This is a genomic window from Pedobacter psychrotolerans, from assembly GCF_004340665.1.
GTDB lineage: Bacteria > Bacteroidota > Bacteroidia > Sphingobacteriales > Sphingobacteriaceae > Pedobacter > Pedobacter psychrotolerans.
On the sequence record NZ_SLWO01000005.1, the window covers coordinates 403,412 to 461,082 of the forward strand.

Consider the following 57,671-nt stretch of genomic DNA (forward strand, 5'->3'; position numbering starts at 1 on the left):
CTCCTCTTTTGAGGCAGCCGGTTCTAAGGTATGCCCATTGGCAATGGTAAAATAATCCAACTCTACACCTTCTATATTTTTATAAAAGTCTTTTGCTTTTGCTTCCAGTTCTAAAATTGAGTATTCATTAAAATGATCCATTACAAATTGAAGAGACTTACTTAATACCAATGAATGTTTACGATCATCCGCAGATAAATGGATATTCCGGCTACTCATGGCTAAACCGTCATCCTCACGAATAATTGGGCAAGTAACAATCTGAATAGGAAGATCGAAATACTTTACCATATTTCCAATCATCAGCACCTGCTGAAAATCTTTCTGACCGAACATCGCCACGTCAGGTTCTACAGCATCAAAAAGCTTCTTTACAATCTGCGTAACACCTTGATAATGGCCTTTTCTAAATTCACCTTCTAATAAAAATTCTGCTTTACCTAGGTCAATGTGCCATTGATCATTTTCTTCAGCCGGATACATTTCCTCTACAGTTGGCATCAACACACCAGTACAACCAGCACTTTGAAGCATCGCCAAATCGTGTTCAATGGGACGGGGGTACTTCTCCAGATCTTTCGGGTCTGTGAATTGAGTTGGATTTACAAAAATGCTACAGATAATAATGTCAGCGTATTGCTGAGCAAGTTTAATTAAAGAAATGTGGCCATTATGCAGGGCCCCCATGGTAGGTACAAGAGCGATTTTTTTACCAGATTCTTTTAACGGTTTTAAAAAGGCCTTAAGCTTTGCCTTGGTTTTAAATATTTCCAATTTGGTCTATCTAAATTAAAACCGTAAAGGTGTAAATTAATCTAAATGAAACCAAACAAATGCTTGCCATATTGATAAATAGTATTATTATGCTTACCTTTGCAGCTCATTATCTTTTATTTAACTTAATATTTTCTTATCATATGGAGATGGCAAAAACGAAGCTGCTGATTGTTACACACGAGATGTCGCCTTTCCTCGAGCTTACTAAAATTTCTGAAATCACTCGTCAACTACCACAGGCCATGCAAGAAAAAGGATTCGAAATCCGCATCTTGATGCCAAAGTTCGGCAACATCAACGAAAGAAGAAATCGTTTACACGAAGTAATCCGCTTATCTGGAATGAACATCATTATTGATGACAATGACAATCCTTTAATTATTAAAGTAGCATCCATCCCAGCTGCACGTATGCAGGTTTATTTTCTAGACAACGAAGAATATTTTCAACGTAAGCAAGTCTTCAGAGATGCAAGTGGAAAATTCTTTGATGACAATGACGAGCGCACTATTTTCTTTTGCAAAGGTGCATTGGAAACAGTTAAAAAATTAGGTTGGGCACCAGATATCGTTCACTGCCATGGTTGGATGAGTGCTTTAGTTCCGGCTTACATTAAAACTACCTATAAAAACGATCCTACATTTAAAAACTCTAAAGTGGTATATTCCATTTATGAAGATGGTTTTACAGAAAACTTAAATACCAAGTTTGCCACGAAAGCTGTAATGGCTAACATGACAGAAGAAGATACTAAAGCTTTCGCCGCTGCAGATTGCAATAGCATGCATATAGGTGCTGTAACACACGCTGATGCAGTGGTTTTAGCGGACGAAAATCTTGATTCTGCTGTGTTAAAATTTGTTAAAGATTCTAATAAACCAACATTAGCTTTTAACTTAACCGATAATTTTGAAAACTTCTATACTTTTTATGAAGAAATTTCAAATGATGAATTGGTTTCAGTTGCTTAATCAGGTATTATTATTTTAAATATGAAATTTACAAAACAAGACTTATTAACCCTGTTGATAAGTCTTTTTCTTTTTGCATCGTGTAAAAACCCAGGTGCTGTTGGCTTAGATGTTGATCCTAATGCGGCTATTGAAGGTACTTTGGTAAATAGTGAGCGGATAACCTCACAAACTATTAAAGAAAACGACATTGCCACCAACACTTTAACTCAACATCCAATAGGCTACATGGTTGATCCAACCTTTGGAAAAACAGAGGCCAGCCTGGCCATGACGGTAAATCCTCCTTCCACGTTAACCCAGGATTTTGGCACCAACTCTACCCTCGACTCTGCGGTTTTGGTTTTAAACATTGGGACGCAGTTTTATGGAGATACCACTACTTCTAAATACAGTATTGATGTTTACCAGCTGACCAATAGAATTACAAACTTCAAAAGTTCTGATGTACAGGCACACAACAGCACTTTATTGGGTAATTTTAACAGTAAGATATTCCCTAAAACACCCATCAAAATTACTGATGTTGTTTCTTCGGGTAAGGATACAGTGAAAACAGTAAAAGCCCAGATCAGAATTCCTTTAAATAAAGCATTTATTCAGAATACTATTCTAGCTCAACCTGCAGCTACCTTTACAACTAATGCAAAATTTGCAGAATACTTTAAAGGTTTATATGCTGAGATCAATAAAACTTCTTCAACTATTGCCGGGGGTGGCGTGGCCTTTATAGATTTCGCTGCATCAAATTCATATGTGCAGATGGTTTATAAAAAACCAAATACTTCCAATGGGATTGATACGGTTTCGGTTAATTTCCCGATTTCAACTGCAAGTTCTGCAGTTACTGCCAATATCAAACATGATTATACGGGTACGGATATTCAAACACAAATAAGCAACCCGGCTACACAATATAATGTAACTTATTTACAGGCATTGGTTGGAGTAAAGACTAAAATATCTTTTCCTGATCTTGCGAACTTCACTAATACTTATGGGAAAGTAGTTGTAAATAAAGCGGAATTAGTAGTAGACTTAAGTACAGGGTCTTTTACAAACCCATTTGCCCCAGCAGAAAAAATAGGTTTATACCGTTGGGATATTGCAGAACAGCCGGCTGATTTACCAGATTATACAAACCTGGTAAGCTCTGGCGGAGAAGCATTATTTGGAGGCGCATTCGATTCAACAAAAAACAGGTATGTATTTAGTGTTACTTCTTATGTACAGGGTTTAATTGATAAAACGATAACTGATTACGGAACGTTTTTAGCACCAACTTCTACAAGCGAATTTCAGATTACGCCATCAGCTACGTCTGCAGGAAGATCTGTTATTGGATCTTTTGGTAACACACCAAATAAAATAAAGCTGAATATTTATTACACGAAAATAAATTAACAGGTTTTAATCTTCTAAAAACCTCAGCACAAAATGCTGAGGTTTTTTTTATGTCAAAAAAATTATTTTGGCACTAAACAATCTTTGTTTAGTATATTCGTCGACTTTAGAAATACCCCAAATTTATGTGTGGAATAGTAGGTTACATCGGTTATAGAGAGGCTTGGCCAATTGTATTGAAAGGCCTGAAAAGATTAGAATACAGAGGTTATGATAGTGCTGGAATAGCATTGATAAATGAGAACGGCCAAAATATTTATAAAAAGGCTGGTAAGGTTGCCGTTTTGGAAGATTTTGCTGCAGACCAAGACCGAACGGGTACCATTGGAATGGGACACACCAGATGGGCAACTCATGGTGTACCATCAGACCGTAATTCCCATCCACATACTTCAGCTAATGAAAAACTATCGATTATTCATAATGGTATCATTGAAAATTATGCTACACTAAAAGAAGAATTAATTGGCCGCGGACACGAATTTAAAAGTGATACGGATACAGAAGTACTGATCCATTTAATTGAAGAAATACAAAAAATTGAAAAAATAGATTTGCTGGAAGCGGTTCGCCTGGCCTTGCATGAGGTAAGCGGGGCTTACGCAATCGTTATTATGGATAAAGATCATCCAGATCGCTTAATTGCAGCGAGAAAAGGCAGTCCGATGGTAATTGGTGTTGGTAAAGGCGAATATTTTATCGCCTCTGATGCTACTCCAATTATTGAATACACTAAAAATGTAATTTATTTAAAAGATGGCGAAATTGCTTTAGTTACCAAAGATGATCTATTAGTAAAGCAATTGGATAATATTGTTCAGACTCCGCTGATTCAGGAACTTGAGCTTAAATTGGAAATGTTGGAAAAAGGTGGTTTCGAACATTTTATGCTAAAAGAAATCTACGAACAACCACGGTCCATTAAAGATTGTATGCGAGGGCGTATTTATCCCGGGGAAGGAAAGGTTCAATTGGGCGGGATTAAAGAGTTTGCGGAGAAACTAAAAAACGTCGATAGAATTATCATTGTAGCCTGCGGAACTTCATGGCATGCGGGTTTAGTTGGCGAATACCTGATTGAAGAATACGCCAGGATACCTGTAGAGGTAGAGTATGCTTCTGAGTTTCGGTACCGAAATCCAATTATTACAGAGAAGGATGTGGTAATTGCCATTTCCCAATCTGGAGAAACAGCCGACACAATGGCGGCTATTGAAATGGCTAAAGAACGTGGCGCAACCATATTTGGAATATGTAATGTGGCTGGTGCATCCATTCCCCGTCTTACACATGCGGGGGTTTATACACATGCAGGTCCGGAAATTGGCGTAGCATCTACAAAGGCATTTACCGCACAGGTTACCGTGTTAACTTTAATGGCCTTTTATATGGCGCAGCAAAAAGGTACCATTACGGCTTCGAAAATGATTGAACTCTTAACCGAGTTGGATCACATTCCTGAAAAAATTCAGAAAGCACTGGAATCAAATGACATCATTAAAGAAGTTGCAGAAAAAATCAAAGATTCACGAAACTGCTTGTTTTTAGGCCGTGGAAGCGGTTTCCCTGTTGCTCTTGAAGGTGCATTGAAGCTAAAGGAAATTTCCTATATCCATGCAGAAGGTTATCCTGCTGCCGAAATGAAGCACGGTCCTATCGCATTAATTGATGAAGAAATGCCAGTGGTTTTTATTGCCACTCAGAATTCATCTTACGAAAAGGTAATCAGCAACATTCAGGAAGTTAAAGCCAGAAAAGGAAAAGTGATTGCCATTGTTACCGAAGGTGACACCGAAGTAAAGAAAATGGCAGATTATTGTATTGAAATTCCTGATGCAAATGAAGCATTTTTACCACTTCTTGCTACCATACCACTACAATTACTATCTTATCATATTGCAGTAATGAGAGGTTGTAACATTGATCAGCCAAGAAATCTGGCAAAATCGGTAACGGTTGAATAATATACTTAAACAAAGAAAGCTACTTGAAAAGTAGCTTTCTTTGTTTAATCAGGATTTTAAAAAGGTAAATCACCATTTTCATCTGATGGTCCGATCGTAAATTCATCATCGATTTTATTTTCAACCGGGCTCTGGTGAACCGGAGCGACAGGACTTTGCTCGAAATCGCTTTTTCTACCTAACATCGTAAAATTTTCAGCAACAATTTCAGTTACATATTTTTTAACTTTTTCTTTATCTTCAAAAGATCTTGTTCTTAATTTTCCTTCAATATAAACAAGCTTGCCTTTCTGTAAATATTTTGAAGCCACTTCAGCAAGCCCCCTCCACAATACAATATTGTGCCATTCTGTTTGTTCTACACGTTTTCCATCTTTGTTGTAGGTCTCTGAAGTTGCAAGCGGAAAACTTGCAACGGTAACGCCACCATCTAAATGACGTACTTCTGGGTCTTTACCCAGATGGCCCACTAAAATCACTTTGTTAATGCCAGACATAAATATTTTTTGGTTAGATTTTTTTAATTTTAAATGATCTTCACAAAATGGTTAGTTAGTCCATCCTTTTTATAAAAGATAATCCGTGATGAAATCATGAATAACTTTTGGCTGTGGCAATTCATCTAATTCTATTAAAGAAACCCACTTAAGTTCCTTTTGTTTACTAAAGTTAAATATATAATTTTTTAAAGAGAAAAAATGCAAATGGATAATTTGGTGCGTTAAAATATGTTTTTTACTCGCAAGAAGAGTAAACTGTGCTTCTTTCCCAAAAGTATCAGAAACTTTTTGGGCGAATGAAGCACTATTTAAAGTTACTTCTTCCAAAGCTTCTATAGAAGGAAAATCAAAAAGGTGTTGCCAAATATCCCCTGCCTGCCGTTCACGGACTAAAACTCCTTGCTCATTTTCACAAATAAAGTAGTTCATATAACGGTGCTTTTGCGCAGCCTTGCGGATTTTAACTGGCAATAAATTCACCTGTTGGTGCATAAAAGCATAGCAAGTTTGGTTAAGGGGGCATATGCTACAATTTGGAGATTTAGGCTTGCATTGAATGGCCCCAAACTCCATAATGGATTGATTATAAGTAGCCGGATCATCTTGATCAAGCAATTCATTCGCTAACTTATAAAATTCCTTTTTACCAACCGGAGAATTGATCGGCGTTGAAATTCCAAAGTACCTTGCTAAAACCCTAAATACATTTCCATCAACAACTGCCCTTGCTTCACCAGATGAAAAAGATGAAATAGCCGCTGCTGTATATTCTCCAATTCCTTTTAACTTGATGAGCTCATCATGGTTCACAGGAAATATTCCATTATAATGATTAACTACAGCCTGAGCAGTTGCATGCATATTTCTTCCCCTTGAATAATAGCCTAACCCCTGCCAAAGCTTAAGCACCTTCGTTTCAGTTGCCGATGCAAAATCACTTACTGTAGGGAAATTTTCTAAGAATTTATTGAAATAGGGCAAGCCTTGTTCTACCCTTGTTTGCTGAAGTATAATCTCTGATAACCAAATGGTATAAGCATCATTCGTGTGCCTCCAGGGCAGATCTCTTTTATTATTTTGATACCAATTTATCAGTTCAGCTTGGAATGTCATTGGTGCAAATTACGGCGTATTTATTGGATTAAAAAAAAACTTGCATTTAGCTGATATCTTAACTGATAAAAAAATCATCTTTTATTTCCCTATCTCATTAAAAAGCAATACTTTTGCAACCCCAAAACAGTTATAATATTAAAACACAATATATATAAAATCAGTAAATATGACTAAGGCAGATATTATTTCAGAAATATCAACAAAAACCGGAATTGAGAAGGTTGACGTACAGGAAACGGTTGAGGCATTTTTCAAAGTTATCAAAACAAGTATGATTGGCGGTGAAAATGTATACGTAAGAGGCTTCGGAAGCTTTGTTGTTAAAAAGAGAGCACAAAAAACTGCTAGAAACATCTCTAAAAACACTGCAATAATTATCCCAGAACACTTTGTACCTAGCTTTAAACCAGCAAAAGTTTTTGTTGATAAAGTTAAAAGTAACTCTAAAAAAATTAGCGTAGAAGCTTAAGTCTTATTACATGAATAGCAGCATCAGATCAAAACAAATCATCATTATTGGAGCAGTTTTATTGCTTGTTGCTTTTTTATTCACAAGAGACATTAAAGGCTTGGTTAAGCCAACAGAAGAGAATGGCAAGATGCCTGAAAAAGGCCAGATGGCTGGAACAGAATCAACACCATCAACTGCAGTACTCAGTATCGAAACTACATCTACAGCTGCAAAAAACGTACTAAACAAAAATCTGGCTACAGATATTACAGCATTAGAAAATAGTTATAAAGGTGCAAAGGGTGCAGAAAAAATTGAATTGGCAAAACAACTGGCTCAGAAATGGGACGATGTGGAGCAAATTACACCTTCAGCACTCTATTTAGAATTAATTGCCCAAGAAGAACCATCATCAAAAACATGGTTAGCCGCAGGTAATCAATTCATGAAAGCGTTTGAAAGTACTCAAGATAGTTTAGCCCAACCTGCATTATTGCAGAAAGCGAATACATCTTACAAAAAAGTATTGGAGAAGGATGCTACAAACATTGAAGCTAAAACAGGATTAGGCGTAACCATAGTAAATGGCTTAGGTGCACCAATGCAAGGTATTGCAATGTTGCTTGAAGTAGTTGCTAAGGAGCCAAAAAATGTAAAAGCAAATATGAATTTAGGAATCTTCTCTATAAAATCAGGTCAGTTTGATAAAGCAATTCCGCGTTTTAACACGGTAATTGCAATAGTACCTACACCTGAAGCTTACTTTTATTTGGGAACAGCCCTTGAAAATTTAGGCAAAAATAAAGAAGCAGTTGATGCTTATTTATCAAGCAAAAAATTAGCAGCTAATCCTACCTTATCTTCATTTATTGATAAGAAGGTTGCGGAGCTAAAGAATAAAAATTAATTAACGGATTAATAAAAACATTTAAAACTTAAAACTATGCCAAGCGGTAAAAAAAGAAAAAGACATAAAATGGCTACCCACAAACGTAAAAAACGTTTAAGAAAAAACAGACATAAGAAAAAATAGATTCTTATTTTGATTAAAGCCTAATAGACCTCATAGTGAAAACTGTGAGGTTTAAAGTATTTATATGATTTTTTTAATTGCATAAGTATTTGGCTATATCAAGTTTTTTTCTCGTTTACTATCCATTTGTTAATAGGCGAAAGCCTTAAATCTGTAGCTGTTGGTAAAAGAATTAATTATCAATTCGACTCCTGCCGGAGTTACCATAGCATTGATTGAAGACAAACAACTTGTTGAGCTTCACAAAGAACAAATCAATAATAACTACGCCGTAGGCGATATTTATTTAGGCCGCATTAAAAAAATTATGCCTGGCCTGAATGCTGCTTTCGTGGATGTAGGTTATGAAAAAGATGCTTTTTTGCATTATTTTGATTTGGGGCCTCAGGTACAATCTTTAATCAAGCTAACTAAAATCAAGCGTAATGGCTCGGTTACAGGCACATTATTAGATCATTTAAAGCTGGAAGCCGATATTAATAAGGCAGGCAAAATATCTGATGTGCTGGCAAAAAACATGCTTCTTCCTGTACAAATTGCTAAAGAACCAATTTCTACAAAAGGACCACGTTTAAGTTCCGACATTTCAATTGCCGGCAGGTATGTGGTACTGGTGCCCTTCTCCAATACCATATCTGTATCAAAAAAGATCAAAAGTAATACCGAACGTAATCGTTTAAAAAAGATTATTGAAAGTATTAAACCTCAAAATTTTGGGGTTATTATCAGAACCGTTTCTGAAGGACGTGGAGTTGCTGAAATGCAAAAAGATTTATTAGATCTGATTGCAAAATGGGAAAACTTCATTAAAAAGGTACCTTCTACCGAACCTTCGAAAAGGGTTTGGGGAGAAATGGACAGATCATCTACGTTAATTCGTGATATTCTGAATCCTGATTTTACAAACGTTTACGTGAGCACGCCAGAGCTGTTCGATGATATTCGTTCTTATGTACATGATATTTCTCCGGAAATGGAAAAAATCGTGAAGCTTTATAAACATAAAGAACCCATCTACGATCACTTCGGAATAGAAAAGCAAATTAAAAATGCTTTCGGAAAAACAGTAAACTTACCAGGTGGTGCTTATTTAGTAGTAGAGCACACCGAAGCACTTCACGTGATAGATGTGAATAGTGGAAACCGTACGGCCAGTAAAGAAAACCAAGAGGAAAATGCTTTACAGGTAAATAAAGAGGCGGCAAAAGAAATTGCCCGACAGTTGCGCTTGCGTGATATGGGCGGCATTGTGGTGATCGATTTTATCGATATGCACAAGCCAACAAACCGTAAAATGCTATTTGATTATTTGCGTGAGCTGATGTTATTGGATAGAGCCAAACACACTATTTTGCCTCCAAGCAAATTTGGTTTGGTACAAATCACCAGACAACGTGTTCGTCCGGAGATGAATATTGTTACGGTAGAAAAATGTCCGGCTTGTGGTGGAACCGGAGAAATTAAAGCAAGTATTGTTTTAATGGATGATATTGAGAATAACCTTAATTATATTTTACGTGAGCAAAATGAAAAAGGTGTAACACTAAGCGTACACCCTTATATTGAAGCTTTCATTACTAAAGGAATCTTTAACTTACAACGCCGCTGGTTTTTTAAATATGGCCAGTGGATTAAAGTTAAGGCACAATCATCATACTATTTAAATGAGTTTCATTTTATCTCATCAAAAGACGAAGAAATAAAATTATAGCTTAAAAAACATTTTTTGAAAAGCCTGGATTGTAAAATTCAGGCTTTTTGCTTTTAAAGGATTAATAGATAGAAGCTATTGGTTAACTATTTTGAAAGTTATTCTCATCCGATATTTTAAAAGAATAGCATTGTTTATATGAAAGACAATTTTTAATTTAGCTCATAAGCAAAATTTAATACCTTTAACAATTATAATGAAAAATTACGCCGCTCAAATTACTGCAATATGTATTTTATTTTTTTCTTGTTCTAAAACAGAAGACGCTCCAAGAACAGTTATCGCGAAAAAAATTGATAGAATATTAATTTCACCTGAATATTTATTACAATCCAAATCCTCTGATGTATATCTAGGTATCCGCTATTTTAAAGATTACACTGATAAGGATAACATTACACTTACCTTAAATGGGCAGACTGGATTACAATTATCAGAAACGTCATCACAAATTGAAGGGAATAACTTATTATTTAAATTTGGTGCGACCAATCAAAATGGTGATTATAAGGTTAGGTGCACAATAAAGAACGATCAAAATTCACTTGAAAAAGACCTTATCTTAAGATTTGTAAATGACTATAGCATCAACACCGTTTGGACCAACTTAGATAAAAATTATACATCGGCATTTGCAAGTTATGCTGATCGACTTAAAACAAGTGGGTATGCATTAAGAACACTTACAAATAACAGTCCCCAGGTACAATTCGGTTCTTATTTTGAAAATTTAGGAAATTTAAATATATATGTAGGAAAATATTTTATCCCTGCTCTTCCTGGCACATATTCTTTGACTTATAATACTCTTGGTCTTCAGGAAATTAGAATACTTAATGCAGACCCACTTGCAGATCAAAGTTTCGTCATTGCTAAATTTTATACAGATTTATCTAATAATTATGGCAATTACATTTCAAGGACTTCAATTGCTAATGGAAAGATAACGATATACAAAAGTGGAGATTACACATTATCTGTAACTGAAACTCCTTCCTTGGTTTCAACAATAATTACAAAATCATAAGTATTAAATTTCATTATCCTTCATAATTTTAATTTAAGATGATAGTCCAGCATCAAGTTGAGATACCATACTATTAGCAACTTAAATGAATAATAATAGGCTAGATCAACCTTTCAACTTTGCTTAGTGTTTTTCAAGATTAACCTCTGAGCACCAAAATCATTTATAGAGAAATTAATAATTTAGCTTTAAATAATAATTTTCCTGCCATTTAAATTCATAATTATCAAAACTATCTCCTTTAACGAATAACTTTCAACTTTTTTCCATTCAACTATTTGATAATAAAAGTTTTCTATCTATCTTTGCAGTCCCAATTTTAATGGGAATAATAAATTGTTTAATAAATTAAATACAAGCAAGTGAATACGTTAAGTTACAAAACTGTCTCGGCCAATGCGAAAACTGTTAACAAACAGTGGATTGTTGTTGATGCGCAAGGCGAGATTTTGGGGCGCTTGTCATCGAAGATCGCTATGATCATCCGTGGTAAAAACAAGCCTGAGTACACCCCACACGTAGATTGCGGAGATAACGTAATTGTTATCAATGCAGACAAGGTTAAATTGACAGGAAACAAATTCAGCGAAAAGCAATATGTTTCTTATACTGGTTATCCAGGTGGTCAACGTTTTATCTCTCCAAAAGAGTTAATGGCGAAACACCCTCAACGTGTAATCGAGAAAGCGGTACGTGGTATGTTACCGAAAACTAAATTGGGTAAAAAATTATACACTAATCTTTTTGTGTATGCAGGTGAAAGCCACCCACATTCAGCTCAATCTCCAAAAACCATTAAACTTTAAGAAATGTCAGTTACTAACACTTCAGGAAGAAGAAAAACAGCTGTTGCACGTATCTACTTAAAAGATGGTGCTGGCGAAATTACCGTTAACGGTAAAGACCACAAAGTATATTTCCCAACTTTACCTTTGCAATATATCGTAAACCAAAGTTTAGAAGTTTCTGAACTTACTGGTCGTTATGATATCACTGTAAATGTTCAAGGTGGTGGAGTAAAAGGACAAGCAGAAGCTGTTCGTTTAGCTATTGCTAAAGCGATTGTTGAACTAGATGCGGAGAAAAAACCTGCATTACGTGCTAAAGGCCTAATGACGCGTGATATGCGTATGGTTGAGCGTAAAAAACCAGGACGTGCAAAAGCCCGTAAGAAATTCCAATTCAGTAAACGTTAATCACAGGAGGCAAAGACAATGGCAAGAACAACTTATCAAGACTTATTGGATGCAGGTGTACACTTTGGTCACCTTACCCGTAAATGGAATCCAAAAATGGCTCCTTACATTTTCATGGAGCGTAATGGAATTCACATTATAGATTTAAATAAAACATTAACTAAAACTGAAGAAGCTGCGGCTGCGATTAAACAAATCGTAAAATCAGGACGTAAAGTTTTATTTGTTTCAACAAAAAAACAAGCAAAAGGAATCGTAGCTGAACAAGCTAAGAAAGTAAATATGCCTTTCGTAACCGAGCGTTGGTTAGGTGGTATGTTAACTAACTTTGCTACTGTTCGTAAGTCAATCAAAAAGATGTCTAACATCGATAAAATGACTAAAGACGGTACTTATTCAATCTTATCTAAGAAAGAGCGTTTGATGATTCAACGTGAGCGTATTAAATTAGAATCACTTTTAGGTGGTATTGCTGATTTAAACCGTTTACCTGCAGCATTATTCTTAATTGATGTTAAGAAAGAACACATTGCAGTTACTGAGGCGTTAAAATTAAACATCCCTACTTTTGCGATGGTTGATACTAACTCTGATCCTTCAAATATCGATTTCCCTATTCCAGCGAATGATGATGCAACTAAATCAATCTCTTTAATTACTGATGTAATTATCAAAGCAATTGAAGAAGGTTTAGATGAACGTAAACGCGAGAAAGATGATGAAGCAGAAAAAGAAGCAGTAGCGGCTAAAGCTGCAGCTGATGCGCCAGAGGTTAAAGAACCAAGACGTAAAAAAACTGCTGAAGCTGAAGTTGAAGCATCTTCATCAGAAGAAACTAAAACAGAAGAATAGTAATATTTTTTAATTGCAGGTTACTGGTTTCAGGTTTTAAGTTGGCTTAACATGAGTTTAACTTAGCACTTGTAACTTGTAACCTGTAATTGTTATAACAAGATTTTAAACTTTAAAAAGGAAATAAAATGTCTACAGTACAAATTACTGCCGCTGATGTAAACAAATTGCGCCAACAAACTGGTGCAGGTATGATGGATTGCAAAAAAGCTTTAGTAGAAGCTAATGGCGATTTTGAAGCAGCTGTTGATTTATTGCGCAAAAAAGGTCAAAAGGTATCTGCCGCTCGTTCTGGTAATGCAACTTCTGAAGGTCTAGTATCAATCAATGTTTCAGCAGACGGCACAAATGGTAAATTAGTTGCTTTAGCTTGTGAAACTGAGCCAGTTTCTAAAGTTGAAGATTTCCGTAATTTAGCCCAAACTGTTTTAGCAGCAGCGGTTGCCAACAATCCTGCTTCTATTGAAGAATTATCAGCGATTACTTTAGAAGATGGTCGTACAGTTGCCGAAACTATAACAGAACTAACCGGTAAAATCGGAGAGAAAATCGTTATTCAAGAGTACGCAAATGTATCTGGTGAAAAAATCGTTTCTTATATCCATTCAAATGGCAAAATGGGTGTTTTAGTAGTATTTGAAGGCGCTAATGGTGCAGATATTACTGAAGCTGGTAAAGATGTTGCAATGCAAATTGCTGCAATGAACCCAGTTGCTGTTGATAAAGACGGTGTTGATCCTGCTACTATTGAACGTGAAATCGAAATTGCTAAAGACGTAATCCGTCAAGAAGGCAAACCAGAAGAAATGGTTGAAAAAATTGCTGCGGGTAAGTTGAACAAATTCTACAAAGACAGTACTTTATTAAACCAGGAGTTTGTTAAAGACAGTTCAGTAGATGTTCGTAAATTCTTAGATAATACGTCTAAAGGTTTAACAGTATCTGCTTTCAAACGTGTTCAGTTAGGTGCATAAGCACTTAAAATAATATATAAAATCCGGTTAGCTACAGCGTTAACCGGATTTTTTTTGCCCAAATTATTCTGGCAACTTAGTACCTTTGACGAGTAAAAACAAAATCTTATGCTTAACATTCCTAATGCTAAATTTTATACGAACGATGGTTTACAAGAAAGAAAAAGCATCACCATTAGCAATGGCAAAATAAACTCGATAGAAAAATCAAATTCAGATGCTCCGGAAGAATTCGTTGTTCCAGGTTTAATTGATCTTCAGATTTATGGTGCAGGTGGAAAATTGTTTTCTGCAGAACCCACTGTAGAATCGCTAAAAATTATAGAAGACGATTTGCTTAAAAAAGGTACGACAGGTTTTCTTGCTTGTATGGCAACCAATTCTCCGGAAGTTTTTAGTGCCTGCATCGCATCCGCAAAAGAATATCGTTCATCTTCCAGAAATTTATTGGGCTTACATTTAGAAGGCCCGTTTTTAAATCCAAAGCGTTTAGGTGCTCATGTTCCCGAGTTTGTTAAAAAAGCCTCCTTAGATGAAATAAAAGCACTTCTGGATTTTGGAGACGGTGTGATTAAAATGATGACCATCGCACCCGAAATACATGATGACGCAGTAATTCAATATCTTTTAGATCACGATGTGGTGGTTTCATTAGGGCACAGTAACGCTACTTTTGCTGAAGCCACTGAAGCATATAACAAAGGTATCCAAACCACGACACACCTTTTCAATGCCATGAGCCCAATTCATCATCGTGAGCCAGGTATTCCAACCGCTTTCTTTAATCATGATCAGGCAATGGCCAGCATTATTGTAGATGGTAAACATTTAGATTTTGAAGTCGTAAAGCTGGCACACAAGCTAGCCGGTGACAGATTGTTTTTAATTACCGATGCCGTTACCTCCTGTACAACGGGCCCTTATCAACACATAGAGAAAGATGATAAATTTGTAATGCCAGATGGAACACTTTCGGGCTCATCCTTAACCATGTTGCAAGCCATTAAAAACTGTGTCAGCTATTGTGGCATCAATCTGGCTGAAGCCATAAAAATGGCCAGTCAATATCCTGCGAAGTTAATGGGAATGGAAAATTTCACGGGAAAGATTGAAGCAGGATGCCATGCTGACTTGCTACTTTTAGATGAGCATTTAAACCTAAAGAATGTAATCTTCAAAGGAGATTTACTCTAAAATCAATTTAAATCCAATAACGATGTTAAAAAAGTGCTGTCTGATTCTAATGCTTTTACTGGTGGTCTCCATCAATTCCTGGTCTCAAACTTTTAAGATCATACCGCTAGGCGTAAAGGGAGGCGATGATGAAAGTAATCTCTCTTCTTACATGCTGGCTCCATATGGCAGTAATCATTTTATTTGCCTGGATGCGGGAACCATTAATGCCGGAATTCAGAAAGCCATAGATAGAAAAACGTTGAAAGGCATTAGTGAAGACATTCAACGCAGACAAATAAAAGGTTATTTAATATCGCATGCACATTTAGATCATGTTGCCGGGCTCATTATAAATTCTCCTGCAGATACGGCAAAGAATATTTATGGAATATCATCCGTTCTAGATATCCTCAGAGATAAATACTTTACCTGGGATGCCTGGGCAAATTTTGGTAACGAAGGCGAAAAACCTCAACTTAAAAAATATACTTATACTACTTTAGAGGAAGAATTTAGCTACCCACTTGCTGAAACTGAAATGAAAGTTCGTGCATTTGAACTCAGCCATGGTAAGCCTTATAAAAGTACCGCATTTTTAATTCAGGCAAAAGATAACTACGTTTTATATCTTGGTGATACTGGTGCAGATGAAATAGAAAAATCTGATAAGCTCTCCGAATTATGGCAAGAGGTGGCTCCTCTTATCAATACTGGCAACCTGAAGGCAATATTTCTGGAAGTGTCATTCCCAAATGAACAACCTGTAAACCAATTATTTGGCCACCTTACACCCCAGCTTTTCTTTAGTGAGCTTGCAAAGCTGCAAAATATAACAACTCCAGAAGCCCTGAAAAAAGTATCTTTTATTGTTACGCATAGGAAACCTCCGGTAAAAAATATGCTTAAAATAAAACAACAGTTACGGGTACTTAATGCGCCTGGATTCAAGTTGATATTCCCCGATCAGGGAAAGCTATTAACAATAAATTAACGTAAGTAACATATTGGATACAGAAAGTGAGTGTACTTTTGTGAAAAAAAATTCATGAAAAAAACCTTACTTTTATTTACTGCATTTATATTTTTAGTCTTTTTAAAGATAGATGCAGTAGCTCAAAATGAAACAACGGCATCTATAAATGGTACCGTAGCTGATTCCAAGGGACCGATAAGCGGCGCAACGGTAATTGCCATTCACGAACCTTCTGGATCTCGCTATGCTACATCTACCCGATCTGATGGTCGTTATAATTTACCTGCCATGCGTATTGGTGGTCCTTATTCTATTACCGTTTCTTTTATCGGCTTTAAAAACCAGGTGCAGCGTATAGAGAAATTAGCACTTGGACAAAGTTCTACCTTAGACATCACTTTAAGTGAAGATGCAAACAATCTATCTGAGGTAATGGTATCTGGTAAACAAAGTAAAATTTTCAACTCTGGCAGAACAGGTGCCTCACAAAACATCTCCAGAACGGCAATTCAAAATTTACCAACTTTAAACAGAAGCTTTACCGATTTTGTTAAGCTTACCCCACAGTTTTCTTTACAATTTGGTAGCCCGAGTATTGCCGGGAGAAGTAATCTTGCTAATAATTTTACCGTAGATGGTGCATTATTTAATAACGCATTTGGTTTACAAGGCACAATTGGCAGCCAGACAGGCTCTCAACCTATAAACATGGACGCATTCGAAGAAATTACGGTGAATATTGCTCCATATGATATTCGCCAGAGTGGATTTACCGGTGCAGCCATAAACGCGGTAACCAGAAGTGGTACTAATGAATTTCAAGGCTCATTAAATACTTATTACAGAAATCAGGATCTGGTAAGTGACTACAACTATGCAAACCTCAAGGTACCGGTAACCAATTTTAACTTAAAAGGTTATGGATTCACTTTTGGTGGTCCGATTATTAAAAACAAATTATTTTTCTTCGCCAGTGGTGAATTGGAAAGAAGATCAGATCCCGGAACAGGCTTTACAGCATCAAGAGGTGGAAGCACGGGACCAAATATATCACAGGCTAAAGGTGAAGATTTGGATAAACTAAGTGCATTTTTGAAAACGCTTGGTTATGATGCTGGCGGATATGAAAACTATGCGTTGAAAACCAGAAGTGATAAATTATCTGCCAAGTTGGATTATAATATTGATGATAAGAATACTTTAAGCTTAAAATATTTTTACTTCAGATCATACAAAGATATTTTACCAAGCAATAGTGGAGCACCAAAAAACAACCGTCAACCGTCACAACTCGGGCTTCCATTTCAATCTGCCGGTTATGGCATCAATAACAACATGGATAATGTTAACCTGGAGTTCAGAACACGTTTCAATAATAAATTCTCTAACCAGTTAACAGTAGGTTATAATAACATGAACGATTTCAGGGAATCTAAAGGGAACAAACCTTTTCCACTGGTTGATATCATGAATCCTGATGGAAGCTCTTACACTGCCTTTGGTTACGAACCCTTTACGGCATTTAACACTTTAAAAACTAAAGTTTATCAGATTACAGATAACTTTAATATTTATGCAGGTCGTCATGAAATTACACTTGGTGCCAATTATGAAGGGTATAGAACCAGTAATGGTTTTGCTCCTAACTACTATGGTACTTACACGTTTAAAAGTTTAGATGATTTTTACAATAGCGCCAATAATGGTGTTTCCAACGCTACACGTTATCAGGTTCAATATTCTGTATTGCCAGATGGATCATTTCCTTATGCAGAAATTCAATCCAATATGTATGGCTTGTATGCACAAGATGCTTTTACGGTTAGTGATCAGTTAAAGTTAACAGCTGGCTTACGTGCAGATTTAACCAATGTTTCTTCTACTTCTTTAATCAGCAATCCAAATGTAGAAAAACTCACTTTTGAAAACGGTGAGAAAATTGATGTTGGCAGATTTCCTAAAAATGCCATACTATGGTCGCCACGTGTGGGCTTTAACTGGAATGTAAACAATACAGGAAAAACCCAGGTTCGAGGTGGAACAGGTTTATTTACAGGTCGCCCTCCTTTGGTTTGGATCTCGAATCAGGCGAGTAATAATGGTGTTCAGTTTGGATCAGAATCGATTGCTAACCCTACAAACAGACCTTTTACGCCTGATGTTGATGCTTACCGGAATTTAAACAAATCTACCGCAGCAAATAATACGGCATACAACCTTGCAGTAGCTGATCAGAATTTTAAATTCATGCAGGTTTGGCGTTCCAATTTAGCCATTGATCAAAAATTACCTGCTGGCTTCACCGGAACACTGGAAGCCTTATATTCAAAAGATATCAACTCTGTTTACTTCCGCAATGCGAATTTAAATACATCAGCATATACGCTTCTTCAGGGTGCAGATAACCGTCCGAGATATACTGCTTCAAGAATTTATGGCTCAGCTACGCCAACACCTGCTAACCCAAATATTTCTGACGCCATTGTGATGACCAATACCAATAAAGGACATAGTTTATCCATTACCGGAACGGTATCAAAAGAATTTGCCGGGGGACTTTTTGCAACGGCAGGTTATACTTATACAGATTCAAGATCGGTTAATGATGGCGGTTCTATCGCCCAATCCATGTGGAGAGATCGTCAGGTTTCAGGCAGCCCAAATACTGATGCACTTTCTTATTCAAGCTACATGGTTAAAAACCGCTTTATTGCCTCTGTTGTCTATAGAAAAGAATATATTAACCATTTAGGAACAACATTTTCTATGTTCTATCAGCTGCAAGATGGCTTCAGGTATTCATACACGTATGGTAATGATTTAAATAATGATGGTTTAAGTGGTAATGATTTGATTTTTGTTCCGGCAAATAAGTCTGACATTGTTTTAGTACCAGAAAATTCTGGAGATACCAGGACTACAGATCAGCTATGGTCACAATTAAACAGTTACATTACTCAGGATAGCTATTTGAATCAAAGAAGAGGCCAATATGCAGAAAGAAATGGTTTAGTTGGCAATGTCATTGGAACACTTGATATCCGTATTGCACAAGACTTATTTGGAAGTTTGAAAGGTAAAAAACATTCCCTCCAGCTTACTTTTGATGTTTTTAACTTCGGAAACATGATCAATAAAACATGGGGTGTTCCAAAGTTTGCAAACAGAGCAAATGGATTGTTAAACTTTAAAGGGATTGATGCAACAGGTAAGCCTACATTCTCTTTCCCATACTTAAATGCAGATAATAATACACCTTTAGTAAATACCTTCTCCAGCAGTGTTGATGAAACTGCACGCTGGCGGATTCAATTTGGATTAAGATACAGGTTTAATCAATAAATTTTTATTATATCATTAATGATTAATGGCTGGGTTATAACATTAACTCAGCCATTTTTATTTTATGAAAAATGGGATAATGCGGTCAGTATAATTTCTCTTACTAAAAATTTACATCAATTAATCTGAAAGCATAGCCAGGTATTAAAAAAATGTTAATATTTTTGAGGTCATGAGATACAAACGCATCCTGCTAAAGCTTAGCGGCGAATCGCTAATGGGCGATAAACAATATGGCATTGATAATGAACGCGTTAAGCAATACGCAGAAGATATCAAAGCGGTTCACGATAAAGGTTTGGAAATCGCAATCGTTATTGGTGGCGGAAATATTTTTAGGGGTTTAAGTGCGGAGAAAAGTGGGATGGACAGGGCGCAAGCCGATTATATGGGGATGCTGGCCACTGTTATTAATTCTATGGCTTTGCAAGATGCATTAGAGAAAGTCGGAATTAAAACCCGTTTGCTTACGGCGATTAAAATGGAACAGATCTGTGAGCCATTTATCCGCAGAAGGGCGGTACGCCACTTAGAAAAAGGCCGTGTGGTTATTTTTGGAGCAGGTACTGGGAATCCTTATTTCACCACTGATTCTGCTGCCGCATTACGTGCGATAGAAATTAAGGCAGATGTTGTTTTAAAAGGAACACGAGTGGATGGTATTTATACTGCCGATCCTGAAAAAGATCCTTCTGCTACCAAATACGAAGAAATCTCATTTAGAGAAGTTTATGATAAAGGATTAAACGTAATGGATATGACGGCTTTTACCCTTTGTGAGGAAAACCAAGTACCTATTATTGTGTTTGACATGAATAAACATGGTAACTTTATGAAAATTGCCAATGGCGAATCTATTGGTACTTTAGTAAAATAAACTATAAAATTATTACATTTTTAGATATACACACATTATGAACGAACTCATACAGTTACAATTGATGGATGCTGAATCTGCTATGGAGAGAGCAATCGATCATTGTGAATCAGAACTAACTAAAATCAGAGCAGGTAAAGCATCAGCAGGAATGCTTGATGGAATTTTTGTAGATTATTACGGTGCTTCTACCGCTTTATCTCAGGTATCTAGCATCAATACGCCTGATGCCAGAACAATCGTAATTCAGCCTTGGGAAAAATCACTTTTGGTACCTATTGAAAAAGCTATTCAAGTGGCTAATATTGGTATCAATCCTCAAAACGATGGTATTGTAATTCGTTTGGTAGTACCTCCTTTAACTGAAGAACGTAGAAGAGACCTGGTAAAAAAGGTAAAAGAAGAAGCTGAACGCGGAAGAATTACCGTACGTAACATTAGAAAAGATGCCAATACCAAAATTCAAAAACTGAAAGGCGATGGCGTTTCTGATGATGAAATTAAAACTGGTGAAGCAGAAGTTCAAAAGTTAACCGATGCCTACATCATTAAAGTTGATAAGCACGCTGAAGTAAAAGAAAAAGATGTGATGACGGTTTAATCAGCAAGATAAGCTATAAAAAAAGGGGATCGATGAATAATCGATCCCCTTTTTTTATGACTAACCTTTTGTACTGGATTCGCGAATGTTAAATACAGTTGGCACTATAACCTCTTTATATTTTTTATCTGTTGTATTTACTTTTAGCCTATCCATTAATATTTTCATGATGTTTTCTGCAATTGCTTCCAGCGGCTGCGCTATTGCTGTTACCGGTGGATCACAAAATTCAAGAATTTCAAAATCATCAAATGATACTACAGCAAGATCTTTCTGAATACGTAAGCCCATTGCTCGGAAAGTTCTTAAACCGTCAAGACTGATGTAGTTGGCGCCGAAAATAACAGCATCAAGATCTTTATTTGAATTAAAAAATTCTGCAATCTCTTTTATGGTTGTTGCAGACGTACTGTAATTTATTTTCTTAACAAATGAATTTAATTTGTACCGGGATATGGTTTCCTCATATCCGGAAAGTCTGTCCAGCATCTGTTGCTGATCAGAATCGATGGTAATAAAGGCTATATTCTTAAATCCGTTGGAAATTAAGTGCTCAGTTGCCTGGGCGGTACTTTGTTTATTATTAATGATTACGTAGTCAGCTTTCACGTCTTGTACATACCGGTCAAATAGTACAACAGGAGCATCCGTTAAAATTAACTTTTTTACTTCGTCTTCCAAGCCTTCAGGCAACGCCATGATATAACCATCTACATGCCTGTCCTTGAAAATCTGAAGTAGTTCAATTGCCTTTTTTGTATCGTTTCGGGTACTGCTAAATAAAATTTTATAGCCCAAATCTGATGCAATTTCATCAATACGTTTTGCAATCCCTGAAAAGAATGGCTCTGAGATATCGTCGACCAAAAACCCAATAATTCGTGTTTTTCCTGTCCGTAAACTCGTTGCGAGAGAGTTAGGCTGATAATTTAGTTCCGCTACAAGATCTAATACTTTCTTTGTTAATGCATCACTAATATTTTTTTCCTTCGCTCGTCCATTAATTACAAAGGAGACAGATGTAATCGAAATATTTAATTGTTTGGCTATATCTTTAATTGAAACTCTTTTCATTATTAGGGACTACAAATATTTGGTGTTATCAACGGGTAATATAGTGATAAGTGCTGTAATATTCAGGGACATGATTAGAAGTTTATAAAAAGAAAAAGAGCAACCTATCCAGGATTGCTCAATTAACTAACTTATTATTCATAAAAAATGCTGTTGGGGAAGGAGTCGAACCTTCAAGGGGTAGTTAGCTACAGTTCAAAAAATTAATTGTGGTCAACCCAATAAACTGCGTTTGTCCCATTATTCCCCACCACCGAGACAAGGAGGCGTGTCTGCCAATTTCACCACCCAACATTTTAGTCCTTAGTCCAAAGTCTGCAGTCGTAAGTCTACTAAAGACTATGGACTCTTGACTTAGGACTAAGCCGCTGTAGGGGAAGGAATCGAACCTCCAAGGAGTGGTTAGCCATTGCTGGTATTCCCATTATTCTCCGCCACCGAGACAAGGAGGTGTGTCTGCCTGTTTCACCACCCTACAGTATGTTTAGCAATTGATTTTAAAGAACGTTCCTTTTTGTTAATTGCTTGATACAAATGTAATGGAACAACCAATACCTTACAAATTTTTTAAACATTTAATTTTATTTTTATAATATTGATAAATATTTGTAAATTCGCTTATCATAATTCAAAAATATGCTTAAAAAAGACAATTCCAATTTAGAAATTGACAACCTCGATATTGATATATTGAAACAACTGATGCAGGATGCTACTAAACCTTATACTGAAATCGCAAAAGATTTGATTGTTTCGGGTGGTACAATACACGTCAGAATGAAGAAACTACAAGAAATGGGGATTATTAAAGGGTCACACTTAATCATCGATCCTCAAAAGGCTGGCTATGATATCTGTGCTTTTTTAGGTATTTATCTAGAGAAGGGTATTCAATATAAAGATGCCGTTGCCCAGCTCAGTAAAATAAAGGAAGTGGTAGAGCTACACTATACTACTGGTGCTTACAGCATGTTTGCGAAAATTATTTGTAGAGATACCAATCACTTGCGCCATGTACTGAATGAAGAAATTCAGGCTGTTAATGGTATTCAACGCACGGAAACTTTAATTTCTTTGGAGGAAAGTATTAAAAGGCAGATTGAGTTGGGGTAGTTTTTTAGTCTGGAGTCTTTAAGCGGAAGTCTCCAGGCCATTGCCTTATCTTGCAGGACGAAAGTTAAAGGTTAAAAGTCGGCGTAACGATGTAAAAAGTCCTGAATTCAATATTATAAGGGAAGTATAGCAAGCAAAATTTGCAAACACTGTTCTCCAATGCCTTGATGCCTGATACTTAATAACTTGAACTACTTCTTCTTTCTACTTCAACAACTGATAGGCAATAAGTGCAGCAAAATAAGCCATGGCTGTCATGTAAACCAGTTGAATTACGGGCCATTTCCAACCTTTAGTTTCCCGGTAAACGATTGCTACGGTGCTCATACATTGCATAGCAAAAGCATAAAATAACATCAATGAAATTCCTGTAGCAAAGGTGTATACGGGTAATCCAGTACGACTATTTACCGATGAAGACATGCGTGTTCTTATCGTTGAAGTATCCTCATCACCACCATCAACACTATAGATAGTAGCCATGGTACCAACGAAAGCCTCTCGTGCAGCAAATGAGGTAATTAAACCAATACCAATCTTCCAATCATAACCCAGCGGGCGAATGGCAGGCTCAATCCAATGGCCTAAGATGCCAACATATGAATTTTCAAGCTTTTCTGTCGCAATAAGTGTTTCAATATGAACGGTGTTTTTTGTAGTATCTGCCAGCGCAGATGCATATTTCTGATCAATTCGATCGAAGCGGTTCCCTGGTCCAAAAGTAGCCATTACCCAAAGAATAATAGAAATGGCAATAATTACTTTACCAGCTTCAAAAACAAAAGTTTTAGATTTTTCATACATGGTGTAAAGCACATTTTTCCACCTTGGCATTCGGTAAATGGGTAATTCCATAATGAAATAAGACCTTTCCTTCGTTTTGATCAAAAACTTCATTACCCAGGCCACCAACACAGCTGCAATTACACCTACTAAATACATCACCATTAAAGCCAAGCCCTGCAGGTTAAAAACACCCAGAATATTTTTCGATGGAATAATTAATGATATAATTAAAATATAAACCGGAAGCCTCGCTGAGCAACTTACCAATGGCGTAACCATAATGGTAATCATTCTATCTTTCCAGTTTTCAATATTTCTTGCTGCCATTATTGAAGGTACTGCACAAGCCAGACCACCAATCATTGGTACAACAGATTTACCATTTAAACCGACTTTACTCATAATTTTATCCATCATAAAAGTAACCCTGGCCATGTAGCCCGTATCTTCCAAAATGGATATAAATGCAAATAAAATAGCTATTTGTGGGATGAAGACGAAAATGCCGCCTAAACCAGCTACAATACCATCTAATACTAGATTAGTGAGCATACCTGCTGGCAGGTATTCATGACCTGCTTCTGTTATAAAACCAAAGCCTGCCTCGATCCATTGCATTGGATAGGATGACCATGCAAAAATGGCATTAAAAATAACGAAGAGTATTAATAAAAAGATGGCAAAGCCCCAGATTTTATGGGTTAAGATGGAATCAAGCTTATCACTAAATGTAAATTTTTTAGCTGCGTCGCTGTCTGTTACTACATCAGATAGTATCAAACTTAAATTTTTATACCGTAAAATGGTTTCAGCTGCCTGAGTTTTTGCTGATTCAAAATGATGCGATTGTTCTATCGCCTCAATTTCATCTTGTTCTCTTTCCGTAAAGAATTTAAGATATTCATGTTGATGCAATACCTGTAAAGCATAGTAATCATTATCAGAATTTAACTTCGACTTGATGGCATTAATTGCTGCTGGTGCCAGACTATTTACATCAACATCCTGAAACTGTGTAGCAATTTTATTCGTGTTAGTAATCGCCAACTTTAATTGGTCAATACCAATATTGTTTCGGGCCGAGATAGATACCACCTGAACACCTAATTTTTCAGCAAGCTTATCCAAATCAATCTGAATTCCCTGTTTTTCTGAAAGATCAATCATATTTAAAGCGAGTACCATCGGAATTCCTAAATCGGCAACCTGCGAATATAAAAGCATATTGCGTTTAAGGTTGGAGGCATCAACAACCAATACAATCACATCAGGATAGCTGTCGTTTTTTGAATCAGCTAAAACTTGAAAAACAATACTTTCATCACTGCTTTTGGGATACAAACTATATGTTCCTGGTAAATCAATAATTTCAGCCCCTTTACCATTGGCAAGCTTCATGAAACCTGTTTTCTTATCAACAGTTATCCCCGGAAAATTCCCGATTTTTTGATTTAATCCTGTTAAACGATTAAAAAGAGTAGACTTACCTGTATTGGGATTACCAACTAACGCAACTTTAATATCCAAATCAGCTTATTTATTGATGATAATGACTTCTGCTTCGCTCTTACGTAAACAAAGCTGATAACCAGCAACACGAATGGCCATTGGATCGCCTAGCGGGGCAAAACGCTCTACTTCCACCACCTCTCCAGGCAAACAACCCATCTCCATTAATTTAACAGAAAGATCAAGATCTGTAAATGAAAGGATGGTTCCTTTTTCTCCAACTTTTAAATTTGAAAGTTTCATCTGTAATTAATTTTATGCTCAGATGGGGCCTTCATGATCAAATAATTATTCAATCTATTCGGGTTCATGTGCTAAATTGCACGCAAGTTAGCCTTTCTTTAGATTTATTCCAAATAGAGATTTTTATCCTAAACAGGTATGACTCATCAATGATTAATTTCTTGCTGTCAATGCGGCTTAATCCTTTTTTTAAAAATTCTATAAGCACAAAAGGCCCGTTTTGCACGAGCCTTTGTTAACATGATTCTATTCTTATTACATCCTGAAACGTTGTCCGCCACCCTGACCTGGCGTTGGCATTTGCATATCACCACTCATATTTTTTCCGCCCATGCGGGTTAATGAATAGGTAAATGATAACATATAATATCTTTTCAATACATTATAGTTTAAATCGGTAATGGTATTATTTGTTGCTGTTCTACTGATTCCCTGGTTCTGATTAAAGGCATCATTCACTGCTATTTTAAAAGTCCCTCTGTTTTTAAAGAACTGACGGCTGATATAAGAATTCACTAAAGTAAACTCCGTATTATAGCCCTCTCCCCTGCCTGTATTTTTGATATAATCAAGATCAACAGCTAAACGAATGTTACCGGGAAAAACATAACTGATATCAAAACTTGGATTTAAAGTATAAAAATTAGTGGTGGCATTGGGTTGAGCGGAATACGTTGCTCTGTTATAGGTTCCAGAAATGCCTCCGGTTAAATCAAACTTATCAAAGTTGGTTACAAAATTATATCGATTGGTAACTCCAATAGTATTGGTCACATTTCTGACTAAATCATTTGGATTATCATTACCGGTTGTAAAATTCACATTTCGGTTATAGTTAGCATTTAATGATGCATTTAAGGTTAGCTTTCTTTCTGGTAAAAGTGGAATACCCATATTTACACTACCATTTCCAGAATATACACCATCCACATTTACGTAGGTTGTTCTGATCTTTCCAAAATCTACATCATTACGGTCAGTAATTAATTGACTGCTATTTCCAATGGCGTTAAATGTCTGACTTAAACTTAAGAAAGCAAAAAACATTCTACCCTTTGCAATATCAAAATTATTATAATTGATATTTAAATTGTTATTAAAAGAAGGTTTTAACGTAGGATTACCAATAAAAACACTTTGTGTATTGGTGTTATCAGGTATTGGCTGGATTTGACTTATACTAGGTTGTTGTGTATTTCCTCTATAGCGAATATTTAACCTTCTTGAGTTACTAAAATTATATCTGAAGTTTGCTGATGGGGTAAGGTTGATGAAATTTTGACTGCGTACTAATCCTGTGGTTAAATTGGTATTCACACGATTAGTTTGTTGTGCCGCTAAACCAATATTCCAATTGTATTTTTTTTCATTGGTGGTGAAACTCACTCCTCCAGCATTCGTTAAAGTCTGATTTTCATAGGTATTGGTATAATCAAAATTAACCAAATCGTATTGGCCACTTGCTGAATTAAAATCTAATACCTGCCGGCCTTGATTATCTTGGCTATAACCATTCTGATAGTTAAATTCCAGGCTTGTGGTTTTAGATAACGGCTCAGTATAAACCAATCTGGAAGTATTGTTGATTGAATTGGTGTTTACCTTGTTCAGCTGATCCGTAACGGTTGATGTTACTGTACTATTGATTGTATTATCTTCAGAGATATAATTATAGTTATCTGCATCATTATTATTAATAGAAGTATTTACGTTTAGGGATAAAGTTCTACCCCGTCTTTTAAACTTCTTCCTCACCAATAGGTTATTGCTAATATTTGGAGTTGAACTATGGGTAAGATAACGTTGCAAACCCGTTGTTTGTGACTGGATTAAATTCCTGTCATAGTTGCTCAGGTTTGTGGCATCACTTTCAGTATATGAAACATTGGGCTGAATTTTAATTGTTGTAGTGGAATCCAGCTTGGTATCAATCATGAAATTAAACCTATGGTTGATGCGATCAGTGTTGTTATCTGCATTATTTGCAACGGTAGTAACACTGTTACCTAATAAATTTTGCGTAAAACTCTGTTGTTGGTTAGATACATCAGATCGATTAAAAAAGTAACTCCCTTGAATTTGGGTTCCATCTTTATAGGTATCTGAAAAGTTTAATCCCCCGGCATTGGTGTTGGTAATCCCACCGCTTCCTGCACCACTTCCACCACCACCAAAGTTACCACGACCGCCACCGCCGAAACCGTTTCCAACACCATTACCCTGTCCAAAATTTTGCTTGTTTACATTATTAAACTGACCGATTACACTAAATTGTTGGTCATTATCAAATTTATTAACATTAATGCTGGCATCATAACGATCCTGAGTACCATATCCCACTGTACTGTTTCCGAAATATCCTTTTTTCATTCCGGCTTTAGTAGTGATGTTTAAAATTTTGGTTCTGGTTCCGTCATCTACACCTGAAAACTGTGATTGCTCAGATAGTTCATCAATCACCTGAATTTTATCTACCATATCAGCCGGTAGATTTTTAGTGGCTAGCAAAGGATCTGTTCCAAAAAACTCTTTTCCATCTACCTTAACCTTCGTAATGGTTTCTCCCTGTGCCTTAATGCTACCATCTTTTGCAACCTCAACACCAGGAAGTTTTTTCAATACATCTTCTACAACGGCATTTTCACGAACTTTGATCGTTTTCGCATCAAATTCTAGCGTATCTGTTTTAACTATCACCGGGATGGTTGCCGTTACATTTACCGTATTTAAATCTACACCATCATCCGTCATGGCAATTTCTCCTGCATCAACAGCTGCTTTAGAAACTTCAACATCTTTAGTTGTTGTTTTCAACCCTAAAAAGGCTGCATAAACTCTATATTTTCCGGGTGCTATGGCTTTAAAGTTGAAAGTTCCATCTGGTGCTGTTTGCCCTGATGCTACCACCACTGAATCTTTAAGATTTCTGACGGCAATAGTTGCAAAATCAACAGGCTTTTTATCTCTGGCATTTATAACCTTTCCGCTGATGGAGCCAGGATTTTGTGCCTGAGCGATGTAACCACAAAAAATAAGAACAATGAAGATTGCCCTTTGAACGTTCCTTTTCATTAAAAAAATTTAGATTATATGTACAAAACTAAGCTATCAGACTGTGCAGATACCTAAAGGTTTGTTGCGAAACAGGAAAAGATTGGTAACATTTTAAATACAGCCGAATATATGAGCTGTAACATCATTTGGAAAATGATAATGTTTAGTATTTGTTTTGTGAGGGATAGCTTTTGTAATAGACTTTCGGACAGTTACAGTCTTTTTTAAAGATACTGCATCCACTTAAGCATAAAGCTGCAATTACAACCATCGAACTAATTATTTTTCTCATCGAAATTCAATTTATGGAGCAATATATAACTGAAAACAGCCATGCAAGCGCCTAACATATCACAACCAAGATCCCACCATTCTGCAGACCTGTAAGTGAAAACTTTCCATTGCAATAATTCGATACTTCCACCAATAATAAAGTTGATTAGAAGAATTTTAAAAATGGTTAGCGTTCTGAAACCGTAACTGTGCTGATATTTTATTTTTCCATAAAACAGAAAAACGGTAAGTACAAAGAAAAATCCAAGATGCGTCATCTTATCAAATCCCGTAAAGAAAAATCCTTCCCCTTCTGTATCTGGTAACTTTATATTACAAAGCACTAAAACGATTAGTGTCCAGAATATGGCCCATTTTTGCTGTTTCAGTGCTTTGTACAAAATATAATAAGATTAAGCGCCTACTAAGGCTTGATAAGCATCTGCAGTTAATAAATCTTCAATTTCAGCAATCTCAGATAATGATACTTTCACCATCCATCCTTTTCCATATGGATCAGAATTTACCAATTCCGGATTATCATTTAACTCTGAATTGATTTCCAATACCGTACCCGTTACAGGCATAAACAAATCAGAAACTGTTTTTACCGCTTCAACAGTACCAAAAACTTCTTCTTTTGCCACTTCATCACCCACTGAGTTAATGTCTACATAAACAATATCACCCAATTCGCGTTGAGCAAAATCTGTAATACCGATGTAAGCTTCATTACCTTCAACCTTTACCCACTCGTGGTCTTTAGTGTATTTTAATTCTGATGGAAAATTCATGTGTTTTTAATTAATTTCAACAAAGTTAAATATTAAGTTGGAATGTTGACGTGATAATTGTGATTCCACCTGCGAAATATTAATTCAGCGTAAACCTTAAACTAAAACCAAAATTACTGAAAGAGGTATTAAACGTTTGCGAAGTATATGGCTTAGTGATGTTCGAATCATAAAACAACTTCACATTAAATTTCTGGTTTAATATATAATCAACACTTGGCCTTAACGTAATATTTTTTGCTCCTGATGAAATTTCAGCTTCTTCTACATCTGCTCTGTAAATAACCGTCTTATTATCACGGATCGCAACATCCAGTTTAAAATCCATATTGTTATCCATTTTTAAACTTTTAAACCAGCCAAACGGAAACCGGAATTTATTTGTTCTATAGCCCATCCCCAGAACGACATTGTTTTCTGACAACTGCGCTAGCTGACTATTGGACAGACTTAAACCTAGCAGGCGAGACCTGTTCAATTCAAATGTAGCACTCAGGTTATTCTTGAATCTAGTATCCACTCCTATTAATGGAGAAAAATATTCTGATATGGTAACTTGTGAAAACTGAAATTCAGGAAGGAAGTTATTATTCGCATCGCGGTTTACAGAGAACCCATTGCTTTCCTGGTACCTCAATAATGAATTAAAGCCGTTGATGTTATAGGCCGATCGATAACCATGTCTGATATCAATAGAAGAAAAACGATCTGCGATGAAGGCAATTTTTGTTAATCCATTATAGGTTAGTGTCCAGTTTGGAAGTGGGATTCGGGGGAAAGCATTCATACTCGTTTTACCCGCATCTTTACCAGAATAAGCCGCCATAAACGCAGAGATAAGAACATCCTGACTTTCTTTACCATAACCATCGGAATAACCACTTGCCTGACCAGATGAGTTTGGATTTTGCGCACCTAACCTTCTTGAAATAATAATCCGATTGGCCATAAACTGATTAAACAGCGAAGAAATTACACTTGAATTTTTCTCTTTAAAGGCAGTGCCGAGCGCAATGTATGAGATGCTATAATCCCCTGTAGTAATTGCGCTTAAATTTTCAAAAGAAGATACACTGACCACATACCTGTAATTGGAAGAGAAGTTTCTGGTCTGTGACTTATTCGCCCTGATGGTGATTCTTAAATCACGAAATGGCTCTATTTGACCAGTAAACTGTAAATCTTCACGAAGCGTATTCACATAAAGCTGGGTTTGCAAGGTATCTGTAGTTAGCCAACCATTATTAAGCGCCATATCTCTGATATCCCTCTGACTGCCGAACACAAAACCTAAACCCGGCGCTCCGGTAACATTATCAACTCCGAAATATTTAGTCGTTGGCAAATACCCTGGCAAAAAGATGCCTTTGGTTTGCACATAATTTGCGCTTACATTTTTAACACTGGTTAATAAGTTGATAAAAAAGTTCTTTAATTTATCTCCGGTTTCTTCACTATTACTGGCATTTCTGATGAAACCAAATTTATTGTATAAGGTTGTCATGTTCAATGCCGGATTAACCTGAATATTTCTGCTGTTTTGAACGGTATTCCCCAGATTGATGTTTGGATCTTGTAAAGTGGATAGCGGTTCAGTTTGCCAGTTAAAGTTTGTACCATACCTTGTTTTTACAGTTACCCAGTTAAAGCCAGGAATTTTATCGATTGGTAAGGTATAGGTAACATTTAAATTGTGATTATAATCTGTTGTGCGACCTAAACGCTTAAGATTTTGCCACACGGTATCACGTTTCATACCATCAATCCGGCCATCGGGTTCATCAATAATAGAATAGTTTGTGGCATTAAAATCCAACTGAAGTGAGCGGGTTAAATTCCAGGCTATTCCATAAATCCGGCTCATTCTAAAGTTTTTATTAAAAGTAGTCCCAAATCCATTCTGATAAATTGGAATGGAATTAGCCGGATCATTATTCCTCAAGGTGTTTTCCGAATAAAGGCGATCTACATCAATTCTAAAGTTAATGGCACTTGGAAAAATACTAAAGTTAAAATCCTTTAACAAGGCCAGCATATTTGATTTGATGATCTTCTCAAAAGGTGCAAATGTTTTAGCTTCTTTCGCATAGCTATATTGCAATGAAGCCCTATAGGTATTTTGAATGCTACTTTGGTTAATAAAATCCCTGTGGTTGTATTGTGTAAAAGCATAACTGGCAGCAAAGTTTTCAATATCCCAAAGCTGAACAGGTTTACTATTGTTTGTTCTTTCTTTACGCACATTGGTAAAATTAATTCCCCTGCGTACTGTATAATCCTGTGCGAAATTTAATATGGAATCCTTTTGTTCTTTGGTCGATTGATCAAGTGCATTTTTCAACTCTATATCCGGTGTGCGGGGATTATACTGTGGCGTAGAAACTTGTTTTGAATAATTTACAAACATTGGAATTTTGACACCTGATTTTTGAGGCAAAAATTTACCCAGCTCAACTGCTGAAGAAACATCCAATAAAACATTATCAGCACGGTTACGTTCACTTACTTTGGAATCAATCGATCCAAAACCTATGGTTGATTTACTTCCAGAAATATTAACATCAGCAAAATCGGCCAGTTTTAAATTTAACCTGGCCGTAGCAGCCCAACCACCCTTTTCATCAAATTCAGTTAGCCTGAGTTCGTTAAACCAAACTAAAACATTTTTATCTATGCCATCATCACTTTGAGTGGTGGTGTTGTTACGCAAAGGGTTTTTTACACCAAGCATATACACCCTCACTTTACTCATATCTGGCTGTCCTTTAACGATAATTGTCCTATTGCCATCCGTATAAGTAAATGGAATATTTATCGGCCACGGCTGCCCGTTAGCTTGCTTTGCTGTATTGCGGGCAAGTTTGGCATTCTGGAATAAAACCAAATCAATATCCATTCGGTTTGCTTCAGGCCAAATGGCATCAGCATCGCTCGTGCCTGGAGTGGTGATTTTTAAAGGCATTAAATATTCATAGTAGTTATCCTGATTATCTGTTCCAATCCTCAAAAAGGCATCTACATCTCCATCACCTAAAACTTGATTGTTAATTGCTTCGGCATGGATAAACATTTCCAGATGTTTATAGGAACGGAAATCACTATATGCTGTTTTAAAGGCTGCCCTTCCATAACCGTCGCGAAGGTTTTTAACGGTTACAGATAAAGATTGTTCATTCAAACGGGTATCTCCACGATAATTGCTGAAATCGCGCTCACGCAAAATGCCGGGAGGCGTAACATAAGGTATTGGCGTTTTTCTGCCATTTTCCTCAATATTAACGGTTGATACTTCAATGGTAGAATTATCTGGCGTTAAGGCAGGTAAGCTTGGATCTACAATTACCTGATCTGCCGTGTTTTTTGAATTAAACTCTCTCCATTCACCTCTGATTAATTGCAGCTTCGCAAAACGCATAATGGCTGTATCTGCAAAGTTGGTCATGAACATCCTGAAGAAGCGTATAGATTTAAAATCCTGAATATTCCCAACCTTTTTCTCGTATTGCGTTATTGGAATTCTAAATTGATACCAGGTAACGGCCTGCGTGTTTCCATTTGCTAGTTTTACCTGTGAAGTTACTTTATCGGTAATAAATTGGGTCTGGCCAACATCCATTCCTGGCCGCATGGTTACCTTGTATTGATAATATTCATCGCTTTGCGTCATGTTATTATCGCGATTAATATCTTCACCATCCGGAAGTGAGGTAGACGCAGAATTTTCCAGTCCCAACTCTGCCTGCGATTGTTGAGCAGTTTTAGAGTTTCCTTCAGGGCCGTTGTACTTTTCATAACGTTTTAAAATACCTGCGTTGATTTGATCTAAAGCCGGACCTCTGAAATAAGAATAATTATCTGATGAAGGATCCTGATCAATTTCTGCAGCTGCAGTTGCATTTAACTGCGATTTGATTTGATTGATAGCGGTAGTAAATTTCTGCTTTTCGTTTGCATCTGATAAACCATCTAAACCAACATCCTGTGCACGTCTTGCATCGGGATCATTATCAAAAGCCTGAATAACGGGCTGTAATTTCGGAACCCGCCCCCAAGCGGTTTCATCATATTTACTGGCATCATCCGTAGCTGGCAATCCATTTTCCAGAGATTTGCGCCCATCTTTTAAAATATCTTCAGAGATATTACCAAGGTTAAAGTAAATATCACCTCCCTGAGAGTTTCTATTGTAAATAAATGGATCCATTACCCAAAATTCGATAAAGCCAACATTCAATGCTTCAAAATCATTGGTTTCGATTTTACGTTGAAAACCACCCCAACGCTGCCGTGGGTTGGATAACTTTCCATCATTAGAGAAACCTGTTGTAGCATAATTGTAAGGTCCGCGAACGGTTGGATAATACGCCACATCTAAGGTGGTGATATTTAGTGCTTGCCCGGTAGCCGTTTCCTTGAATGGAAAAACTTCCTGCTCTATCACCTGCCTTACATAATGATTAGAAAGTTCATTTCTATTGTTTCTGATATTGGATGGTGTAGTGGTGGCATTTGAATTATAAAAAGTGGGATCAATATTATAATATGCTATCCGTGCACGGTTATAACCATAAGTAAGGTCATTGACCAATTGCGACTCTGAAAAATCTTGCGGCGTTCCAGATAACTGCCAGGAGATTGCACTTTTTAAATCAATTACAGATCTCGAAGCCTCAAAATCATCCAGATAACTTACCCCATTTTTACTGCCTGCAAAATTTAATGCCCGCGGGTGCCCCGGAACCAATTGCGCAAACTCACCATAAAAGTTAACACTTGAAGGGGCCTTGGTGGAAATGAATGGGAGTTTATCAACAAGTTTAGTTAAGAATCTGGATGAAGAACTATAGTTAATGTCACCACCCCAAATGGTATTTGAAATGGGCTCTTCACCAATATTTACTTTTTGAGTGAGCGGTTTCTCTGTTAGGTTCATAAATGTACCACCCAGATTTAGCTTATTATTCACACGATAATCCAAACGTGTTCCAAATAACGACCGTTGCTGCAAACCAAAAAGTTCATTGTTTTCAGTAGTAATGCGAATGGGCTGACCGGAGGTTAATAGTGCCTGATTGATAATACTCACTCTTCCGCCCTGATAATCAACCGTAAAGTCTACACCTTCCTGCAGTGGCATTGTTCCAGCAAAAACTTTTACTGAACCTTCGGGCACATTAATGGCATTCAGGCTAAATTCAGAAGATACTTCTGATTGATAATGCCCTTTAATTACATACCTGTTTTTATTTTGAAACAGTTGTTTGGCAATCGTTTGGGTAGAATCATATAGCGCAGTAAAAGTATATTTATCAATTAAGGCCTGTTCACTTGGAAGGAATTTATTAGCCAAATCCTGTCCAAAAGGTTCAATGATCGGAAAGATGATCCTGCCATTTGCAGGGTCAATAGTAATGTATCCCGAATTGGTATTATTAATTAGTGAAGTTAACCCATTAAGTGATAAATTAGACCCGAAAGTGCTGTTTGAAGATGAGCTGTTTGAAAAGTAAGAACCAAAAGCATTGTTAGAGGCTACAAAATCAAAAATACCATCAGGCTTCTTTTCATTTTGCTGATTCAACCGGTCAAATTCAGTTAAAGAGATCCATTGCCTATTGGCTGTATTTTCTCCCTCGGTCATGATCGGCTTTTCTACTCCGGTTTCATTATCTATTCTAAAAATATCAAGTTTAAAATTGATCGGACTGATTTGATAACCACCGATGGAGTAAATATTTTTCATCATCAAATCCCAGGTTGGGAGATTGATTTTAGTCGTTTCATTTTTTAAAAGTTTTGCATAAAGTACTTTTGGGTTTGCGGCATCAAAAGTAACATCTGTAGAAAACTCACCCACCTGATATTCGACACCATTATAGGTATATCGATAAGCAACAGCTAAAACCTCATCGGCATTAAGCGGATTATTTAAGGAGATATATCCCAATTGCGGCTGAAAGGTAAACTCACGCTCGGTTAATTTTCTGGCATAGGTAAGTTTAGCATACTGATCTGTAGCGCCATTGGCTTGAAAGAAGGAGATTACGGAATTTGAATTCGTGAACCTGGCATCTGCAGGTAAACTTACCAGTAAATTATTTGATTGCTGTGGAAATCCTGTTGCTGTTGTACCTGCAGGAAGGACCGAACTGCCGCCTGCCACCGCGCCGGGATTGAAAGGCTGATTTTCTCCCAGATTCAGGAAACCAAGCACATCTCTGGAATCTGTGGTATTGCCAGCTTTATTGGTAATCCAGACTTCTATCTTGGTAATTTGAATGGGTGAGGTAATAATTGGCGCATTAACCAAATGCTTATTGTAATTGTTGCGAAAATATTGAGCCAGAAAGTAATGTTTATTGGCTTCATAACTATCGGCTGTAACCGAAAATTCATTTTGTTGCGCACCATTTGAAATGCGGAGTTCTCTTGACTCTGATTTTTGCTGCGTGTAAACACTGGTTACATTTAGTTTTCCAAATTGCAATTGAGTTTTAACTCCAAACAAAGCTTGCGTGCCCGTAATCAAACTTGTATTTAAAGGTAAACTTACATTACCAGCCTCAATTTTCTTAATAATATCATCAGCACCACCGGTGTAATCCAGTTTAATCTGGTTTTCAAAATCAAACTGTGCTTCAGTATTGTAATTACTTTTAATTTTAAGCTTTGTACCAATATTCCCAACCAGATCCATTTGAATCCGTTGATTGAAATCAAAATTGGTTTGAACCCTTTGTCGCTCATTAAATAAGGGATTTTCATTTTTATTTCTGCGGCCTAAAAAGGTAAGCTCTGCCTCTCCACGGGGTTGAATATCAATCGTGGTTCCTCCGAAAAGCTTTTCAAAAGCCTTACTATTTACCTGGATTTTGGGAATAACGCCTGTGTTCCTATAATCACCAACTTCAGAATTGGAAATACTTCGCCAGTTATCACGTTTCACTTCACTATTAACCAATCGGGTATATTCATCAATGGTTAGGTATTGTGTTTGCGTAACATACCGATCACCAATCAGATCCTTTACAATATATCTTTTATTTTTTGCATCATACTCCACCACTTGCTTAAGATTATTAGGCAGCGGCGAGAACGGATTTCGCGATGGTCTGATCCCCATGCGCTGTTTTTCCTTTAAACCAAAATTATTTTTTGACGTAGCGGTATCAGTCTTACTCTGAACAACTTGTGAGAAGGTTTTTTGGGATATAAACAAGAAAAGTGGGATGAGAAATAGGAGTGTAAATATTCTCTTCAAGGGCGTTAGTTTTCTATAGTTTTTTTAATGCTTGTTTAATTAGTTGTTCTACAGTAAGCTTTTCTTCTGTAAGTTTTAATATTTGGTCGATAGTTTTTTCGGCTGTTTGTTTGGCGAATCCGAGCATTACCAATGCTGATAACGCTTCATCTTTAATTGTATTGTGCTGAGGCATAGAAATTAACGAGTCTACTCCCTCTTTTTTTAGTTTATCCTGCAGCTCTAAAACTAAGCGTTGTGCAGTTTTTGCACCCAGGCCCTTTATTCTTTGAATAAGAGGCAAGTCTGCCTGAACAATTGCAGTTTGAATTTCCTCCGGTGTGATCGAAGATAAAATCATTCTACCTGTATTTGGTCCTATTCCAGATACAGATATCAGATGTAAAAATAAACGGCGTTCGCCCTCATCGGCGAACCCGTATAAGGTGTGTGCATCTTCCTTAACGTACAGCCAGGTATATAATTTACACCTTTCTGCATCGCCCAATGCACTATAAGTATTTAATGAAATGTTTATATGATAGCCTATACCTCCGGCTTCAACCACAACAAACGCTGGGTTTTTGGATGTTAATTTACCATCAATATAGGCGTACATGGAGTATTATTTCTTAGTTGTTTTTGTAAATATACCTTTTCGTTTCGAAGTTTCTGCAATTTCTTCTTTTGCCTGAACATCTACTACTGCAATAGTAACCATATTTACGATCTCTCTCACTGAACTTCCTAATTGAACAATATGAACAGGCTTATTTAATCCTAGTAAAATCGGACCAACAGCTTCAGCTCCACCCAGCTCCTGCAATAGCTTATAAGCAATATTACCTGATTCTAGATTTGGGAAAATTAAGGTATTCGCAGGTTCATCTGCCAGTGTACTAAACGGGAAGTTATCCTTTAACAGTTCATTATTGATGGCAAAATTTCCTTGCATTTCTCCATCTACAACTACTTCAGGATGATTTTTATGAAGGATTCTCACCGTTTCTCTTACCTTATTAGGCGTTACACCATCATTCGAACCAAAGTTTGAGTATGATAATAAAGCAATCCGGGGTTTAATGTTAAACTGCTTAACAGACTTATCTAAAAGTAAGGTAATATCAACCAATTCTTCAGCTGTTGGATCTACATTTACCGTGGTATCGCCAAAGAAAACAGGACCTTTTTTAGTCATCATCATGTACATACCAGCCACACGCTTTACCCCTGGCTCTACACCAATTACCTGCAAAGCTGGCTTAATGGTATCACCATAATTTTTAGTCAAGCCGGATATCATGGCATCTGCCTCACCAAATTCTACCATTGATGCGCCGTAATAATTACGATCTCTCAACAATTTAGTTGCATCATTAATAGATACTCCCTTACGCTGACGTTTTTTGTAAAGTGCTGCTGCGTATTGTTTGGTTTTTACCGGATTCTGCATCTGATCAATAATCTCCACGCCATCCAGTTCCAGTGCATGCTCATCAATGATGGATTGAATTTTCTCACGGTTACCTAAAAGAATCGGAATGGCAATATTCTCATCCTTAACAATTTGAGCAGCTTTTAGAATTTTATAATTATCAGCTTCTGCAAAAACAACACGTTTAGGATCTGTTTTGGCTTTCGTAGTGATGGAACGCATAATGGCGTCATCCAAGCCTAAACGTTTTCTTAATTCTTCTGAATAGGCATCCCAATCGGTAATTACCTTACGTGCTACGCCGCTTTCTATAGCAGCCTTTGCAACCGCGATAGAAACTTCAGTAATTAACCTGAAATCTACCGGTTTTGGAATAATATAATCTTTACCAAATTTAAGGTTACGGGCATTATAAGCAAGGTTTACTGCTTCTGGTACTGATCTTTTTGCTAATTCTGCAATGGCTTTTACTGCAGCAATTTTCATGGCTTCATTAATGGTTGTTGCACGTACATCCAGCGCACCACGGAAAATATAAGGGAAACCCAATACATTATTCACCTGGTTTGGATAGTCAGAACGCCCGGTTGCCATAATCAAATCCTTACGCGTTTTGATCGCCAGTTCATAAGCAATTTCAGGATTTGGATTAGCCATGGCAAAAACAATCGGGTTTTTTGCCATACCCACCAACATCTCTGGTTGAATCACATTTCCAGCTGAAAGGCCAATAAAAACATCAGCGCCTTTCATGGCTTCACCAATAGTACCTATATCTGTTCTGTTGGTTGCGAAAAACATCCGCATATCATCAAGATCAGTTCTTTCCATGTTGATCAATCCATTGATGTCAAACATCACCAGATTTTCTTTTTTCACACCTAAGGAAAGGTACATTTTAGAACAGGAAACCGCAGCCGCACCTGCTCCGCTAACCACAACCTTAATTTTATCTATTTTCTTTTTCTGAATTTCACAGGCATTTAATAGTGCTGCTCCTGAAATAATGGCTGTACCATGCTGGTCATCATGCATTACAGGAATATTCATTTCCTGTTTCAAGCGGGTTTCTATTTCGAAACACTCTGGTGCTTTAATATCCTCCAGGTTCACTCCTCCGAAGGTTGGCTCCAAAGCTTTAACAATTTTTACAAAATCGTCTATATTTTTGGTGTCTAATTCTAAATCGAATACATCGATATCAGCAAAAATTTTAAACAACAACCCCTTACCTTCCATTACTGGCTTGCTGGCTTCAGGACCAATATTCCCCAACCCTAAAACAGCCGTTCCGTTACTGATTACCGCAACAAGATTACCTTTTGCGGTATATTTGTAAACATCATCGGTATTATCTGCTATTTTTAAACAAGGTTCTGCTACACCTGGCGAATAAGCCATCGTTAAATCACGTTGTGAAGTGGTTGGTTTTGTAGGTACTACCTGTATTTTTCCTGGCCGCCCTTGCGAGTGGTAATCGAGCGCATCTTGCTTTCTATTGATATTACTCATTAAGTAACTTATTAGTGACGGGCAAAGGTACGATTCTTTAAAAGAATTAAAAAACCCCAAAGGCTTTTAAAACCATTGGGGTATAATTGTCTTGTTGATATTTAAGCAAATAGCCTAATAATGGCTTAGCCTTTACTGATCTTGAGGATCATTCCGGCTCTTAAACCTGCTTTTGAAAGTTTATTATCCCGTTTGATACTTTGAACCGTAACACCATTAAATTTTTCTGCAATTTCAGATAAAGTATCACCTGCTTTAACCGTATAACTGGCATAAGAAACCGGAGCCTTTAAGCGATTGACATTTTTAGCAAATATTTTAAGCTGCTGACCTGGTACAATTGTTTTGCTCTTTAATCCATTCCAAACCCTTAAATCCTGTACTTCAACACCATATTTATTGGCCACCATGGCAAGTGATTGTCCTGCACTAACTTTATGAAAAACAACGGCGTGACTGGATGCAGATTTAGCTCTTGATTTCCGGAGATCTCTTACATCGTCTGTGCTGGCCTGCACAACCCTCATACTCACATCCTGCTCACTATTATTTAACACCTCATAAACACTGGCATAATCAATATCCCTGAGTTTGGGCATGATAATACGCTTAGGCTCCTCATCAGTGCCGTTTACAATTTTTTTCTTGTAAGAAGGATTTAAGGCAAAAAGTGCAGTTTCATCAACATTCAGTGCTTTTGCCAAACTGGCTAATGATACAAAACGATTGGTTTGAACCGTATCTGTTTTTAAAAACAGGCTACAGGCCTGAGGCGAAATCTGATGTTTGCCAGAGTAATTCATCACATATACGGCAGCGATAAAAGCGGGCACATAATTTCTGGTTTCTTTAGGAAGGAATTGTCTGATTGCCCAAAAATCCCGTGATTCAGCTTTTGCCATTGCACGGGTTACTGCACCTTTACCGCAATTATAGGCAGCAATGGCCAATAACCAATCGCCCAATTCTTCATAAGCATCCTTAAAATATTGTGCTGCTGCATAACTTGCCTGAATGGGATCTTTCCGCTCATCTACAAAATTATCCATTTTTAGTCCGTAAGCCTTTCCGGTTCCGAACATAAACTGCCAGATCCCTGTGGCGCCAACCCTGGAGATCGCATGAGGGTTCATTTGAGACTCTACAATAGTTAAATATTTAATTTCCTGCGGGATATTAAAATCTTTAAGCGCTTTATCAAAAATGGGAAAATAGTAATTTGATAAACCCATCATCTTACCAAATAAGTCTTTCCGTTTGGCATAAATATCAATGTATTGCTGAACGTATTCGTTATAAGGAAGCGGAACGGTTTTGGTAATGGAATCGAGGCGGAGTTTGTAAATATAGTTTTGCCCCATTAACAAGGGATTCTCATAAATTAACGGTACTGAAATAGTGTCGGTATTAATGAAAATGTTTTCCTGAAATTTAGGTAGACTATCAATTTTGACTTTCTGTTGCGCAACGGAAAAAGAAATACATCCGATGAGGGCACATACACTGGTAAAAAGTAGTTTTCTTATCATGGGCAATTCGGTTTGTTCAGCGCTATTTTCCGGTTATCCTTCCGAAATCTTTAAAAGAATGGTTTCCGTTTTAGACGGAAACACACAATAAACGCTAAGCATATTGATAAAAATATGCTTATTTTAAAAATGCCTGGGAGAAAGCAAGCAGCTTATCTTCCTCAAAATGTTTGGCTGTAAATTGAATACTTAACGGCAAACCAGCTTCATTATTGCCCAAAGGCAAAGCAATAGCCGGATTTCCACTTAATGAAGGTAATACAGTAAAAATATCTGCCATGTACATCACCAATGCATCCTGTACGTTATCACCTATTTTAAACGCAGCAGTTGGAGCAACAGGAGATAATAGCAAGTCATAATCCTGAAATAAATGATCCATTTTTTCTCTGATTAAACGGCGCACTTGCTGTGCTTTCTGATAGTAGGCATCATAATAACCAGCACTCAAAACAAATGTTCCTAAAAGGATGCGTTTTTTAACTTCTTCGCCAAAACCTTCTGCACGAGATCTCTTATAAAGTTCGGTTAAAGATTTCGCATCGGTGTTGCGATGGCCATAATGCACGCCATCATACCTGGATAGATTTGAAGAGGCTTCTGCTGTAGTTAGGATATAGTAAGTTGGAACGAGATATTCTAAAAGATCAAAAGAAACATAATCTACCTGATGGCCTTTTTCCTTTAAATCATCAATCGATTTTAAAATAGCAGATTTAATTTCAGGATCTAGTGCATCACTTTCTATTGTTTCTTTAAGAACAGCTATCCGTTGTTTTTTTTGCTCATTTAATTGAGCTGGATAATCTGGAACGGCTACATCAGAAACTGTTGAATCATTTTCATCAGCTCCGGCTAAAACCTGAAGTAATAAGGCTGCATCTTCTACAGAAGAGGTAATTGGCCCAACCTGATCAAATGAGGATGCGTAAGCAATCACACCATAACGGGAAACCCGCCCATAAGTTGGTTTTAAGCCTATTTGTCCACAAAAAGCAGCTGGTTGCCTTACTGATCCACCGGTATCAGTACCCAGTGTGGCTAGACACATATCTGCCTGAACAGCCACAGCAGATCCACCAGATGATCCACCTGGAACCAGTTCGGGATTTGCCGCATTTTTAACGGGCCCGAAGTGGGAGGTTTCATTAGAGCCACCCATTGCAAATTCATCACAATTTAAACGGCCTATGATTACAGCATCTTCCTGTAATAAACGTTTAACAACAGTAGATGAGTAAGGCGATACGAAGCCATCAAGCATTTTTGAAGATGCAGTGACTATATGATCATGATAACAGATATTATCTTTAATACCAATAACCATCCCGGCAAGCTTGCCGGCGGTTCCCTGTATAATTTTTTCTTGTACTGCTTTCGCCTGAACTTCGGCCGAATAAAAAAACACCTCGTTAAATGCGTTGAGGTGTTCATTATCTGAAATTTGCTTAAAATAATAAGCCAATAAATCGGGTAAAGTTAATTGCTTTTGCGAAATGAGTGCCTGAATCTCTTTTAGAGCGCTGTATTTCTTCAAAACTTAAAATTATAGCAATTAAACGGTTTTGTCTCTGTTAGATGGATCAACTTGTTCTCCATCAACGCCATCCTTACCATCTTTAAATTCTTTAACACCTTTACCTAAACCTCTCATCAGCTCAGGAATTTTTTTACCACCAAATAATAAAAGTACCACTACAGCAATAATGATAATTTCTGGTGTTCCAAGCATTGCTGCTATTGTTGTATTTAACATAATTTTTTGTTTAAACTTTTTGACTGTTAGTTACAATATTTTCATCGATGGGTGTGCTTGATGGATGATTTGCAGCTGGTGCTACTTTTTCATCTACCGGAGAAGTTTCTTCAGTTGAATGGTGAGGTTGACTATTGTTATTGGCCACTTTTTCTTCAGCTTCTTCTTTATCTAAATCCATTGCATTAATATTTCTATGGATCTCACGCTTCACACCATCAGAAGCATCTTTAAATTCTCTGATTCCCTTCCCTAAGCCTCTTGCTAATTCAGGTAACTTTTTACCCCCAAACAACAAAAGAACGACTACTAAAATGAGTACGATCTCCGATCCACCCATGTTTAAAAACTCTAATAACGTGCCTTGATACATCACTGATCTATTTTATACAAATATAAACATTTTACAACTCTCTTCCCTCTTATTTACTTATCCACGCTTCCGGGTTTAAAGCGCCCTGCCCTCTCCTGATCTGAAATTTCAAAATGGCATCATCACCGGTATTGGCAACTGTACCAATGGTTTGCTTGGTATCAACAGAATTGCCCACACTTACACTCACCCCTCTTAAATTCTGGTAAACTGTAAAATATTCACCATGATTAATTACTACGGCCGTTCTACCCATTATATTCTGAACCATTACAACCTTTCCGGCAAATACGGCTCTTACCGAAGCACCATCTGCAGTGGTAATGTCTACACCATCATTGGAATACGAAGCCTGATCTACCTTATGCAATCCAAATCTTTCGGTAATTGTTCCATTGGCTACAGGCCATGGTAATCTTCCCCTGTTGTTTTCAAATCCTGCAGAAAGTCTTGCTGCTTCAGGGGTTGCAGTTAATAATTCTGAAGTGCTTTTTTCTCTGGTTACAGGCGCAGTGGTTGTAGCCGGAGCAGGTTTATTTTCTGCCTTTGCTTTCGCTGCCGCGGCACGTTCTTCAGCTAAACGTTTAGCTGCTGCTATACGTGCCTCTTCTGCTGCTTTCCTTCTGGCTGCTTCAATGGCTCTTTGAATGGCCGCTGCAATTGCCCTGTTAATTTGTGCCTGTTCTTTTTTCTTCGCGTTAATATCCTGCTTAAATTGTCGCTCTTGCTTAGTCAGGTTATTTAAAGCCACCGACTGCTGTTTTTTATCTTGCCCTAAACGGTCTTGCTCTCTTTCCTGTTCCTTCAAAAGATTACTTTTCTCTCTCAGGGTTTTATCCAACACCTTGATTTTTCCGTTTAAATCTTGCTGGGTATTTTCAATGTATCCGGCCTGCTTTTTACGATATTGACTAAATTGCTGTAAGTATTTGATTCTTTTATAAGCTTGATTAAAATCTCTTGCTGCAAAAATAAACATCATCTTTTCGTAGGCATTTCTATTTCGCTGTGCAAAACGGATCATGCCTGCATATTCTTTTTTAAGATCGCCTAGCTGGCTTTGTAAGGTATGTACGGTATTTGTGTTCTGAGAGATTTGGTTATCCAGATTTTTTATTTCAGAATTAATGGTTCCAATTTTATCCTGACGGAGACGGATTTGCGCATTAATGGCATTAATTTGCTGCAAGGTTAATTTCTTACCATTGGCAGTTTTATTTAAATTCTTTTGTAGCTGTTCAATTTCACGCTGTATAGCTTCTTTTTTTCTCCTTAGCTGGCTTTCGGTTTGTGCACTGGCGGAAAAGGCAAAAACGCTTAAAAACAGGATAAATATGATTTTCTGTAGCTTCATTAAGCCAAAAGTATAAAAATTTTATAGTAAAAGACATTAAAATTTAGATACTAAAGCCTTTACAAATAATCTTCACCTCATCTTCATCAGAAAATTTTTCGCCATTACAAAAACAGTCATCAAATAAGTGGCTAAAATTTAACCTCATAATTTGATGACTGCACAAAGTTGTATCCTGCCGCGGCAGAAAATATTACTTCACTAATTTATATCCGCTAGGAACTTTAAATGGGAATTCTAAAGGAACATTTCCATCGATTTTCACAAATTGCAGATCAATATTAATTTTTTTCATTCCTGAAAGGGTATTGATTTTAAGCGCACTAGGAAACAGTGATTCATTTAATTTCTGGTAATCGGTATAATTTACTTTTAAAGCCTGGCCAGATTTTGCATCATTTAAATTGGTTTCTTCTACTTTTAAAAGTGTATTAAAAAGTAACCTGTAATCTAGCCCCTCTTTGGCTCCTGATACTACCCATACACCATTTTCCTGTTTCAAGTTTGATTCTGTTGTTAAGAAATCGCCCATTGCATTGCCAGTTAATATGGCCTGAAGCGTGTTAAAATTAATTTGCTTATTGGTAAAATTGTAGATGTAACTAAATGGCTTGCTGAGGTATTCTCCCTTTTGCCGATTCATAATTTTTATACTGTCAGGCGTTATTAATGCTCTTGCCGGTTCATAGGCTCCTCCTAATGCGGTAATACTTACCCAAATAATTTCCTTATCCTTCATCCGGAAATTCATGGTCACATCGTTGGCATTACCCGCAATATCCAATGTTGCTTTTGCCTTTAGTGAAAGGGTAGTAAATTTAAGTTGCTTACTATTTAACAAAGCTAAAGCTTCTGCCTTGGTGTTATCTGTTTTCACTTCTGTAGCTACCGGAGGAGCAACAACAATTGCTTTTTTAGGCTTACAGGCCGATATAGAAATAACCGTCCCTATTAATAGCAAGCTATTTAAAATACTTCTTCTCATTAATTTTTTTGTTTAATACGTTTGATATGTTTCCTGCTTCTTTTGCTTTTTGCCACTGCTTTAGTGCAGCTTCCTTATCGCCTTTCATAAACAGGATATCACCATAATGCTCTAAATAAACACTATTCTTATTTGTATTGTTTTGTAATGCTTTTTCAATCCAAACCTTTGCCAAATCATATTTATGCTGCTTAAACAAGATATAGGCATAGGTATCAGTAATAGATGAATTATCCGGCATTGCATTGGCAGCAGTTTCTGAATACTGAGCGGCTTTTACCAGATCATCATTTTTTAGCGCCAGATAATACGCATAGTTGTTCATGATAAAATAGTTATCCGGTTCTATCTCAATAGCCTTTTCGAAGGCCGTTTTTGCCAATGTAAAATTATTCTGGTTAATATAAATATCGCCTTGAAGTGCAAAAACCTGTGCCTGTAAACTTTTATTATCTACCTCTAGCTGTAATGCCGTTTTCAAATTACTTTGGGCCTGATCAAGCTTGCCGGTTTTAAATAAGGCATATGCGGTGTAATAATATAGGCTGGCTTGGTTGGGATAAATAGTTAAGGCTTCATCACCTGCTTTTACAGCATCCGCGTAATGACCTAATAGGGCTTGAATATTTACAATTTGTTCCCAAACAGCATAAATCTGATCATTTAATTTTAAAGCAGCCTGGTATTGAACCAATGCTTCATTTAATTTATTCTGCTGATATAAAACATCCCCATAAAGAGCGAGTACTTTTGCATCAGTATTATTTTTTTCGGCCAGTAGCTTACTTAATAGGGTAACATTTTCTGCAACTACCGGCTCTCTTAATTTCGGGAACAGTGCCGCAATGATTTTAATTTTTTCGTTTAAGGGCATTTTTGCACTTTCAAAAGCTAACCTTAATGATGTGAATGCCAGACCACCATTTTTTTGCTTCCTGTAAATATCGGCTAGCCCCAGATTAACTTCAAAATGATCAGGTGCTACCTGTTGCGCTTTTAATAATACTTTTAATGCTTCGGTATCATTTCCTTTTTGAAGAAGCAATCCTGCAGCATACAGGTAATTTTTAATATCGGCCTGGTTACCTTCTAAAAGTTTCACTATATCACTTTCAGTTGCACCTTTATTTCCCTGCAATCGCCTTTTTGCCGCCAGCAATTCGTTTGATTCTCCAAATTTAGACAGAATTTCATCATAGGTTTGATGAGCAGCTTCGGTTTGATTGGATAAAAACTGGGCATTAGCCTTATCAAAGTAATAAGCATCATTGTCCGGATCTATGCGGATCAGTTGATTAAACACTTCAATTAATTCCGGCATTTTATTGGTTCGCTTATCAACCTCTGCTAACAAACGCAAATACCATTTATTATTTGGTTTAAGCTTTATGGCTTGCCTGATATTAGATTCCGCTTCTGATAAGCGTTCCAACCGCAGGTTTGCATTCGCTAATTCAAAATAAGCAGCATCATTATTTACATCTGCAACAATTACCTTATTGAAGCTGGTTAAGGCAGCGGTATAATTTTCAGTCATTTTATCACGCAGGCCAGCAAAAAACAATTGTTTTACCATATTGCTATCACGAGCAGTAGCCATAACTGGAACCTGAGCAAATGTTTTTCCGCCAAAGGCTAACAGTGCAAGAAAAATGTACCTTTTTATCATATATCAAATAATTGATAGAAGGAGTGAATGGTGGAATGATTAAACAAATTGCAAAAATATTTTCTTCCTCAAAATTCTATCGTTCGCTAATTCAAAATTCACACATTCTAAACTTAGCTTTTCCCGGTGTGGCCGTATCCGCCTTCGCCCCTGGCCGTCTCTTCAAGTGCTTCTACAGCCTGCCATTGAACAGTTTCATGTTTTGCAACAACCATCTGTGCAATGCGATCTCCATTTACTATTTTAAAATCAGTATCTGATAAGTTTACCAGAAGCACTTTCAATTCTCCACGATAATCAGCATCAATGGTGCCAGGCGAATTTACAATGCTGATACCATGCTTATATGCTAAACCACTCCTCGGCCTGATCTGTGCTTCGTAACCAACAGGCAGTTCAATAAACAAACCCGTAGAAATCAGTTGACGCTGTAATGGTTTAAGTATAATTTCTTCATTGATTGATGCTCTTAAGTCCATTCCCGCAGCATGAGCAGTTTCATATTGTGGCAATGGGTGTTCTGATTTATTAATAATTTTGATTTCCATTGATGTAAGAAGAATAATTTTTAAAGATGAACTGACAAATAAAATCTTACCGCTTCAAAATTTTCATTAAATCGTTCTTTTCAAAATAAGCAACACCGCAAACGAATGCAATCAGCATGGCATTTCCGATATAGATATTTTTATTAAAGATAAAGAATGATGAAAATACGATAATTGTCGAAACAATTAAGTAGGCTAAGATTTTTTTCAAGTTATAAGGAATAGGATAATATTTTTGTCCTAAAATATAGGAGATAATCATCATGGTTCCATAAGTGGCCATAGAAACCCATGCTGAGCCCATGTAGCTATATTTTGGAATCAGAATTACATTAAAAACAATGGTAATTGTCGCTCCAACTAAAGAAATATATAAGCCAAATCGTGTTTGATCAGACAATCGGTACCAAATAGAAAGGTTCATATAAATCCCTAAGCACACATAGCCAACCAGAAGATAAGGAACAGCCGGTAATCCTACCCAGTATTCTGCTAAATGCGCTTTATCTCTGCTGATAAAATATTTTAAAATTTCGATGTTTGCCGTTAAAGCCACAAAAAGGATAGACAGTGCAATTACGAAGTACTCTAGTATTTTGGCATAAGTAACTTTTGCATTTTCATTTTTAGCATAACTAAAGAAAAAGGGTTCAGCGCCCAGGCGAAAAGCCATATTGAAAATACTGAGAAAAATAGCCAGTTTACATACTGCCCCATAAATCCCAACCTGTGCTTCAGTGGTATACCTATCTAACAGGATTTTATCTAAATTCTCATTGACAATGAAGGATAAGTTTGCAACCAGAACAGGCCAGCTGTATGACAACATATTTTTAAACAGCACGCCATCAAATTTGAATTGTACTTTTAAAAACTCCGGCACCAATAATAGAAAAGTAATGGCACTGGCAATCAGGTTTGATATGAATACATAACCCACCCATTTATCTCTAAACCAGCTTTGAAAAAATTCATGTCCAGGTAAATCATGCTTAATAATTAAGGGAATACCATAGATAAAAAATAAGCTTAGCAATACATAACTTAAGATATTTACAAACTTGATGATGCTATACCTAAACGGCTTTCCATCAGCCCTGATTCTGGCAAAGGGAATAACACAAATGGCATCAGAAAACAATAACCAAAGGAAATATTGTACATATCTTTTCTGATCCTGATAATGCGACATATGATTATTCAAGAGCCATTTGGTGATGGGCTCTGTAAAAACGAGACCCGTAATTAAAAATAGCACGGAAATAAATGCAACAATTAAAAATGAATTATTATAAACCTGATCTTTCTTATTTTCATACTTATTTAAATAACGAAAGAAGGTAGTTTCCATTCCAAACGCCAGAATAGCATTCGTCATGGAAGCATAGGCATACATTTTTGTAAATACCCCTAAAGCTGCTGCGCCATAACTTCTGGTAAATATTGGCGTTAAAATAAAGTTTAATAATCTCGAGGCTATGGTACTGATACCATAAACCATTGTTTGCCCAAGAAACTTTTTATATACAGACAATTGATTTTAGATTTTTAGATTTTAGATTTTAGATTGAAAGCCATTCGGATTTCTAAAAATTAAAATCGATTTAATTATAATAGTATGATTACCAAAGTAAGTTCTTTTTAACCACTTCAAAATTGCGAAAATCTTTAAGTGCTCCATCACTTACCTCAACATTTTCCACAACAGATTTATCTGGTCCTTCTTTACACCAATCGATAAAGGCATCTAAAATAAACTGTTCTGCTTCAGCTTCGATATATACAGAACCATCTTTTTCATTCTTTACAAAGCCTTTTATGCCCATTTGATCGGCCACCGCTTTTGTGCTGGCCCTGAAAAACACCCCCTGCACTTTACCGCTTACTTTGATATCGATATGTTTTATCATGTAGCAAAGTTAATGCTTTTGAATGATGTTGAGCTTATTTTTTGAGCTCGAACTTACTAAAGCACTTCCTGAGTACATGAGCGAACCGCACTGGTTAAATCTAAGATAAACTGCTGGCAATCATTAAATATTCGGTGTCATCAGAGGGCTATGATGAAAAATTTAAGTGAGTTAAATATTTTTTTTGATCAATAAAATCCCTCCAAATTTCATCCAGAATTTGGGAGGCGGGTTTAATTTCATTTAGCATTGCCGAGACCTGGCCAATTTCCAGTTCACCATTTTCAAGATCACCGTCAAACATACCTTGTTTCGCTCTTGCTTTCCCTAAAAGTGCCATCAATTGTGTTCGGTCGGCTCCTTCAGCTTCTGCTTGCGCAACGGCATCTGCAAATTCATTTTTAAGCAATCGCACGGGTACCAGTTTTTTCATGGCTAGCCGCGTATCACCTTCAACAGCCGAAATAATTTTATTTTTAAATGCCGGATGAGCCGATGATTCTTCGGCAACTGCAAAGGCAGAACCTATTTGAACAGCATCAGCACCCAGCGCAAAAGCAGCAAGCATCGATTTTCCGCTGGCAATACCACCCGCAGCAATAACGGGGATCTGCACCACTTCAATAATCATTGGAATCAAACACATGGTAGTGGTTTCTTCTCTGCCATTGTGTCCTCCGGCTTCAAAACCTTCGGCTACAATCGCATCTACGCCTGCTTCCTGCGCTTTCTTTGCAAACTTAATGTTGGCAATCACATGCACAACCGTAATACCTTTTTCTTTTAAAAAGCTTGTCCAGGTAGTGGGATTACCCGCAGATGTAAAAACGATTTTCACTTCCTCCTTTATTGTGATATCAATAATTTCCTGAATGTTTGGGTACAATAAAGGAATGTTTACTGCAAATGGTTTATCAGTAGCCAGTTTGCATTTTTGAATATGTGTTCTTAAAACCTCAGGATACATTGAACCAGCACCGATGATGCCTAAACCTCCTGCATTAGAAACCGCAGCAGCCAGTTTCCAGCCGCTACACCATACCATACCCGCCTGGATGATGGGATATTTGATATTAAAGAGTTTACAGATGGAGTTCATAAGCGATGCTGATCAATGATAATGTCCACGAAGGGAGTGAATGATTATCATTTCTGATTGAACTTCGTAGATTAAATGGTGTTCTCGATTTATTCTTCTAGATCAGTTTCCTGATTGTTCGTATTTGAGTGCTTCTGGTTTGCCAATTCCATCGAATGGTGTTGCCTGAATATTCTCTAAAAGACTTCGGATTTTTTTTAGAATAACCTGATTGCCTGATTTTTTAAAATAGTTTAAATCATCAAGAGCAATAAGTGTAAATTCTATTTCCATACCTCATCTAAATTCACCTTAACAGTTTTACCTTCTTTAGCCTGTTGTTTGCTAACTTTCATTTTCGCTGTGAATTCAGCATTGTATGGTTGCTTATTTTCCTCAAATGAAATATTAAAAGCTTTCATAAAAGCTTTAAGCGCTGAAAGTTGCTCTTTGTTTTCAGGATGTACGATCAATGTTCCCATATATTCAAAATTACGCAAAACTTATTGTGGAACAAATAGATCAGATTTTTAGTTATTAAGCTAATTTTATGACTTGATCACTTTGAATTATAAACTCTTCTGATAACTGAATCAGATTTAGTCCAGGTTTTTTACCTGGTTCGATAGTGCCTAATTGTATATCTAACCCAAGAAATTCAGCGCCATTAATGGTAGACCATTGCAAAAGCTTTTCAAAAGCTACTTTTTTCTGTTCTTGCAAAGTTTTCATTTCGGCTAAAATATTCAGCTGATGATTACTGGCCAGGCTATCGGTTCCCAAGGTAATTTTTAAATTTTCCCGAATGAATAAATCAACATTCGGTAATGAATTTTCGATATATAAATTAGCCTGCGGACATAAACACCAATATAGATTGTTGTGATTCCGTTTCGCAAAGGTGATGTCATCCTCATTCGAAACCGTATTATGAACCAATAGTATTTTTTGTTTTGTAATGTAGGGCAGCCAGGTTTGCAGAGAAGTTTTCCCTGATGGTTCAAAAAAGGAAATATCTAATCCAAGGAATTTATAGAGATCCAAAAAACCTCCCGATTTATTTTCAAAAAATAAATTTTCATCTGTAGTTTCCTGATTATGGATACTCAAAAAGGCATTATCTTTTTCTGCAGCTTCATTAATTAGTGTAAAAAGTTCTGGCGATACCGAATAGGGCGCATGTGCCACCACCGATGCAGCTAAAGGTGAAAACTGATTTTTGATATCATTTGCATAATTCATTGTAGCACTTGCCCGTTCAGGATTAAAACTCAAAGCCTCAATAAACGTATGATAATAAATTTTGCTTTGTTGCTTTATTTCTTTTGATGTGATTTGATTGGAAATATCACCTACCGCTACAATGCCGTTATCGAACATTTGCTGATCAGCATTTTGCATTGAAATTTCTATTTGTTCAGCCTCGGCAGATCTGTTTTTAATAACACTTTGAACAAATTTCGCCAGACCTGTCTGTTCCGGAATCTGCCCGATCATATGTGATAACTCTAAATGACAATGGGTATTTATGAAACCCGGAACAATGGCACCTGTATATTTATGAAGTGTTACATTAAGTTCACTTATCTGTTCAGCGTTGAAGACGCCGACTATTTCTCCTCTTTCATCCACTGAAATGGCACCATTTCTTAAAGGCGGCGAGCTTACAGGAAAAATCCAATCGGCTGAAAAATATTTTAGCATGAAGCGAATTTAGGATTTTAGATTTACGATTTGTAACGTAGCGAAGAGTAAAATGCCAGAAGAGAATTTTGGCTTTCGAAATAAATTTAAAATTGCAAATTCTACAATCGTAAATAAAAAAGAGCTTCCTATCGGAATCGAACCAATGACCTACTGATTACAAGTCAGTTGCTCTACCAGCTGAGCTAAGGAGGCTTTTTAATCGGGCTGCAATGATAGAAAAAAAACTTCTCTGGAGAAAATTTATTTTAAGTTTTTGAAAATTTAACTGAAAAAGCCGCTTTGCAATGACGATAACATAAAGAACTAACTTAATAAGAACTTCATAATGCATCTTCTCGACACTTAATTACAAGCTCGTCATTGCGAGGTACGAAGCAATCTATTTAGCAAGAAAGATTGCTTCGGCAGCTGAAAAAGCCACCTCGCAATGACAAAAACATAAAGAACTAACTTATAAGAACTTCATAACGCCTCTTCTCGACACTTAATTATACTCTCATCATTGCGAGGTACGAAGCAATCTATTTAGCGAAGAAGATTGCTTCGGTAGCTGAAAAGCCAGCCTCGCAATGACGACAACATAAAGAACTAACTTATAGGAACTTCATAACGCCTCCTCTCGACACTTAATTATACTCTCGTCATTGCGAGGCACGAAGCAATCTATTTAGCGAAGAAGTTTGCTTCGTCAGCTGAAAAAGCCACCTCGCAATGCCGAAAATATAAACCAAACCTGTAGTCAATACCCACAACTTGTGGAGAAATTCCACAGTTTAATTTTTCTGGCATAAACTTAAAAAACTGATAAACAAATATTTAACATTTCATGCCAGCTTTGGCATCATTATGAAACATTAGCAAGTATTGTTACACATATTAAATATTAAAATTTATATACTATGAAAAAGTTCATTTTATCAGCTACATTCTTAGCGTTCGCAGGGTTCTCAGCAGTACAAGCAAGTGAAGTAAATACAATTAAAAATCATGCAATTGTTGCAGTTCAAGATAGCGCAGTTAAAACTCCGATTAAAATAGAAGAACTTCCAGAACCAGTAGCTACAGCATTAAAATCAGATGCTTATAAAGGATGGACAGCTACTGAAGCATGGGCAGTTAAAGAAGGTGCTAAAGAGTATTTCTTAATTAATGTTAAAAAAGAAGCAGAAACAGGTTCTGTAAAAATTGACAAAGAAGGTAAACCAGTTCAATAATCAAATTGCCATAAGGCATAATCAACTATAAGTGTAGCCACAGGGCTAGACTCAACTAAAACGAATCACGAAACTATTTAATAGTTTCATCAACATTAAATTTTAAAAAGATGAAAAAATTAATTTTATCAACTGCGTTCTTAGCTTTTGCAGGATTCTCAGCAGTACAAGCGAGTGAAGTAAATACAATGAAAAATGCTGCAATTGTTGCAGTTCAAGATAGTGCAGTAAAAACTCCGGTTAAATTAGAAGAATTGCCAGAGCCAGTAACTACCGCATTAAAGTCTGATACCTATAAAGGTTGGACAGCTACTGAAGCTTTCTCCGTTAAAGAGGGCACGAAAGAATATTTCGTGATCAACGTAAAAAAAGAAGCGGAAACAGGTTCGATAAAAATCGACAAAGATGGTAAACCAGTTGAATAATCCCTAAATATTACATCTACCTATTATAAGAAAGGCCAGTTTTTAACTGGCTTTTCTTATTTTTGTTGTATGGCGAAAATCCTGATTTTAGAAGACGATACAACATTTGCACAATTGCTGGAAGGTTTTTTGACTAAACATGGTCATGAAATTAGCTTGGCTACGCATATCAAACCTTCTTTCCAATTAATTGAAAATGAGAAATTTGACTTATTTTTAATAGACTATCGCCTCCCGGATGGCATCGGGTTTGACGTAATTACACATACCAGAAATCAAGGTATCTCTACGCCCATTATCATTATGACCAGCTTTAATGATGTCCGCACGGCAGTAAAATCCATCCAAATGGGTGCCTTTGATTATATTACCAAGCCAGTCAATCCTGATGAACTTTTAATGGTGATTAAAAATTCTCTGGTTAAAAAAGAATCAAAAGATATTAAAATTGAAACGGCAGATTCGGATTTGATCAAAGGTAAAAGCGCCATCGCAGATAGATTATATGAACACATTGATTTAGTTGCACCCACAGATATGTCTGTTATTATTCAGGGGGAAAGTGGTACAGGAAAGGAATTTGCAGCCAGAACACTACATCAGCAAAGCAAGCGGGCAAGCAAGCCTTTTGTAGCTATTGATTGTGGGGCTTTATCAAAAGATTTGGCTGCAAGTGAATTATTCGGACACATTAAAGGTGCTTTTACAGGTGCATTGAATGATAAAAAGGGTCAGTTTGAAGTGGCAAATGGTGGCACTTTATTTTTAGATGAGGTTGGAAATTTAAGCTACGAAGTGCAGATCAAGTTACTTCGTGCTTTGCAGGAGCGGGTGATTCAACCTTTAGGCAGCACTAAACAAGTTTCGGTGGATGTTCGGATTATTACTGCGACGAATGATGATTTGTTAAACAGCATTTCCAGTGGTGAGTTTCGAGAAGATTTATACCATCGCCTGAATGAATTTAAAATTCAATTACCCCCGCTGAGAAACAGGGGTAGTGATCTGGAATTATTTATCAATCATTTTGTACAACTTTCCAATCGCGATCTGGATAGGAATGTGAAAAGTATTTCTGCAGAGGCAAAATCTTTATTGCTAAATTATGATTGGCCAGGAAATTTAAGAGAGCTTAGCAATGTCATTAAACGCATGGTTTTATTAACTCCCGGCGAAGTAGCGCAGGTTAATGCCTTGCCTGATGAAATGATGATTTCAGTTAACCAGCAAACCATGCCTGGAAATGCTTCAGATTTAAAGGCTGTAAATGAGCAGAATGAGAAAACCTTAATCGCCGAAACCTTAATTAAAGTAAAGCACAACAAATCTAAAGCTGCTAAAATGCTTAATATCGATCGAAAAACGCTTTATTCAAAAATGGAACGATACGGAATTGAATAGGCTAACCATCAAATAAGAACACACTAAAACTTACTACTTCTCGCCAACTGGTTCCATTTCTTTTAATGCTGCAATTAGCACATCCAGCTCGGTAAGTTGATTTAGCACTTCAGCCTTAACCTCCTGATTCAAACCATTATCCGCAATCTCTATTTCAAGTTGTCTCATAGCCTGTGCCAGGGTTTTCGAACCCATCTGTGCCGTTCGCCCGGCAATGCGATGAACGATTAGCCTGCTTTTATCCTGATCGTTTTCTTCCAGATGTATCTTTAATTCTGCCGAATCACTGATGCAATCCTGCTTAAATCTTGATAATATTTTTTCAAGCATCTGCTGATCGCCAAAAGTCATTTTTTCAATTGAAGAAAAATCAAATTCAGGCGGTTTACTTTCAATCTTTTTTTTATCAAAAATAGAGAGCAAATCTACTGCACGGAAAGGCTTCATAATTAATCCGTCAAAACCTTCACTTAAAACCATTTCCCGCTCCTCCGGCAATACCTGAGCAGTAATGGCATAAAATTTAACTTCGTCTGGTAGCTTTTTCTTCAGAATATGACAAAGTTCCATACCCGTCATTTCAGGCAGCCGCATATCCACCAATACATATTTGAGTTGTGGATCAGCTTCTTCCTGAAGCAGATCTACAACTTGATTAAAACTTTTAAAGGGAATATTATTTTTTTCGAAAATTAGTCCGCAAAGGTCAAGAATTAACCTGTCATCATCAATTATCCAAACCATTCCTGGATCTACTATGGCATAATGTTCCAGATCAAGCGGATCTATAATCCTTTCTGAAGTTTCAAGATAGGTAAGGTAAATATTAAAAGTAGTACCTACGCCTGGCTTACTCTTCACATGGATTCTTCCGCCTTGTGCATCAATCAATGCTTTTACGATTGGCAAACCGAGACCTGTTCCGGTTTGATTGAGCACATATTGTTCCGGAGATTCAATCTGTTCAAACTCATTAAATATTTTAGGAATATCTTTTTCGTCAAAACCTATTCCTGTATCCTTTATGTTAAAGTTAAAGTGTAGATTTCCATCTTGCTTTTTGCAGGATGCCGTAAGCGTAATCACTCCCTTCAGAGTAAATTTCACAGCATTTCCAAGTAAATTAAAGAGAATCTGCTTCAGCCGGAAAGCATCTCCGCTAACAAACTCAACACCACCTAAATCTAAATTGGTAACTAATTGCAGTGATTTCTGTTCAGCCAATGGGCGGATAACGGAAGTTACCTCGTCCAAAATCTTCTTGATATCAAAAACCTGATTGTTAAAGCTAAACTCACCAGAAATAATACGGTTGTAATCCAATACTTCATTCACAATCTGAAGCAAATGAATGGAAGATTGATAAATGGCCTCAACATCCTTTTTCTCAGGATGATTTTGTTGGGAAATTAATTCAGCATAACCCAGAATAGACTGTAAAGGCGTTCTGATCTCATGACTCATGTTAGATAGGAACCGTTGCTTCGCCTTACCATGATATTCAGCCAGATCTTTAGCTTCTTCCAGTGCTTTACGATATTTATTGCTTTTGGTAATATCCGTCAGGATAAGGTAAAGCAAGATTACAGTAAGCAAAAAGAAAATAATAATAATCACAGTAATCTGTGTAATTCCATCATTTACAACTTCCTTCGCCTGTACACCATTCAAATCTACTTGTGCTACGGCTTCACTTTCAACTTCTCTTAAAATCTGAAGCATTTGATTCGTTAAGGCATTACTA

The 57,671-nt window shown here is 36.8% G+C and carries 47 protein-coding genes and 2 tRNA genes (2 of these 49 running past the window's edge); 20 read left to right on the forward strand and 29 right to left on the reverse strand.

Features of this window, described 5'->3' with window-relative positions:
- On the reverse strand, positions 1-774 hold the 5' portion of the coding sequence (panC, locus tag EV200_RS14905) for a pantoate--beta-alanine ligase (protein WP_132533989.1). It extends 72 nt beyond the left edge of the window; 774 of the gene's 846 nt are visible here — the first part of the coding sequence; it begins with the start codon at positions 772-774; its stop codon lies beyond the left edge, outside the window.
- Positions 775-923: 149 nt separating this feature from the next.
- Here panC and EV200_RS14910 point away from each other — a divergent pair, with 149 nt between their 5' ends.
- The 3 genes from EV200_RS14910 (at position 924) to glmS (ending at position 5,116) form a co-directional block, all read left to right on the forward strand.
- Positions 924-1,748: a glycogen/starch synthase gene (locus EV200_RS14910; protein ID WP_029287661.1), complete on the forward strand. Its 825-nt coding sequence runs from the start codon at positions 924-926 to the stop codon at positions 1,746-1,748.
- Between the two features lie 21 nt (positions 1,749-1,769).
- The gene (locus EV200_RS14915; RefSeq protein WP_132533991.1) at positions 1,770-3,152 is read left to right on the forward strand and encodes a DUF4270 domain-containing protein; all 1,383 of its coding nucleotides are present in this window, start codon (positions 1,770-1,772) and stop codon (positions 3,150-3,152) included.
- A gap of 125 nt (positions 3,153-3,277) precedes the next feature.
- Complete coding sequence (glmS, locus tag EV200_RS14920; RefSeq protein WP_132533993.1) at positions 3,278-5,116, forward strand: glutamine--fructose-6-phosphate transaminase (isomerizing); 1,839 nt, start codon at positions 3,278-3,280, stop codon at positions 5,114-5,116.
- A gap of 56 nt (positions 5,117-5,172) precedes the next feature.
- Here the strand turns inward: glmS and EV200_RS14925 are convergent, their stop codons facing one another.
- Both EV200_RS14925 and mutY read right to left on the reverse strand, forming a co-directional pair.
- On the reverse strand, positions 5,173-5,613 hold the full coding sequence (locus EV200_RS14925) for a single-stranded DNA-binding protein (protein ID WP_132533995.1): 441 nt from the start codon (positions 5,611-5,613) through the stop codon (positions 5,173-5,175).
- A 69-nt stretch (positions 5,614-5,682) separates the two neighbouring features.
- On the reverse strand, positions 5,683-6,729 hold the full coding sequence (gene mutY, locus EV200_RS14930; RefSeq protein ID WP_132533997.1) for an A/G-specific adenine glycosylase: 1,047 nt from the start codon (positions 6,727-6,729) through the stop codon (positions 5,683-5,685).
- Positions 6,730-6,898: 169 nt separating this feature from the next.
- Here mutY and EV200_RS14935 point away from each other — a divergent pair, with 169 nt between their 5' ends.
- From EV200_RS14935 to frr, 13 genes are all read left to right on the forward strand, one after another.
- Positions 6,899-7,201, forward strand: coding sequence for an HU family DNA-binding protein (locus tag EV200_RS14935; protein ID WP_010601128.1), 303 nt, complete (start codon positions 6,899-6,901; stop codon positions 7,199-7,201).
- Between the two features lie 10 nt (positions 7,202-7,211).
- Positions 7,212-8,090, forward strand: a complete 879-nt coding sequence (locus tag EV200_RS14940) for a tetratricopeptide repeat protein (protein ID WP_132533999.1) — start codon at positions 7,212-7,214, stop codon at positions 8,088-8,090.
- A gap of 286 nt (positions 8,091-8,376) precedes the next feature.
- Positions 8,377-9,927: an Rne/Rng family ribonuclease gene (locus tag EV200_RS14945; RefSeq protein ID WP_132534001.1), complete on the forward strand. Its 1,551-nt coding sequence runs from the start codon at positions 8,377-8,379 to the stop codon at positions 9,925-9,927.
- A 196-nt stretch (positions 9,928-10,123) separates the two neighbouring features.
- The gene (locus EV200_RS14950) at positions 10,124-10,954 is read left to right on the forward strand and encodes a hypothetical protein (protein WP_132534003.1); all 831 of its coding nucleotides are present in this window, start codon (positions 10,124-10,126) and stop codon (positions 10,952-10,954) included.
- 362 nt (positions 10,955-11,316) lie between these two features.
- A complete protein-coding gene (gene rplM / locus EV200_RS14955) occupies positions 11,317-11,760 on the forward strand; it encodes a 50S ribosomal protein L13 (protein ID WP_131557562.1) in 444 nt (147 codons plus the stop codon).
- Between the two features lie 3 nt (positions 11,761-11,763).
- Positions 11,764-12,150 carry a 30S ribosomal protein S9 gene (gene rpsI, locus EV200_RS14960; RefSeq protein ID WP_029287678.1) on the forward strand — a complete coding sequence of 129 codons (387 nt, stop codon included), beginning with the start codon at positions 11,764-11,766 and terminating at the stop codon, positions 12,148-12,150.
- A gap of 18 nt (positions 12,151-12,168) precedes the next feature.
- A complete protein-coding gene (rpsB, locus tag EV200_RS14965; RefSeq protein ID WP_029287679.1) occupies positions 12,169-13,002 on the forward strand; it encodes a 30S ribosomal protein S2 in 834 nt (277 codons plus the stop codon).
- Positions 13,003-13,130: 128 nt separating this feature from the next.
- On the forward strand, positions 13,131-13,976 hold the full coding sequence (gene tsf, locus EV200_RS14970) for a translation elongation factor Ts (RefSeq protein WP_132534005.1): 846 nt from the start codon (positions 13,131-13,133) through the stop codon (positions 13,974-13,976).
- Between the two features lie 108 nt (positions 13,977-14,084).
- Positions 14,085-15,170 carry an N-acetylglucosamine-6-phosphate deacetylase gene (gene nagA / locus EV200_RS14975; RefSeq protein WP_132534007.1) on the forward strand — a complete coding sequence of 362 codons (1,086 nt, stop codon included), beginning with the start codon at positions 14,085-14,087 and terminating at the stop codon, positions 15,168-15,170.
- A 22-nt stretch (positions 15,171-15,192) separates the two neighbouring features.
- The gene (locus EV200_RS14980) at positions 15,193-16,143 is read left to right on the forward strand and encodes an MBL fold metallo-hydrolase (protein ID WP_132534009.1); all 951 of its coding nucleotides are present in this window, start codon (positions 15,193-15,195) and stop codon (positions 16,141-16,143) included.
- 54 nt (positions 16,144-16,197) lie between these two features.
- Positions 16,198-19,467 carry a TonB-dependent receptor gene (locus tag EV200_RS14985; protein WP_132534011.1) on the forward strand — a complete coding sequence of 1,090 codons (3,270 nt, stop codon included), beginning with the start codon at positions 16,198-16,200 and terminating at the stop codon, positions 19,465-19,467.
- 172 nt (positions 19,468-19,639) lie between these two features.
- On the forward strand, positions 19,640-20,344 hold the full coding sequence (gene pyrH, locus EV200_RS14990; protein ID WP_029287684.1) for a UMP kinase: 705 nt from the start codon (positions 19,640-19,642) through the stop codon (positions 20,342-20,344).
- 37 nt (positions 20,345-20,381) lie between these two features.
- Positions 20,382-20,945: a ribosome recycling factor gene (gene frr, locus EV200_RS14995; protein ID WP_132534013.1), complete on the forward strand. Its 564-nt coding sequence runs from the start codon at positions 20,382-20,384 to the stop codon at positions 20,943-20,945.
- A 60-nt stretch (positions 20,946-21,005) separates the two neighbouring features.
- Here frr and EV200_RS15000 read toward each other — a convergent pair whose 3' ends face one another.
- Complete coding sequence (locus EV200_RS15000; protein WP_229676846.1) at positions 21,006-22,019, reverse strand: LacI family DNA-binding transcriptional regulator; 1,014 nt, start codon at positions 22,017-22,019, stop codon at positions 21,006-21,008.
- A gap of 150 nt (positions 22,020-22,169) precedes the next feature.
- A tRNA-Asp gene (locus EV200_RS21790) sits at positions 22,170-22,313 on the reverse strand.
- Positions 22,314-22,655: 342 nt separating this feature from the next.
- On the opposite strand from EV200_RS21790, the gene EV200_RS15005 reads away from it, so the two are divergent.
- Entirely contained in the window at positions 22,656-23,132 is a 477-nt protein-coding gene (locus EV200_RS15005) for an Lrp/AsnC ligand binding domain-containing protein (RefSeq protein ID WP_025145395.1), read from the forward strand.
- Between the two features lie 204 nt (positions 23,133-23,336).
- Here the strand turns inward: EV200_RS15005 and feoB are convergent, their stop codons facing one another.
- From feoB to EV200_RS15120, 23 genes are all read right to left on the reverse strand, one after another.
- Positions 23,337-25,445, reverse strand: coding sequence for a ferrous iron transport protein B (feoB, locus tag EV200_RS15010; protein ID WP_132534017.1), 2,109 nt, complete (start codon positions 25,443-25,445; stop codon positions 23,337-23,339).
- A gap of 6 nt (positions 25,446-25,451) precedes the next feature.
- Positions 25,452-25,670 carry a FeoA family protein gene (locus EV200_RS15015; protein WP_029287695.1) on the reverse strand — a complete coding sequence of 73 codons (219 nt, stop codon included), beginning with the start codon at positions 25,668-25,670 and terminating at the stop codon, positions 25,452-25,454.
- 255 nt (positions 25,671-25,925) lie between these two features.
- On the reverse strand, positions 25,926-28,742 hold the full coding sequence (locus EV200_RS15020; protein ID WP_132534019.1) for an outer membrane beta-barrel family protein: 2,817 nt from the start codon (positions 28,740-28,742) through the stop codon (positions 25,926-25,928).
- 257 nt (positions 28,743-28,999) lie between these two features.
- Entirely contained in the window at positions 29,000-29,398 is a 399-nt protein-coding gene (locus tag EV200_RS15025) for a VanZ family protein (protein WP_029287701.1), read from the reverse strand.
- Positions 29,399-29,410: 12 nt separating this feature from the next.
- Positions 29,411-29,791, reverse strand: a complete 381-nt coding sequence (gcvH, locus tag EV200_RS15030) for a glycine cleavage system protein GcvH (RefSeq protein WP_132534021.1) — start codon at positions 29,789-29,791, stop codon at positions 29,411-29,413.
- Between the two features lie 79 nt (positions 29,792-29,870).
- Positions 29,871-37,052 (reverse strand): T9SS outer membrane translocon Sov/SprA, encoded by a 7,182-nt coding sequence (gene sov, locus EV200_RS15035; RefSeq protein WP_132534023.1) that lies wholly within the window; start codon positions 37,050-37,052, stop codon positions 29,871-29,873.
- Positions 37,053-37,065: 13 nt separating this feature from the next.
- Complete coding sequence (gene ruvA, locus EV200_RS15040) at positions 37,066-37,650, reverse strand: Holliday junction branch migration protein RuvA (RefSeq protein ID WP_132534025.1); 585 nt, start codon at positions 37,648-37,650, stop codon at positions 37,066-37,068.
- Positions 37,651-37,656: 6 nt separating this feature from the next.
- Complete coding sequence (locus EV200_RS15045; protein WP_132534027.1) at positions 37,657-39,978, reverse strand: NADP-dependent malic enzyme; 2,322 nt, start codon at positions 39,976-39,978, stop codon at positions 37,657-37,659.
- 125 nt (positions 39,979-40,103) lie between these two features.
- Positions 40,104-41,507: a lytic transglycosylase domain-containing protein gene (locus tag EV200_RS15050; protein WP_132534029.1), complete on the reverse strand. Its 1,404-nt coding sequence runs from the start codon at positions 41,505-41,507 to the stop codon at positions 40,104-40,106.
- Between the two features lie 118 nt (positions 41,508-41,625).
- On the reverse strand, positions 41,626-43,044 hold the full coding sequence (gene gatA, locus EV200_RS15055) for an Asp-tRNA(Asn)/Glu-tRNA(Gln) amidotransferase subunit GatA (RefSeq protein WP_132534031.1): 1,419 nt from the start codon (positions 43,042-43,044) through the stop codon (positions 41,626-41,628).
- 18 nt (positions 43,045-43,062) lie between these two features.
- Positions 43,063-43,263 carry a Sec-independent protein translocase subunit TatA/TatB gene (locus tag EV200_RS15060; RefSeq protein WP_029287719.1) on the reverse strand — a complete coding sequence of 67 codons (201 nt, stop codon included), beginning with the start codon at positions 43,261-43,263 and terminating at the stop codon, positions 43,063-43,065.
- A gap of 10 nt (positions 43,264-43,273) precedes the next feature.
- Positions 43,274-43,636 carry a Sec-independent protein translocase subunit TatA/TatB gene (locus EV200_RS15065; protein WP_132534033.1) on the reverse strand — a complete coding sequence of 121 codons (363 nt, stop codon included), beginning with the start codon at positions 43,634-43,636 and terminating at the stop codon, positions 43,274-43,276.
- A gap of 49 nt (positions 43,637-43,685) precedes the next feature.
- On the reverse strand, positions 43,686-44,990 hold the full coding sequence (locus EV200_RS15070; protein ID WP_132534035.1) for a murein hydrolase activator EnvC family protein: 1,305 nt from the start codon (positions 44,988-44,990) through the stop codon (positions 43,686-43,688).
- Positions 44,991-45,183: 193 nt separating this feature from the next.
- The gene (locus EV200_RS15075) at positions 45,184-45,975 is read right to left on the reverse strand and encodes a DUF4292 domain-containing protein (RefSeq protein ID WP_132534037.1); all 792 of its coding nucleotides are present in this window, start codon (positions 45,973-45,975) and stop codon (positions 45,184-45,186) included.
- On the reverse strand, positions 45,953-47,644 hold the full coding sequence (locus EV200_RS15080; RefSeq protein ID WP_132534039.1) for a tetratricopeptide repeat protein: 1,692 nt from the start codon (positions 47,642-47,644) through the stop codon (positions 45,953-45,955). Before EV200_RS15080 ends, EV200_RS15075 begins: the two co-directional genes overlap by 23 nt.
- A gap of 113 nt (positions 47,645-47,757) precedes the next feature.
- Entirely contained in the window at positions 47,758-48,192 is a 435-nt protein-coding gene (dut, locus tag EV200_RS15085) for a dUTP diphosphatase (RefSeq protein ID WP_132534041.1), read from the reverse strand.
- 46 nt (positions 48,193-48,238) lie between these two features.
- Positions 48,239-49,726, reverse strand: coding sequence for an oligosaccharide flippase family protein (locus tag EV200_RS15090; RefSeq protein WP_229676847.1), 1,488 nt, complete (start codon positions 49,724-49,726; stop codon positions 48,239-48,241).
- 88 nt (positions 49,727-49,814) lie between these two features.
- Complete coding sequence (locus EV200_RS15095) at positions 49,815-50,099, reverse strand: acylphosphatase (protein WP_132534136.1); 285 nt, start codon at positions 50,097-50,099, stop codon at positions 49,815-49,817.
- A 151-nt stretch (positions 50,100-50,250) separates the two neighbouring features.
- A complete protein-coding gene (locus tag EV200_RS15100) occupies positions 50,251-51,201 on the reverse strand; it encodes an NAD(P)H-dependent flavin oxidoreductase (RefSeq protein WP_132534043.1) in 951 nt (316 codons plus the stop codon).
- A gap of 102 nt (positions 51,202-51,303) precedes the next feature.
- Positions 51,304-51,474: a type II toxin-antitoxin system YoeB family toxin gene (locus EV200_RS15105; protein WP_308424162.1), complete on the reverse strand. Its 171-nt coding sequence runs from the start codon at positions 51,472-51,474 to the stop codon at positions 51,304-51,306.
- Positions 51,465-51,680 (reverse strand): DUF2683 family protein, encoded by a 216-nt coding sequence (locus EV200_RS15110; RefSeq protein WP_132534045.1) that lies wholly within the window; start codon positions 51,678-51,680, stop codon positions 51,465-51,467. Before EV200_RS15110 ends, EV200_RS15105 begins: the two co-directional genes overlap by 10 nt.
- 37 nt (positions 51,681-51,717) lie before the next feature.
- A complete protein-coding gene (locus EV200_RS15115; protein ID WP_132534047.1) occupies positions 51,718-52,884 on the reverse strand; it encodes an amidohydrolase family protein in 1,167 nt (388 codons plus the stop codon).
- A gap of 122 nt (positions 52,885-53,006) precedes the next feature.
- Positions 53,007-53,079: transfer RNA gene (locus EV200_RS15120), tRNA-Thr, on the reverse strand.
- A 707-nt stretch (positions 53,080-53,786) separates the two neighbouring features.
- On the opposite strand from EV200_RS15120, the gene EV200_RS15125 reads away from it, so the two are divergent.
- From EV200_RS15125 to EV200_RS15135, 3 genes are all read left to right on the forward strand, one after another.
- A complete protein-coding gene (locus EV200_RS15125) occupies positions 53,787-54,101 on the forward strand; it encodes a hypothetical protein (RefSeq protein ID WP_132534049.1) in 315 nt (104 codons plus the stop codon).
- Positions 54,102-54,211: 110 nt separating this feature from the next.
- On the forward strand, positions 54,212-54,526 hold the full coding sequence (locus tag EV200_RS15130; protein ID WP_132534051.1) for a hypothetical protein: 315 nt from the start codon (positions 54,212-54,214) through the stop codon (positions 54,524-54,526).
- Positions 54,527-54,595: 69 nt separating this feature from the next.
- A complete protein-coding gene (locus EV200_RS15135) occupies positions 54,596-55,927 on the forward strand; it encodes a sigma-54-dependent transcriptional regulator (protein WP_132534053.1) in 1,332 nt (443 codons plus the stop codon).
- Positions 55,928-55,960: 33 nt separating this feature from the next.
- On the opposite strand, the gene EV200_RS15140 is transcribed toward EV200_RS15135, so the two are convergent.
- Positions 55,961-57,671, reverse strand: partial view of a hybrid sensor histidine kinase/response regulator gene (locus EV200_RS15140; protein ID WP_132534055.1) — the 3' portion only. Its footprint extends 767 nt past the window's final position; 1,711 of the gene's 2,478 nt are visible here — the last part of the coding sequence; its start codon lies off the right edge, out of view; the stop codon is at positions 55,961-55,963.

Bases quoted from the DNA above. Each gene is read 5' to 3' on its own strand.
- EV200_RS14910 (WP_029287661.1), top strand. From the start codon at position 924: ATGGCAAAAACGAAGCTGCTGATTGTTACACACGAGATGTCGCCTTTC.
- EV200_RS14915 (WP_132533991.1), top strand. From the start codon at position 1,770: ATGAAATTTACAAAACAAGACTTATTAACCCTGTTGATAAGTCTTTTT.
- glmS (WP_132533993.1), top strand. From the start codon at position 3,278: ATGTGTGGAATAGTAGGTTACATCGGTTATAGAGAGGCTTGGCCAATT.
- EV200_RS14925 (WP_132533995.1), bottom strand. From the start codon at position 5,613: ATGTCTGGCATTAACAAAGTGATTTTAGTGGGCCATCTGGGTAAAGAC.
- mutY (WP_132533997.1), bottom strand. From the start codon at position 6,729: ATGACATTCCAAGCTGAACTGATAAATTGGTATCAAAATAATAAAAGA.
- EV200_RS14935 (WP_010601128.1), top strand. From the start codon at position 6,899: ATGACTAAGGCAGATATTATTTCAGAAATATCAACAAAAACCGGAATT.
- EV200_RS14940 (WP_132533999.1), top strand. From the start codon at position 7,212: ATGAATAGCAGCATCAGATCAAAACAAATCATCATTATTGGAGCAGTT.
- EV200_RS14950 (WP_132534003.1), top strand. From the start codon at position 10,124: ATGAAAAATTACGCCGCTCAAATTACTGCAATATGTATTTTATTTTTT.
- rpsI (WP_029287678.1), top strand. From the start codon at position 11,764: ATGTCAGTTACTAACACTTCAGGAAGAAGAAAAACAGCTGTTGCACGT.
- rpsB (WP_029287679.1), top strand. From the start codon at position 12,169: ATGGCAAGAACAACTTATCAAGACTTATTGGATGCAGGTGTACACTTT.
- tsf (WP_132534005.1), top strand. From the start codon at position 13,131: ATGTCTACAGTACAAATTACTGCCGCTGATGTAAACAAATTGCGCCAA.
- nagA (WP_132534007.1), top strand. From the start codon at position 14,085: ATGCTTAACATTCCTAATGCTAAATTTTATACGAACGATGGTTTACAA.
- EV200_RS14980 (WP_132534009.1), top strand. From the start codon at position 15,193: ATGTTAAAAAAGTGCTGTCTGATTCTAATGCTTTTACTGGTGGTCTCC.
- EV200_RS14985 (WP_132534011.1), top strand. From the start codon at position 16,198: ATGAAAAAAACCTTACTTTTATTTACTGCATTTATATTTTTAGTCTTT.
- pyrH (WP_029287684.1), top strand. From the start codon at position 19,640: ATGAGATACAAACGCATCCTGCTAAAGCTTAGCGGCGAATCGCTAATG.
- frr (WP_132534013.1), top strand. From the start codon at position 20,382: ATGAACGAACTCATACAGTTACAATTGATGGATGCTGAATCTGCTATG.
- EV200_RS15000 (WP_229676846.1), bottom strand. From the start codon at position 22,019: ATGAAAAGAGTTTCAATTAAAGATATAGCCAAACAATTAAATATTTCG.
- EV200_RS15005 (WP_025145395.1), top strand. From the start codon at position 22,656: ATGCTTAAAAAAGACAATTCCAATTTAGAAATTGACAACCTCGATATT.
- EV200_RS15015 (WP_029287695.1), bottom strand. From the start codon at position 25,670: ATGAAACTTTCAAATTTAAAAGTTGGAGAAAAAGGAACCATCCTTTCA.
- EV200_RS15020 (WP_132534019.1), bottom strand. From the start codon at position 28,742: ATGAAAAGGAACGTTCAAAGGGCAATCTTCATTGTTCTTATTTTTTGT.
- gcvH (WP_132534021.1), bottom strand. From the start codon at position 29,791: ATGAATTTTCCATCAGAATTAAAATACACTAAAGACCACGAGTGGGTA.
- ruvA (WP_132534025.1), bottom strand. From the start codon at position 37,650: ATGTACGCCTATATTGATGGTAAATTAACATCCAAAAACCCAGCGTTT.
- EV200_RS15045 (WP_132534027.1), bottom strand. From the start codon at position 39,978: ATGAGTAATATCAATAGAAAGCAAGATGCGCTCGATTACCACTCGCAA.
- EV200_RS15050 (WP_132534029.1), bottom strand. From the start codon at position 41,507: ATGATAAGAAAACTACTTTTTACCAGTGTATGTGCCCTCATCGGATGT.
- EV200_RS15060 (WP_029287719.1), bottom strand. From the start codon at position 43,263: ATGTTAAATACAACAATAGCAGCAATGCTTGGAACACCAGAAATTATC.
- EV200_RS15065 (WP_132534033.1), bottom strand. From the start codon at position 43,636: ATGTATCAAGGCACGTTATTAGAGTTTTTAAACATGGGTGGATCGGAG.
- EV200_RS15070 (WP_132534035.1), bottom strand. From the start codon at position 44,990: ATGAAGCTACAGAAAATCATATTTATCCTGTTTTTAAGCGTTTTTGCC.
- EV200_RS15075 (WP_132534037.1), bottom strand. From the start codon at position 45,975: ATGAGAAGAAGTATTTTAAATAGCTTGCTATTAATAGGGACGGTTATT.
- EV200_RS15080 (WP_132534039.1), bottom strand. From the start codon at position 47,644: ATGATAAAAAGGTACATTTTTCTTGCACTGTTAGCCTTTGGCGGAAAA.
- dut (WP_132534041.1), bottom strand. From the start codon at position 48,192: ATGGAAATCAAAATTATTAATAAATCAGAACACCCATTGCCACAATAT.
- EV200_RS15100 (WP_132534043.1), bottom strand. From the start codon at position 51,201: ATGAACTCCATCTGTAAACTCTTTAATATCAAATATCCCATCATCCAG.
- EV200_RS15105 (WP_308424162.1), bottom strand. From the start codon at position 51,474: ATGGAAATAGAATTTACACTTATTGCTCTTGATGATTTAAACTATTTT.
- EV200_RS15115 (WP_132534047.1), bottom strand. From the start codon at position 52,884: ATGCTAAAATATTTTTCAGCCGATTGGATTTTTCCTGTAAGCTCGCCG.
- EV200_RS15125 (WP_132534049.1), top strand. From the start codon at position 53,787: ATGAAAAAGTTCATTTTATCAGCTACATTCTTAGCGTTCGCAGGGTTC.
- EV200_RS15130 (WP_132534051.1), top strand. From the start codon at position 54,212: ATGAAAAAATTAATTTTATCAACTGCGTTCTTAGCTTTTGCAGGATTC.
- EV200_RS15135 (WP_132534053.1), top strand. From the start codon at position 54,596: ATGGCGAAAATCCTGATTTTAGAAGACGATACAACATTTGCACAATTG.